Raw genomic sequence first — 45,698 nt, forward strand, 5'->3', positions numbered from 1 at the left:
TTGGAATTAATTCCTACTTTTTAAAAGTAGAAGCGAATCATCGCTTAAAGCTAGTTGCCTTACTAACATTTCTCGCTGAAGCCTTGTGGCGTCTGCCGTGTCAGTGAGGCGGCATTATAGAGATGTTCATCACATTGGCAAGTGTTTATTAAAGAAAGATGCAAAAATAACGATTACATGGCGAATAAACACTCAAAGTCTTATTTGTGCAAGTTTAACTACAGAGTACTTACAAAATAACCACAGACTTATCCACAATTGCTCTGATTTTCATCCTAGAAAACAAAAAAGCTGCCTCATGGCAGCTTTTTAAATGGCAACGAGTCTAAATCCCAGAACCATATTGCTCTCCATCATCTTCATGGAGACCACATTCGCGTTTCAACCCATTAAAACGAGTTTCCTCTTCAGTCATACCCGGTTCCCACTTCTTAGTTGTATGTGTATCTCCAACAGAAAGGTAACCCTGCTCTCGAAGCGGGTGATAACCGAGACCATGCTCTTCTAGGTAATAGTGAACATCTTTATTCGTCCAATCGATTACCGGCAAAAATTTAAACACACCATTTTGGATAGATAAGATTGGCAAATTTGCACGCGATTGAGATTGCTCTCTTCTTAAACCGGAAAACCATGTCCCAGCCTCGAGCTCATCCAACGCTCTTCTCATCGGTTCAACTTTATTAAGCTTGTTGTACTTCTCTATCCCTTCTATACCTTGATCCCAAAGTTTTCCATATTGCGCTTCTTGCCAATTAGGGCTCTGTTGGGCGCGAAAGACTTGAAGGTTTAGAGTCAACTTCTGACTTAACTCATCAATAAAGCGATAGGTCTCCGGAAATAGATACCCTGTGTCAGTCAAAATAACCGGAATATCTGGTTTTGCTTGGGTCACTAGGTGCAACATCAATGCTGCTTGGATTCCGAAACTAGAAGACACAACATGTGTCCCTTCTAAATTATCTAAAGCCCACTTAACTCTTTCTAATGCGGTTAGCTGCTCTAACTCTGCGTTGATTTGTCCAAGACGAAGTATTTGCTCCGTCTTAGTCAATGCGAGTAGCTCTGCTAACTTCAGTTTTGAAGCGACAGAATTATGCATGCAGATCCCTCTTTGAAATTATCACCTCTTCGATGATGCCAGCTCGGATTGTAAAATCACCGAACCCTTCATTGTCGTTACGTTCCGTAGCCCAACGTCCCACCAGCGAATCAATCTCTTCTAAGATCTGAGCTGAAGTGATGTTCTCTTTATACATCTTAGGGATACGAGTTCCGGCTTTGTTGCCACCTAAGTGCATGTTGTAACGCCCCGGAGCCTTGCCGACTAAACCAAGCTCAGCCAACATTGCACGACCACAACCGTTTGGACAACCTGTGATTCGAAGGATGATGTTATCTTCTTCTGGTAATCCATGTTTTTTCAGAATGTCTTCAACATCCGTTACAAACTCAGGAAGAAAGCGCTCAGCTTCTGCCATTGCTAAAGGACATGTTGGGAAAGCCACACACGCCATTGAGTTTTTACGTTGCTCTGAAACAGCATCATCCATCAAGCCATATTGACGCGCCAGTTTTTCAATCTTGGCCTTTTGACTCGTCGACACACCCGCAACAATTAGGTTTTGGTTTGCAGTCATGCGGAAGTCACCTTTGTGGATCTTCGCTATTTCAGCAACACCTGTTTTCAGAGCTTTACCCGGAAAATCAAGTAAACGACCATTCTCGATGAATAACGCCAAGTGGTGCTTACCATCAATGCCTTCCGCCCAACCAATGCGATCACCACGGCCAGTAAACTCATAAGGACGGCTTTCAGAAAATTCTACGCCTGCACGCTTTTCTACTTCTGCTTTGAATACATCAATACCAACACGGTCTAGTGTGTATTTGGTTTTTGCATTCTTACGGTTTGAACGGTTACCCCAGTCACGCTGAGTCGTTACCACCGCCGCTGCTACATCTAACGTTTTATCTAATGGCACAAAACCAAAGTCGTCAGCTTTACGTGCATAAGTAGAGGTATCACCATGTGTCATAGCAAGACCGCCACCGACTAACACATTAAAGCCCACCAGCTTTCCGTCTTCAGCAATAGCAACAAAGTTAAGATCGTTAGCATGGACGTCCACATCATTTTGCGGAGGAATGACAACCGTCGTCTTGAACTTACGCGGTAGGTAGTTGCTACCAAGGATAGGTTCTTCATCCGTTGTTTCTAGTTTTTCACCATCTAACCAGATTTCTGCATAAGCACGAGTCTTCGGTAATAGATGTTCACTGATCTTTTTCGCCCACTCGTAAGCTTCTTGATGAAGTTCAGATTCAACCGGGTTTGTCGTACATAGAACATTTCGATTTACATCACCCGCTGTCGCAATTGAATCAATGCCAATGCTATTTAGCGTTTGGTGCATCAACTTAATGTTCGGCTTCAAGACACCGTGGAACTGAAACGTTTGACGAGTTGTTAGACGAATTGAACCGTAAGAGGTACTTTCGTCTGCGAACTTATCAATCGCCAACCACTGCTTAGGGGTAATGATGCCACCAGGCATACGAGCACGAAGCATGACGTTATGTAACGGTTCGAGCTTTTGTTTGGTACGTTCGTTACGAATATCACGGTCGTCTTGTTGATACATACCGTGGAAACGAATCAACTGAAAGTTATCAGCAGTAAAGCCACCTGTTATGCGGTCTTGGAGATCTTGTTCAATCGTACCGCGTAGGTTATTACTTTCACGCTTAAGACGCTCATTGTCAGCCAAAGGTCCAAGTACTTGACCTAGCACTTCTTGCTCTATTACTTGCTTGCTCATTAGTACACATCCCTTTGGTAACGTTTCGCTTTACGTAAATCATTAATATATTGTTCAGCTTGCTCGCGGCTCTGGTTGCCATGCTTTTCCGCTATCGAAACTAACGCTTCATGAACATCTTTAGCCATTCGAGTCGCATCGCCACAGACATAGAGGTACGCGCCCTCTTGCAGCCATTGCCACACCTGCTCTGCTTGTTCGATTAAACGGTCCTGAACATAAACCTTTTCTTTTTGGTCACGGCTAAAGGCAACATCGAGCTTAGTTAGCGCGCCAGACTTGAGGTACTTTTGCCATTCAACTTGGTATAAGAAATCTTGAGTAAAGGTACGGTCACCAAAGAACAACCAGCTTTTTCCTTCAGCATCATTGTTTTCACGCTCTTGAACAAAACTGCGGAACGGTGCGATACCGGTACCCGGGCCGACCATGATGATTGGTGTATTGTCGTCTTGTGGTAATTTGAAGTTATTGTTGTTCTCAACAAACACCTTCACTTCACCACCCTCTTCAAGACGTTGAGCTAAGAAGCTAGAAGCTCCGCCTAAACGAGACTCTTCGCCTTTTTGGTATTCAACCAAACCAACCGTCAAGTGAACTTCTTCATCTACTTCTGCTTGGCTTGATGCAATAGAATAGAGACGCGGTGTCAGCTTACGTAACAGGCCAATTAACTCATCAGCCGATAGCTTAGTTTTCTTCTCAGCTAAAACATCGACAACTTGAGTATTACCCGCGTATTCACGAAGCTTGTCTTTATCTTCCACCAGCTTGATTAACTTCTTGCTGCCCGATAACTCAGCAAACTTAGTCACAAGTTGAGGGTTTGAAGTGGTAATCTCAAATTTACTCACTAGCGCACTATGGATAGATAGATTCTCACCATCGACATCGACACTTTCGATACCCGATAACCCAACCTTAGAAAGAATCTGATTTGCGAGTTCTGAACTGTTTTCATACCATACGCCTAGCGCATCGCCGGGTTGGTAGGTAATGCCCGACTCATCAAGATCAATCTCGATATGACGAACATCTTTGCCCGAATCACGACCGGTGATCTTTTGGCTCGTCAATAGTGTCGCGGTGTATGGGTTTTGTTTGGTGTATTGCGAATGACCGGCGGCCGCTTGACCGACTGGTAATTGAACCACATCGGCTTCAGTGCCTGTCGATAGCGTCTCTTTTACTTGCTCTAATGCTTTAGCGCGCCATTCCGTTGCTGATTCTTCGTAATCAACATCACAATCAAGACGGTCGACAAACGATTTAGCACCAAGCTTAGCGAGGAAGTTATCGAAGTCTTTAGCCGTTTGGCAGAAGAACTCATAGCTTGAGTCACCTAAACCAATCACACCGTATTGTAGGTTTGATAATTTTGGCGCTTTCTTCGATTGTAGGAATTCATGCAACTCAATAGCGTTATCAGGGGCTTCGCCCTCACCATTGGTTGAAGCCACAAAAATGACGTGTGTCTCTTTGGCTAGGTTCTTACCTTTATAATCACTTGCATCGAAAAGCTCGACAGCAATACCTAAGGCTTTTGCTTCTTCCTCTAGCGATTCAGCGACGCCTTTCGCATTACCGGTTTGAGAAGCGAAGATAATGCTGAGCTTACCCGCTGGCTTAGCCGCTACTGCAGCGGCCGCTTGAGCGATTGGCGCAGCAGCACCGACAGGCTGAGCTTGGCTCACTCCCCAAAGGTAACCACTGACCCATGCCAGTTGTTGTGAAGACAGTTCAGAAACAGTTTGCTGAAGATGACCCAATTGTTGGTCATTAAGTGGTGCTGCTAGCCCAGGTAACTCATTAGCCCCAGACTGTGCATTATTATTTTGTGAAGACTCTTTCTTATTTAAAGACATGGTCACGACATCCCTAATCATTGCGTGACGATAGATTAACCACTCCTTTTAATAACAAGAAAGAATAGAAAAGTATGTTTTATAACTTTTTGGAAGTAAAAACCGATTGAAACGTAAATTGTCTTACTGGTTTTCAATGCGTACTTGCTGAAAGCCAACCGCCATTGCCGACTTAGATGCCAAGTCTAAATCCGCGTAATGACATTCTTCACCATGAACATCAGTAAGCAGAACGAAGCCACCACCCATATGACGAAACTCCACAACCCAAGACCCTTCTTGAATTGAGGGCTCTATGATGGCTTCAACTAACAGGTTTTCTCTATATAAATTTCTCAATTCATTGAGTGTCATATTCCATCCCTTGCTTTGACCTCACTACATAGACCTTATAAGAATAGACGCAAATTGGCTCTCTGTATTAAGGATGGTCGAAAGTGATGAATGTGCTAACTAATTCCAGAAAGATATATACTCAAGTAACCAATAGATATAAAAAAACGCCACTTAATAAAGTGGCGTTCTTAAAATTCGTTCTAAATTTGCTTTATATGGCCTAGAAGCGCACTTCAGCACCAGCAAACCAACCATCGACCATGACAAAGCTCTTGCCTAGTTCTGAGCTAAAGAACTCATCCGAATCTAAATCGATAACACGGTAACCACCACGCAGGGCAATTTCAGATTCTGATACAGGGATTCGGTACTGAACACCCGCCATCAAATCCGTGCTCTTAATACCACTGCTATCACCGAACTCCATCGTACCGATGATATCGAAATTGGTGTCAGGAACGTTGATCTCTGCGTTGCCGTAGAAGCTCCAAGTGAATTCATCAAAGCTTGTTTGAGTACCACCCGTTTTCGGTTCGATATAATTCGAGTTTGAATACTGAGTAAACGTCACACCCGCATCGAAGTTCATCAGCTTGTGATCTAACAACGTGTAATAGAAGGTGTAATCGTACTTATCGAAAGCCAATGAATCTGCATCAACAGAAGTATAGCGAAAGCTAGCGTTTGGTAGCATCGGGGCATTATGCTCAAATGCGAAATACAACGAAGGTGAGTTAGAGTCATCATCTTGTCTAACTTCGTTTAGCTTTGTACTTCCCCACCACATATCGGCACCGACTTTAGCCGTGTAAGAAAACTCTTCTTCAGCAGACACTGCCGAGCTTAAAGATAGCATTCCCACTAAAGCAATTAATGGCATTTTATTCATTTGAGATAGCTCCAATTCCATATCGTTGTGCTAATTGTATGCACATTCATAGATTATTGGGGAAAATTCTATCACACATCTTAAATTCTCAAATGATAAACCGCTGACGATCAAAGATTTGACGACACCATGACCTTAGTAACGTCTTTGGTTAGAACTGTGTACAAAGTTTTTGAAAAACCACACACCGATTGCAATCACGATCAACCAAGGCAGTAACTTAAACACGGCCCCCATCATACCTAAGACCAACATGACTAATAACGCCACTCCGGTTGCAGCCAATACCGTCATAAACGTAATACCAGTGACAAGTAGAGTCGCAACGAAAATAAGAACAAAGATTAATTCAAACATAATGGTCTCCCTAATGAGTTAATGACCTATCTTTCCTACTTTCTAACATTGCAGCTTCCATACCAAGTATGCCAACCCTATAAAATCCTTATTTATCAGATAAATAAAAAGCCACACATCTTCATGCGTGGCTTTTCGGAAACTTATAGTGGTAAATTTAACCTCTAGTGGCGAATTTAACCTTAAGTTTTTAACTTAGAGGGAGCTTAAACATTTAGCTCTTTAGGGATCTTAGCCAATGCTGTTTGCATCACTTCAATACCTGCACCTTTCTTATGTGCGTTTTCACTGATGTAGCGACGCCATTGTCTTGCACCAGGCATGCTTTGAAACAAACCAAGCATGTGACGAGAGATGTGACCTAAGCTTGCACCATTTGAAAGTTCACGCTCGATGTACGGGTACATCTCTTCGACAACCTGTGAGCGCTTCTTAATTAGTGTGTCTAAACCAAAGATCTGTTGATCAACTTCAGCCAAAATAAATGGGCTATGGTAAGCCTCACGACCAATCATCACACCATCAAGGTGTTGCAAGTGCTCCTTAGTTTGCTCAAGAGTCGTAATGCCACCATTCACGGCAATCACCAGATCAGAGAAATCTTTCTTGATTTGGTATGCACGATCGTAATCTAGCGGTGGGATCTCACGGTTCTCTTTCGGGCTAAGGCCACTCAACCACGCTTTACGCGCGTGAATAGTAAATTGCTCACAGCCACCTTTTTCAGAAACCGTCGAAACAAACTTAGTTAGAAACTCATAAGAGTCTTGGTCATCGATACCGATACGCGTTTTCACGGTAATTGGAATATCAGTGACTTCTTTCATCGCTGAAACACAATCTGCCACCAACTCGGGCTCAGCCATCAAGCATGCACCAAATCGACCATTCTGAACTCGGTCTGAAGGACAACCTACGTTAAGATTTACTTCATCGTAACCGCGCTCACCAGCAAGCTTGGCACAAGCAGCAAGATCAACCGGGTTTGAACCACCGAGTTGAAGTGCAAGAGGATGTTCTTGCTCGTTATATTCTAGGAAGTCGCCCTTACCATGTAAGATCGCGCCCGTTGTTACCATTTCCGTGTACAGAAGAGTCTGCTGAGAAAGCAAACGGTGAAAGTAACGACAGTGGCGGTCAGTCCAATCGAGCATGGGTGCAACAGAAAGTCGGTTACTAGCGTATTTACTGGTTTTATTAGTGTTTGTCATGATTCAGTCTCAATTAATACTGTACAAACATACAGTGAATTACCTAGAATTAAACGGAATTACTTCCTGTAGTACCCCTCAAGTACCCCTTTAGGAGTTGGACAATGGCAAGTTATACCATCGAGACCAGAAAGCTAAAAAGCGGTGAACCAAGGTTCAAGGTAACAATCATCGTTAAAAAGAATTCGCGCATTATACACAGGGAAAGCAAAACTCTAAAAAAGAAAGCACTCGCTAAAGCTTTCGGTAAAAAAAGGGTAGCTGAACTAGAGGCTCAAGGGGTACTCAATCAGCCAAAAACAGTCCCCCTTTCGGTACTCCTCGATTTGTTCATGGCAGAACGAGATCTCTGGGACAATACAGGCCGAACAAAACGCTACGTTATTAAAATGCTTAGGGATTGCGACATCGCCCAAGTTGAGAGTAATCAACTACGAACTAGCGACTTAATCGAGCACTGTAAAAATAGAAGAGGCGCAGGAGCCAAACCCGCAACGATTTATCATGATATTGCTTACCTACGTTCTGTAATGAAAAAGTCTAAGCCTGTCTTCAACATCGACACCAATCACCAGATATTTGATGAAGCCGTCCCTGTTCTGATTGATATGGGGTTAGTCGGTAAGAGTCAGAAACGAACACGTCGCCCAACTTCTGAAGAACTGAAACTCTTAAAGCTTGGATTAGAGCAACGCGAGTCTTTTAGGCCAAACGGCACAACTCGAATTCCATTCACCGATATTCTTGAGTTCAGCATTCTCACTTGTATGCGAATAGGTGAAGTCTGCAAGCTGCGTTGGGAAGACCTCAACCAAGAACATAAAACGATACTCGTCAGAGACAGAAAAGACCCAAGGAAGAAAGAAGGCAATCACATGATAGTGCCGTTGCTTGGTGAATCATTTGAGATCGCACTAAAGCAACCAAATAAAGGTGAGCTTATTTTCCCGTATAACTCACGAAGTGTTAGCGCAGGCTTTTCAGCGTGTAAGGAACGAATTAGGTATTGAGGATTTGAGGTATCACGACTTGCGAAGAGAAGGAGCAAGCCGTTTGTTTGAAAAGGGCTACTCAATTGAGGAAGTCGCTCAAGTTACTGGGCATAGGAACTTGAACATTTTATGGCAGGTTTACACTCAGCTGTTTCCGCATAAATTACATACAAAACATCTAAAGTAAGGTTGATTTCACTTTGTTATCTTACGGTAAAATAACGTACAAATTAGTTGACTTTTTATCCTATGCAGACGAGAATCCATTTTGTACGGAGAGTGACCGTACAAAATTTTATTCATAAAATAGTTAACCAAATAGATAATATTCCATTTAGGTATATACATATAGTTGGAGTTTCCGCTGCGCGTTAAGGCGCAAGGAGTAAAAGATGAGTGCATTAAAAAAAGAGAGAGTTGAATTTCGCCTATCTGAAAGTGAAAAAAGCGCTTTAGAAGAAGCAGCGCTACTTTCAAATACTACAGTTAGTAAATTTGTATCAGAAACAACAGTAGCTAGAGCTCAAGAAGTTATTAGCGAGAGAAAAAGGTTACAAATACAAGCAAAGCAATGGGATTCTGTCATGGAAGCGTTAGAAAATCCTGCAGACCCTACAGAGCTGATGCAAGAAATTATCGGAATGTCATTGGAGGAAACTTGGACGGTAAAGATCAAAAATTAGAAGTCGAACGCTTTGATCCTGAAGCAACGTATGATTTTACGCAATTTGATTGTGGTGTGTGTTCGTTAAATGAATATTTAACGAAGAACTTAGCTAAAGAACACGAACGAAGGGTTTCAATCCCGCACCTATGTGTCACACAAGGTGAAGAAGGACAACCGAAAAGAGTTGTCGGTTATTTCACTTTAGCTAGCAGTTCGTTTGAAAAGAAACACATATCAAACAAAGAAAGACGTAAATTCCCCTATAGTTCAGTTCCTTGCATACTGCTAAGTAAAATAGCAGTATGTAAGTCTGTTCAAGGGCAGGGTCTAGGCAAGTGGCTTCTTGGTCGAGCAATCCGTCAAGCATTCCTTTCCTCAAGAGATGTAGGTGTATACGCATTATTTCTTCATGCCAGAGAAGGGCGAGAAGAGTTCTATATAAAAGCGGGGATGATCCGCTCAAAAGAACAACCTAATATGTTTATCTACTCTTTGAAGCAATATGAGAACAGTTTGAAGAAAAAACTGCTAAATTCATAAGCTTAATTAACTTCTCAGATAAGCGACCTATAATAAGGTCGCTTTTTCATGCTTGTAATCATGTTGAAGTTCAAACTTTATTTTGTTCTTTCAAGCCGAATTAATCTCTCATCCATCTTTTCCATCATCAGGCGCAGCCACTTCACATCTGTTTTGAGTGTGATACCTACACCTACACCGCTAGATAAGGCACTGACCACAGCGATTATTAGTGTTTGATACTCAGCCATTACTTGAACTCATTGCGTAGGGTTTCCCATAGGCCAAATACTATTGGAGTACTTGCGCCAATAATGCCACCGAATTGAACACCGTCTGCCGATACGCTAGCGGTGATAAGTTCAGGGTGAGCAGCTACCAAAGCAGCTCCCGCGCCAAGTAACGCTAAACCCTTTTTAGTGGAAGGAGCAGATCATTTTCTTCTGTTCACTTTCTATGACGCGGACTTAAATAACCAACTTTTCAAGTTCGATTCGGTGAGAGGCTTTTCCTTTACTGTGCTTTACCCATAAACGCTTTGGTTGGTATCCATTGGCACGGACCTCAACATCATAATTACCCTCAGGCAATCGCATACCGGCTTGGTACCTAGGCTTAATATTCATTATTCGAACCTTAAAACCCGGTTGGTTCTGTGCATTTGAATTGATGTACATAGGAAACTCCGTTTGGGCTTCATTATTGTTTTTAGCTGAACTCACCGGTTCGCTCTCAGCACGCTGAGTTAAATAACGAGCAAAAACACCATCCAACTCCGCTACCGAATGCTCCAAAGAGGCAGAAAACCCATCAGTAATACGCATACTTTTGTCTATTTGAGCGCCAAGTGGATGAATCAACGGTTGAGTATGTATCACCCAACGAACGGCATAAGAAGCCGACGGAGATAGTGTGTCACTGACTTGCTCTAAGAAAAAGCCAATCGTTGAGTCCGTTTGAGTGTACTTGGATGAAAATACATTCACAGGCACAACAAGAATAACGAATATGACGATAAACGAGCTGCCTATATTCAGAGCCTTGCTCTTCAAGTTCGGTGCTGGCCGTGGTTTATGGTAATTCATCAACACGATAAATTTTCCTGGCAGCTTAAACACCGTTAGGACAACGAGAAATAGCGATAGTCCCATTGATATTGGCGGCACAATGATAGAACGCAATGCCGCTTTGCCTTGTTCAGCATAAGGGCCATCATCAGCAAACTGAGCGCGTGACGCCTCAATATAACCTAGCCAATAATCTCTCTCACGCCTCACATTTGGAACAATAACCTGTTGGTAAAATTGCTTATTATTCCACGTCGCCATCATGGGCTCGACGTAATAACGTTCGCCCATACGATTCTTTATTTGTTGCTGAACTTCGGCTACTTTTTGAAAATAATTCCAAGATAAGTTCGGTTCAATGTCGTAACCCCGCTGCTTTGCTTCGGCATGCCAACGAGCTTTGGTGTCCTTCATAACTTTGTTTCTGACTGCATTTTTAAACACGCTAATTTGGTTTATTTGCCAATTGGAGTCTAAATGGATCCCCTTTCGATGAACTTGAGTACGAACCTTACTTGCTGTTGTAGAGTGGGAGCGAAACTCCGACATAGAGTCGATTCCCATAGGATAACCGGTCTCTTTTAAGAACTGTTTTTGCCACACTGCCAGTATTCGTGGTGTGTAATGAGCGACACTATTGGTATACGTTTTATCTTGAATGGCTTCTCCAGCTTGCCCTGTCGCCTGCTCAATACCGGCTTGGATAACTGATAAGCCTAGAGAACCGAATGCTTCCCCCCAAGATGTTTCACCTTTCGTTCGTCGAAAGGTTTTCTCTAACCAATAATCCATCGGTTGGTGGGGAATCGAGTTATCTTTTAATAAGCGTTCATAGCGATCTTCAATGCGGCTGATACAATTGGCTCTTGAGCTTCCTTTGCGTTTATAACAGCGTTCTTTATCATCAAATAGGTCAAAAATAGGTTGTGCAACTCTTTGTGCTCTCGCCTCTGCTCTCGTTAAATAGGCCTTACTCGCCTGTTGATAATCACGATACCCCGTCGCGACGGTCGACTCGACCTCTTCCCACGCTTGATTGGCCTTTTGATGGCGAGACTCTACCGTCTGATTATACGCCCCAACATGTTTTTGATATTGATGCCACGATTGCTGAACTTCACTCCGTAATACTTTATAGTTCGCATAGTGCTCATCGAAATTGGCGTTTGCTCGATTTTGAATATAACGATCCAAAATTTGAACTTTCTTATCATCAATATGACTTAAGAATGCATCATTGCTGTAAACCAACCCACCGATCAAAGCGAGAAAAGTCATTTCTGACGACTCGGTACTCGCCTCTGAGTTATAAGGGATCCCTTCGATATTAATCGCATTCATCGCTAAACTAGATCGCAGTACAGAGGAAAAGAAAGCCTCCTGTCTCTGCTTTGCACTACTCGGTTCAATCAACCATTTATCTATTACCGCCTTTTGACCAAAAAAAACCGTTGGCCAAACCAAAGCTGTAATCACGACCAACGATGAAATAGCGCGAAACTTCGTCGTGGTCAGCCATCCTTTAAGTAGAAAATCCGCAACAATTAAAGTCACCCCGATCCCTGAGATGGTTCGGCCAAATAGCTCCGTTTTATGTAATTGAGCATCACTAACATCGATTCCACCCGCAATTTCAACCAACTTGGCGTTGAAAGCGACTTCAGGAAAAAGATAAAGAAGTGAACAAAAAAACAACAAAACAGCCAACCATTTCGGCTTCTTATTATTTGTGGTTATTACGTCCTGGCTAGGAACTGGTTTCATCTTAACGCTTCCATAATTTGTCTATCCCTGTTCTCATCAAACATCATTTTTCTGTCGGCATCGAAATGCTGATCGCATCGTTACTTAAATTTAAATCTTCATCTTGAATATCAAACAGCACTGCTGGCTTCGCGCTCTGCGTTGTTTGCGTTCTTTTTTTCACACCTTTCACGCTAGCAGGCTTGGAATATGACACACTCCTAATGAGACCTCGGTTAGTGATGTAATGGCCATCTTTGAGGTAATCTATTTGTTCATAGAGTCGGTGAAAATCAGCGTCATTGGGTAGGCCAGCAACGGTTTCGCCTGCTAACGTTGTGGGTTGGTAGCCATTTGATTGAACGACAAGCTGTGGAGCAAGCTGCTGACAAATAGAGAACTTACTGGTATCCATGATCGCCTCATCTGGCAGAGGTCGACCTGCCTTAGCTAACGAGACCAATTGATCTTGGTGGTAATCCGTTCCGTTAATCGTATAAGTCACCACCTTCATGCCTTGCGCTTTCGCACGGCTGTAAATTGTCGCATATTGTCGGTAACTTCTTATATCAACATGTAATCCACTATTGGGGCCAAGTATTCGTTTTACCGTTTTAGCGGAATGTTTGGGCTTATGCTTACGATAACGCCCCTCCATAGCAAAGGCGCGATCGATATTCTTTTTATTTTTCTGATAATAATCATCAGAACCCATGCCTCGTTTTGCATCCCGCTTAAACTGAGCAACCGACGCCGAATGAGGCTCCCATACATACCCAAGATAAACACTTGAATTGATTTCCCGCATTTTTTTCAGAACGTCCATATCCATTGATGAATAAAAATAGTTTCTATAGGGGAGACTTTGTCTGGCCATTTCGTCGAGTTTAAACAAATCTTCCATGGAGCCATCTGATGTTTTTATTTCAATATTAAGGGGTTGTTCAATCGTTGCGTAATGGTACCAATCATTCACGGCTTCATTGAAATAAGCGGGACGATACCCATCTAATGTTCCGTCAGGGCTCCTTCCACTCAGAGAGTTCCACTCACTACTCTTCATACGACTCACGCGATATCGCTTACCATCACTACGAGCGGTTGCTCTTCCTGTTTCTATGTCGTGATGTACAACCCAATCTTTATCACGCGTCAGCATCACATCAATTTCTGCTCCATCAAAACCACTTACCGCCGCCATTTGAATCGCATTACGAGAGTTTTCAGCATAATTAGAGCTGCCACGGTGGGCGATAACATCAATAGGGCACTGTCCTTTGATGTAAGAGATATCCCCTCCCATGGTTTGATAAAGATTGCGCGATTTTAACGCCAACTGCATATCACGAAACATTTCTCGCCCCTCTGCTGAGTTATGATTCGAGATTAGTTTTGCATCTGCAGGTAATCCAAGCCCTCGCTCCAAGGTTGGTTGTGGTGGTGTTACTTTATCTGTAGATGAACATCCCTGAATAAAAGCAATAGTAGTGACAAGCAGCCCTCTTGAAAGCGTGGTTACACGTGAAGGTGGTGAAAACATGAGATCCTTATCCGTTGGTAGCTTATATGTGACATAACTGGGTTTCACACGCTGAGCACGACAAAGTCGGCCTCCAAGCACGGAGACCGCAAAGTGCTAATATATGATGACTCCAACCATTGATTTCGATTGTTGATATGTTGTTGGAGTGGACGTATTTAATGGTTCAATTTGATTGAAAGCAAAGGCTCAAAAACTCATAAATACAAATCATGATTACATTATTTCATCAAATAATAATTGAATAAGCCCTTGTTCATCTGGGATGTCATACCCCTTTCGACATGGATAAGCCAAACCATCTGTGAAGTTCAAAAACGAAAAGCTATTGTCTATGCTTTCGCTCCCCTCTTCATCCTGCCATGGTTCAATAGTACTGTTCTGTTTAGTCACGATATAACCACACGAATTGACAGGCATCTCGGTCTTACGATTTAAGACTATCTTATGATTGGAATTATTGTAGTGATTTACTCGAATCTTACCGGCTAACGCTAGATATATCGCCCCTGCGGCGCCCAAAAGCAAAGTATGGCCGATAACTTTACCTGTCGCACTCGCTACGGCGATTCCAACATTAGCAGTCGCACTCGCGATGCTTTGACCTCGGTTTCCATAACGGTCTGTAGAATACACGTAATCCACGCTATGTTTTCTTTCAACGCGAGCACGTTGTCTGACAGGAGTATGGTTTATGTACTCTTGACCACCAAAAGCATCAAAGTTGTGTATTAATACCGGAACACAATGATAAGTTTCTCCATTCCAGTTCACTACACGAGCCTTCATTTGCCATGGATAATACTCTTCATCTAAATATTTCTTACATAAAGCTGGTAACAAATGGCTAAGTAACGCTGTGTTGTGATCGCTCTGCGCCATGTTGTACAGTCCTTGCGTTATTGATCGGGCCTGCTCTTGATCTCCTGATCTTGCGGCAACGATAAAGAGAATGACCTCGCCCCAAAAAGTATCGTTGATCAAGTAGTCAACCGGCAAATTATCGATTTCGATTAAAGCTCGTGGAACATCTTCATCGGACAAAGCCTCCAATACTGCAGACAAGTGATGCACGCGATCTTGAGGCTTTGCAATAGGTTCGTAATATGCGTCCCATCGTTCAACAAAGGTCTTCCAACGCATTATTTTTTTAAACTCCTCAGTTACTCCTTCCGTGGTGAGTAACTTAGGTTCAATATATTTTGCAATGTGCTTTTTATGACCGTCTCGCTTTTTCATCGCCTTTGTGTAAATTTTGCTATCAGACTTGAATAAGTGCAGTGCTAAACCATAGCTTTCATACCATTCACCAAGGTTAAGATGACTACTTTCTAATGAAGCTTTAGCCAAAGCGTCAAAATGCTTTTTCATTTTATTCCCTTCCAATTTGACGACTTAAATAAAGATAAAGGCGATGACTAAAATAATAGCTGCGGCTATAGCCAGTTTGATGTATAGCTCATTTTTTTTAACTCTTGGTTCTTCCACTTCTTCAAGCTTATCCCTCATGGCCTTAAAGTCATCCAAACGTTGTTGATAACGTTTTTCTCTTTGATTATAGATGGACAACAGTTTCAGAAATGATTCTTTGTTTACTTGCTCCACAGCTTAACTCCAAGCATTTGAAATTAAAGACTAAAACTACAATACACCATGACAAGCTCATGTTGACAGGAGGGGGCAATAGTCTTCTTCTAGTCTATATTAGGCATCGATTTTATCGAATAAGGAACAATATGCGATAAGAAATGTGATTTAAAACAGCACATTATTGTAAGAAAAATTAATTGAGCTAAATTGAACTCAAATGAAGATGTCATATCAACTTTACCTCATACTTTTTTATAAACCTATTCACCAGATCTCTAATTCAACCTCATTAATCAGTTATGCCTTGAGTCACACTGTCATTTTGAGTTACCTTGTCTTATTCAAAGTCGTGGGTCACAATACGCTCTGTACCTGACTTTAATAGAAATCATTGGCTCCCAAAACGTAGTAACCTAGAAATAAGGTTTGATTAGGGATGTCCGATTGAATGGTGAAAAATTTGGACCATACATTAATAGAGCAAGTTGAAGGGATATGCGCATCGCGAGGCGTTAGATTAACACCTCAAAGAAAGCGAGTGTTTGAGCTCATCCTCTCTAATAAAAAAGCCTCCAGTGCTTATGAATTATTAGAGCAGTTGAAAGTCAGTGAACCGCAAGCCAAGCCACCTACAGTATATCGCGCTTTGGATTTCTTGTTGGAGCAAGGTTTCATTCACAGAGTTGAGTCAACCAATAGCTTCATATGCTGCTGCTCTTGCAATGCCAACAAACATTTCTCCCAACTACTGATCTGCGATAAATGTGGCACTGTGATAGAACTGCAGGACGATGCGCTTGTCACCCTACTCGCCAGTAACGCTGAGAAGCATGGCTTTCAATTGACGAATCATGTCATTGAATCGCATGGCATTTGCCAATCTTGCTCCTCCGAGATGAAAGAATAAGATTATAGAAGAACATTATGCGCGCTGAATTTGTAAACCCGTTTTTAGCTTCTTTGATGAACGTATTAAAAACGATGGCTTCTCTAGAATTGAAGCCACAAAAACCGAGAGTTAAGAAAGATGAAATCGCTCGTGGTGATGTATCCGGCCTAATTGGTATGGTGGGTACACAATCTCGTGGCTCTATGTCGATCACCTTTGATGAAGGTCTCGCTCTCGAAATCATGGAAAACATGCTCGGTGAACGACCAAACGGCCTCAACGAAGAAGTGACCGATATGGTGGGTGAAATCACTAACATGGTGACTGGCGGTGCAAAACGTATTCTTGCAGAAAGCGGCTTTGACTTCGATATGGCAACGCCAATCGTGGTTTCAGGTAAAGGCCACACGATTCGTCACAAGTGTGATGGGGCAATCATCATCATGCCTTTCTCATCTCAATGGGGTAATGCTTTCATCGAGATCTGTTTCGAATAACAGCTGTTTATTTCTAGCAGTACTGAGTATCAACTCAAAGAAGGTTGGCATCATGCCAGCCTTTTTTATTACCTGCGATTTAACCAATGCTTGCTATACAGATACAAAAGCGCCAACCCGAAGGTTGGCGTTTTTTTGGTGCTATCAACTCAATTAAGCTTTAAGCGCTTTAAATGCGTTGATTAGACCGTTCGTTGAGCTGTCGTGAGACGTTACTTGAGCATCGTCAGCAAGCTCAGGAAGAATTTGGTTTGCTAGTTGCTTACCAAGTTCTACACCCCACTGGTCGAAGCTGAAGATGTTCCAGATAACGCCTTGAACGAAGATCTTGTGCTCGTACATCGCGATTAGGTTACCTAAAGAGCGAGGGTTGATTTGCTTAACAAGAATAGAGTTCGTTGGACGGTTACCTTCAAATACTTTGAAAGGTACAAGCTCAGCCACTTCTTCAGCTGTTTTGCCAGCCGCTAGGAATTCAGCTTCCACTGTCTCTTTTGTCTTACCGAATGCTAGTGCTTCAGTTTGAGCAAAGAAATTAGACATCAACTTCTGGTGGTGATCAGATGCTGGGTTGTGGCTGATAGCAGGAGCAATAAAGTCTGATGGGATCAGCTTAGTGCCTTGGTGAATCAGTTGGTAGAAAGCGTGCTGACCGTTTGTACCTGGTTCACCCCAGATGATAGGACCAGTTTGGTATTCTACTGGATTGCCGTCACGGTCAACGAATTTACCATTCGATTCCATGTTGCCTTGTTGGAAGTAAGCAGCAAAACGGTGCATATATTGATCGTAAGGTAGAATCGCTTCTGACTCAGCGCCGTGGAAGTTGTTATACCAAATACCGATAAGCGCAAGGATAACAGGAATGTTGCTTTCAAATTCAGTTGAAGCAAAGTGGTTATCCATCTCATGAGCACCATCTAATAGCTCAACGAAGTTATCGAAGCCGATAGAAAGAGAGATAGACAGACCAATCGCAGACCATAGTGAGTAACGACCACCAACCCAGTCCCAGAATTCGAACATGTTGTCAGTATCAATACCAAACTCAGCGACCGCAGTTGCGTTAGTTGATAGTGCAGCGAAGTGTTTAGCAACGTGCGCGTTGTCACCTGCTTCAGCCAAGAACCAATCACGTGCAGAGTGCGCGTTCGTCATTGTTTCTTGAGTGGTAAATGTTTTAGATGCCACTAAGAATAGCGTTGTTTCTGGATTCAGAGGCTTAAGTGTCTCAACAATGTGAGTACCATCTACGTTCGAAACAAAGTGCATGTTTAGACGCGTTTTGTATGGCGTTAGTGCTTCAGTCACCATGTATGGACCAAGGTCTGAACCGCCGATACCGATGTTGACAACATCAGTGATCTCTTTACCGGTGTAACCTTTCCACTCACCAGAGACGATACGGTGTGTGAACAGTTCCATTTTTGCTAGTACTGCATTAACTGCTGGCATTACGTCTTTGCCATCAACCATTACTGGCTTATCGCTACGGTTACGTAGAGCAGTGTGAAGTACTGAACGACCTTCAGTCTTGTTGATTGCATCACCGCTAAACATAGCTTCAATTGCAGACTTAACTTCAGTCTCATTTGCAAGAGCAAATAGGTGCTGCATCGTTTCAGCGTCGATAAGGTTCTTAGAGTAATCCACTAAGATGTCTGAACCGAAACGAGTAGAAAAGCTCTCGAAACGCTTTGCATCTTGAGCAAATAGTTCTTTCATATCCATATCTTGAGCAGACTCAAAATGTGCAGTTAGAGCTTTCCACGCTTGTGTTTGCGTTGGGTTGATATTTTTCAACATGGTATCTATCCCGATATTACTGTAGGTTTTATTCTAGACGTCACCTAAGTGATGAATAGAACCCCCGATTAGGCGAAAGTTTATATTTTTCTATGATGACCAGACCGCATCACCACTGAAAGATTCTTTGTAATTTTTTTTCACGACGTATTATGCCGCATATGAAGAGCTGTACCTTGAGATAAATCAGGATTAGATTTCCTGACAGAAGAATCGGTACAGACTCTAGCTCTAACATAATTAAGTGTGAGCGATACCTGATAAATTCAAGTTCAAAAGATAGCGTTAAACCACTTTTTTTCCAAATACATTATAAAGGATGGCGTATGTGGATTCAGAAGACTATACACCTAAATGCACGAAAGCGTGGATTTCATCTCATTACTGATGAAATTGAACAACAGATACACGATATCAATTCTCTATCTGTTGGTTTATTACATCTTTTTATCCAACATACCTCTGCCAGCCTCACGCTAAACGAGAACGCTGATCCTACCGTCCGTACCGATATGGAGTCGCACTTTAATAAGTTTGTCCCAGAGCGAGCGCCCTACTACAGACACACCTATGAAGGTGATGATGACATGCCTGCCCACATTAAAGCATCGACACTTGGCACCAGTGTGACAATACCAATTAGCAATGGTCGTTTAGCTTTAGGAACATGGCAGGGTATTTACTTAGGAGAGCACCGAGATTGTGGTGGAAGCCGAACTGTGATTGCTACGATGCAAGGTGAGTAAACTGCTTGAAAACAAGATCTCCTTAATAAAAACAATATCTTGTTAATAAAAAAGAGTGGTGTGTTTCCACGACCACTCTTATAAAAATAGTATTTGGCCTACTGTAGGCCGAAAGGTTTAGAAGGGCTGGTTTATCATAACTCTAAAGGCCCCTTCGTCACCACCTCGCGCCAACTCAGCACGTACAACAATACCTTCCACTTGGAAACGCACCGCGCCACCTAAGCTCCATTTCATGTCCGAGTGCAGTGTTTTGATGTCGTACTCATCGGCAACGCGCCCTAATTCAGCAAACGCTACCCATTGCCACCAAGGCAAATCGTAGTAGTTTATCAGTGGGATATCGCCAAGTGGTTGCCAGTCAGGAAGTACTCGGTACTCAGCAGAATAATGAACTGCAGAGCGACCGTGATAACGACCTCCGGTATAACCTCGTAAACGATACAAGCCACCCAATCGAGCTTGCTCCGTTTCTGGTGGGCGAGCACAATCTTGCCCAGAGCAATTATCCCACGTTGGCGTGTCAGCGGTATAGAAATCAAATGCTAAAACTTGTTGATCGAATAAGTCCCCTAAAGGACCTAAAGCAAAGTACTGGCTATTTTGGAAGGTCCACTTAAGCCACAAGTCATCGTTAGACCAACTCTCTGCGCCAGTGGTGAACTCAAGGTTAGTGTGAGAACCTCTGGTCGGGTTGCGTGTGCTATCACGGTTATCCCAATCAAACGCCAAACTAAAGCCTGTTGCCTCCTCGGTATTATTTAAACCTTCCAACTCGCGAGCAGTATAAAAAGGCGTAAATAGAATCGAACTGACACCCGATTCGATTGGCGAAGCAAAGCTCACATCTTTGATTGGCTGAAAAGCACCGAGTAAACCGTGTTCTGCAACGTTGCCCCAAGGTAGCAAATACTTAAACTCAAACTGATAGTTTTGCTCTAAGCCATCAGCAATGGTTTTGTCATCGATAGATGAATCATTATCGCCTTGAGAACCAATGTAATACGGGTTGTCGTTGAAGCGCGCTTGATACATCTGAGTGCTAAACAATACGTTCTCAGACAAGGCATAGTTAAAAGCCGATAGAAAACCGACGTAACTGTCTTTGTCTGAATAGAGTGCCATACCAAACAGAGCGGCTTGAGGTTGCCAAACACCCTTTGCGACACCCGCAACCCCAAAGGTGTTACCCATGGTTTCGGTGCTGAAGTAGAAAGGAACAAAGGCTGAATCTTTTTCTTCACTCACAGCGGAAGAAGAAAAGCTGACACCGAGTAATGTCATTGCAGACATTAGCCAGCTTCGAGTCGTTCGCTTGAACATAATTTACTTATCAAGATCCATGATTACTTCACATATTCCATCGCAACACGCGAAGTCAGCTTAGTGACTAACTCGTAAGCGATAGTGCCGATATGTTCAGCCACTTCTTCTGAAGGTAAATCTTTACCCCACAGAGTCGCTTCATCGCCGACTTTATCTGCCGCATCAGGGCCTAGATCAACCGTTAGCATGTCCATTGATACACGTCCTGCGATCGGTACTTTTCGACCGTTAACGAACACTGGAGTACCGTTAGGTGCAGTACGAGGATAACCATCACCGTAACCAATCGCGATAACACCAACCTTGGTATCACGTTCACTGGTCCAGTTTCCGCCATAACCCACACTTTCACCGGCTTTCACATCGCGAACGGCAATTAGGTGTGAGGTCAGGGTCATCACAGGCAAAAATCCAAGCTCTTGCGCTGATTTATCAACAAACGGAGAGACACCGTAAGATATGATTCCCGGACGAACCCAATCAAGGTGGCTGTCTGGCCAAGCGAGTAAACCCGCAGAGGCAGCAAGTGAACGCTCCCCTTCACAACCTTTAGTAAGCGACAAGAAAAGCTCTGTCTGTTCAACGGTGGTTGCTCTATCCAGTTCATCAGCACAACCGAAGTGGCTCATGTAACGTAGAGGTTTGGCAACATTCGCACATTGATGCAAACGCTCAACAAAGTTTTGGTATTGCTCAGGGCGAACACCTAATCGGTGCATACCACTGTCGACTTTTAGCCATACCACAACGGGTGTTTCCAAATCCGCATTCTCTAGCGCGCTTAATTGCTCTTCACAATGCACCACCGTTTGAATGTTATTGGTCACCAAGATTGGCAAATCGCCCGAAGAGTAAAATCCTTCCAGCAACAAAATAGGTTTAACAATGCCACCAGCACGAAGTTGTAACGCTTCTTCAATACGCGCCACACCAAAAGCATCAGAGCTTTTTGAATGCTTGGCTATATGCAGTAAGCCGTGTCCGTAGCCATTGGCTTTCACAACAGACATGACCTTGCACTGAGGAGCCTTCGACTTTATCTGGTTCAGGTTATGTTCGAGCGCGTTTAAGTCAATGCTCGCCGTCGCCGCTTTCATGTAAGTCATTAGCGATTACTCATCATCAAATGCAGGGCCTGCATAGTTATCAAATCGGGAGTGTTGGCCTTGGAACGTAAGACGAACAGAACCGATCGGACCGTTACGTTGCTTACCAAGAATGATCTCAGCAATGCCTTTCAAGGAACTATCTGGGTTATAAACCTCATCACGATAGATGAACATGATCAAATCGGCATCTTGCTCAATCGAACCTGATTCACGCAAATCCGAGTTTACTGGGCGCTTATCAGCACGTTGCTCTAGGGAACGGTTAAGCTGAGAAAGTGCCACAACCGGAACGTTGAGCTCTTTTGCTAACGCTTTCAATGAGCGAGAAATCTCGGCGATTTCAAGAGTACGGTTATCAGATAACGAAGGTACACGCATTAATTGAAGGTAATCTATCATGATCATAGAGATACCATCGTGTTCACGAGCGATACGTCGAGCACGAGAACGCACTTCTGTTGGCGTTAGACCCGAGCTGTCATCGATATACATATTCTTCTTATCCATCAGAATACCCATACTCGACGAGATACGAGCCCAATCTTCATCATCTAGCTGACCAGTACGAATCTTGGTTTGGTCTACGCGAGAAAGTGACGCAAGCATACGCATCATCAGCTGTTCGGCTGGCATCTCTAGCGAGAATATTAAAACCGGTTTGTCTTGCTTCATCGCCGCGTTTTCACACAAGTTCATCGCAAATGTGGTTTTACCCATCGATGGACGAGCAGCAACAATAATTAAGTCAGAGCCTTGTAGACCTGCTGTTTTCTTGTTGAGGTCGTTGAAGCCAGTATCGACACCTGTCACACCATCTTGCGGCGTTTTGTATAGGATCTCGATACGTTCTAGCGTCTTCTCTAGAATGCTATCAACGTTTTGTGGACCTTCGTTTTCACTTGCACGGCCTTCGGCAATCGCGAAGACTTTACTTTCAGCAAGATCAACCAGCTCTTCCGAAGTACGACCTTGAGGGTCATAACCAGAATCAGCAATCTCATTCGCGACACCAATCAGGCTACGAACAAGTGCACGTTGCGCTACGATATCCGCATACGCATTGATGTTTGCGGCACTTGGTGTGTTTTTCGCTAAGTCAGCAAGGTAAGCAAAGCCACCCACTTCTTCAAGTTGCTCACGCAGCTCTAAATGTTCAGAGAGTGTAATAAGATCCAGAGGAGAACTTTCTTCAAGGATATCCTTTACCGCTTCAAAGATCAGACGGTGAGGACGGCTATAAAAGTCTTTGGCCACAACCTTTTCGGCAACTGTATCCCAGCGTTCGTTATCTAATAACAAACCGCCAATAACAGATTGCTCAGCTTCTAATGAATGTGGCGGGACCTTGATGGCGTCCACCTGATCGTTGGCTGATTTCTGACTTTTGGTATCCACTATGACTACACTCAATAACTAATAATGATCGTTCATTATACCCAAGAACATCCGTTTGTAATCCGATCCTATGAGTTTGTTTTATTCTTCAGGAAGAATTTACCTATTGCTGACGGAATTAACCAAGGGTAGCATTACGATCCTGCCATTCACTCACTGTATAACTAGAGGTATGCGTGTCCAAATTATTGGCTCTGAGCACTGGTCTTCTAAGCACTGGTCTCCTGAGCGCTCCGATGGCCTTAGCTGATGATGCTAAAGACTCTGTTGATGCAATCCTCGACTCTATAGTAGTTTCAGAACCTACTTCTGAGCCGATCGTCGTTGCACCGACACCTGAAGAAAAAGATATGGATATCGCACCGAGTGATACAAGTGATACAGAACTACCGAGCCCGCTAAAAACGGAAGTCGAATTTGGATATCAGTCGCATACTGGTAACTCTGATTCACGAGCGCTTAACGCACGCCTTAACGGTGAGTACACGGCTGGCCGTCATAGAACCAGTGGTGAATGGAAATACTACAACCTCTACAAAGATGGCGAAGAAGATAAAAGGCAATCGACTTACTCAGCTCAGAGTGACTACAAGTTAAGCCCTAAAACCTACCTTTACGGCAGTTTCAAAGGAGTCGACTCGAGATACAGTGCTTACTTTAAGGACTACACAATTTCGAGTGGTCTGGGTTACCAGTTTTCGAATACCGAAGAGTTTGTGTTGGAAGTCGAAGTGGGACCAGGTTTTCGTTACCAAGAACCGAACCTTGATGAGATTGATGATGATGACATCATCTTCCCAGAGATTGTTGAAGAGGCAATTTTCCGTGGCAACGTGAATACGTCATGGCAGGTGTTGAAGAATTTGCAGCTCAAGGCAGACGTGACGCTTGTCTCTGGTCACAGTAACCTAAAGTTTGATACTGAGTTAGAAGCCATCAACGATATTACTGACAATATCGCGCTGAAGATCGCTCACTCTCGCCAGTACCACGATAAAGTGCCTGAAGGCTTAAGCAAACAAGACTCTGTTCTATCGATCAACTTGCTCTTCCAGTTCTAATCTTAGGCCACCTCTAACCTTGAGAACAACTTGTTCAGCAATAACAGCTTATGGATCACCGTAAGCTTTTTACCTACTGTAGCCCTTCCTTGTACTTTCCTATATTCCAGACATAAAAAAACACCAGCCGAAGCTGGTGTTTAAAACTTTCAAAAGAAAGAATTCGTCTTGGTACTGAAATTACTCAGCTGCAACGATAGCGATTTTCGCAGTAGCAAAAACTTCAGAGTGAAGTTGGATGCTTACTTCGAATTCGCCGATGTTACGTAGAGCGCCTTCAGGTAGGCGTACTTCGCTCTTAGCTACTGCAACACCTGCCGCTGTAATAGCGTCAGCGATGTCACGAGTACCGATAGAACCGAATAGTTTACCTTCGTCACCAGCTTTAGAAGCGATTGTAACGCCTTCTAGAGTGTTAACGCTCTCTGCACGAGCTTCAGCAGCAGCTAGTTGCTCAGCAACTTTAGCTTCTAGTTCAGCACGACGAGTTTCGAACATAGCAACGTTGTCTTTAGTTGCCATAACTGCTTTACCCTGTGGGATAAGGAAGTTACGAGCGTAACCAGATTTAACGTTTACTTGGTCGCCAAGGCCACCTAGGTTACCGATCTTATCAAGTAGAATAACTTGCATTATCTTAGTCCTCTTAAACTATTATTAACTATTACCGATTACTGATGCTTGTCAGTGTACGGTAGTAGAGCTAGGTAACGAGAACGCTTGATAGCGCGAGCTAGTTGACGCTGGTACTTAGCGCTTGTACCAGTGATACGGCTAGGTACGATTTTACCAGCTTCAGTGATGTAGTTTTTAAGAGTTGCTACGTCTTTGTAGTCAATCTCTTGTACGCCTTCTGCAGTGAAACGGCAGAATTTACGACGACGGAAGAAACGAGCCATGGGCTATCTCCTGATCTTAAATTTAGTAAAGCGGTCTTTCACAATTATCGAAATAACTATCAATGACCTAAAACAAGTTGAGAATTTTTTAAGGCGTTAAGCCAAAAAAGAATTACTCAGCAGCTGCTTCTGGTTTAGCTTCTGTACGCTCTTCGCGACGAGGAGCACGCTCTGCACGCTCTTCTTTTTGCTTAAGCATAATAGATTGCTCAGTCACAGCGCCTTTAGTGCGCATGATCATGTTACGTAGAACTGCATCGTTGAAACGGAAAGCAGTTTCTAGCTCGTCAATCACTTCTTGACCAGCTTCAACGTTCATAAGAACGTAGTGAGCTTTGTGAAGCTTGTTGATTGGGTAAGCCATTTGACGACGACCCCAGTCTTCTAGACGGTGGATAGTACCGCCAGCTTCAGTGATAGAACCAGTGTAACGCTCGATCATGCCAGCAACTTGCTCGCTTTGATCAGGGTGAACCATGAATACGATTTCGTAATGACGCATTTGGTTGCTCCTTACGGATTATTAGCTTCCACGAGTGGCCCGGTCGTCCAGAGGAAGCAAGGAACTAAAGATAAATGACCGAGTTTTAAGGACGGCAAATGTTATAGAAAGAACCCGGTATTGGCAAGCGCTATTTGGTGAATAATGAAACAGTTTTTCTGTCGCCATCTAGCCATCCGACAAACCGATGGATTTTGCTATAACAGCCTAAAAAGAAACGCCCACCAGCAAGTGGTGAGCGCTAATAAATTCATAGACTTAAAGCAGCGTTAACGCATTACTGAGCTAAACGCTGTCTTACCGCTTCGAACAGGCAAATACCCGACGCCACAGAAACATTTAAGCTCGATACGCTACCTGCCATTGGAATCTTAATCAGATCATCGCAAGTTTCACGAGTTAAACGACGCATACCGTCACCTTCTGCACCCATAACTACCGCAAGAGGACCCGTTAGCTTCGCTTGATAGATATCATGCGTTGCTTCACCTGCCGTACCCACAAACCATACGCCCTGCTCTTGCAGTGCACGCATTGTGCGAGCTAGGTTGGTTACGCGCACGAGAGGAACCGTTTCAGCTGCGCCACATGCAACCTTGCTTACCGTTGCTGTTAACGGCGAAGAGCGATCTTTAGGTACGATAACAGCAGCGACACCTGCGGCATCCGCGTTACGTAGACAAGCGCCTAGGTTATGAGGGTCTGTTACGCCGTCTAGAACTAACAGCAAAGGCTGTTCGTGCTGCGCTAGGATATCGTCTAGGTGAGTTTCATTAAGCTGCTTAGCAGGCTTCACCTTAGCAATAAGACCTTGGTGATTCGCACCTTGTGCTTTTTCATCCAACGGCTTACGACCCATCTGTTGAATCGACACACCAAACTGTTGCAGTTGGTTCAGTAATGGAAGAAGACGCTCGTCTTGGCGACCTTTCAATACATACGCTTCGATAAAACGTGCAGGATCTTTTTCTAGTACGGCTTTCACCGCGTGAATACCGTAAATAAATTCGTTACTCATTGTCTCAAGTTACTCTTATTGCTCAGAGAAGAATGACATCAATGCCGATGCATCCCTCTCTGTGTTGTTCATTTCGAGAGTAGCGTCTTACGCCTGATACTCTCGCATTAAATTAAATCAGTTAGGCGCTAAACCTGATTAGCAGAGCGCCTTATTTAGCCTTAAGATCTATCAGTCTTAAGAGTTATCAGCCTTTGGCTTACGGCTTGCAGCACGCTTTTTCTTAGCGCGAGCTTTAGCAGCACCGGTTTTATTCGCTGGCTTTTTCTTCTTAGCAGGGCCTTCGCTGCTTCCGTCAGGTCGCTTAGTTGGCTCAACCATAGGCTTCGCTGATACACCTGGCTTATTACTCTTCACTGCTGAGCGCTTCTTGCTTTTCGCCTTTTTCATCGCTTCTGCTGCACGCTTCTTGGCTGTTTTGCCTTTGCCACGCGGCTGACGATCAGTGTCTTCTAAGTCAAAGTCGATTTGGCGAGTTTCTAAATTAACCGCAGAAACCTTCACTTTAACCGAATCACCCAAGCGGTAGATATTACCTGAGCTTTCACCCACTAGACGCTGACCAACAGCATCAAATTGGTAGTAATCATTCGCTAGCGCTGAGATGTGTACCAAGCCATCAATGTGCAGTTCAGTTAGACGAACAAAGAAGCCAAAACCAGTCACGTTGGCAATCACACCATCCATCACCTCACCGACATGGTCTTGCATGTATTCACACTTCAACCAATCGTTTACTTCACGCGTTGCGTCATCAGCACGACGTTCAGTCATTGAACACTGCTCGCCGTAGAAGTCCATATCATCGAAAGTGTAGTGATAACCACCAGTTGGCGTCCAACGTTCGCTGTTACGACCTTCTTCTTTCGCAATAAGGTACTTAATCGCACGGTGCAATAGCAAATCTGGGTAACGACGAATTGGCGAGGTAAAGTGAGCATAGCGTTTAAGAGCTAAACCAAAGTGACCCGCGTTATCCGCGTTGTATACCGCTTGCTTCATTGAGCGTAGCAGCATAGTTTGGATTAATTCACGATCTTCACGTTCATTAATCTGTTGCATCAGTTGTGCATAGTCTACTGGTGATGGCGACAGACCACCTTCCAGTGTTAAACCTAATTCACTTAAAAAGCTCTTGAAGCCCATTAAGCGCTCTTCGCCCGGAGTTTCGTGAACACGGTACAGCGCAGGCTCTTTCGCTTTTTCTACGTAAGATGCCGATGCGATATTCGCAAGAATCATACATTCTTCGATGATCTTGTGTGCATCGTTACGAATTACTGGCTCAATACGGTCAATCTTACGATCAGCATTGAAGATAAACTTAGTTTCTACCGTTTCAAATTCAATCGCACCACGTTCGTCACGCGTTTTCTTAAGCACCTTATACATCTTATGAAGCTCTTCAAGATGTGGTACTTCAGGTTCGTAACGCTCACGTAATTCTTCATTGCCATCTAAGATCGCGCCTACTTTGTTATAAGTAAGACGAGCATGAGAATTCATTACCGCTTCGTAGTGCTTGTAGCCTGACAGTTTACCTTTGTCTGAGATAGTCATCTCACACACCATACATAAACGGTCTACCTGAGGGTTCAATGAACACAAACCATTTGAAAGCACTTCTGGCAGCATTGGCACGACTTGTGACGGGAAGTATACCGAGTTACCACGGTTAATCGCTTCTTTGTCTAGCGCTGTATCTGGGCGAACGTAGTAACTTACGTCAGCAATCGCTACCCATAGACGCCAGCCGCCGCCTTTCTTCGCTTCACAGTAAACCGCATCATCGAAGTCACGCGCATCTTCACCATCAATGGTAACCAATGGCAGTTTACGCAGGTCTACACGTCCTTCTTTTGCTTCTTCAGGAACATGCTCACCTAGGTTTTCGATTTGCTTATCTACCGCTTCAGGCCACTCTTGTGGGATCTGGTGAGTACGGATCGCAATCTGCGTTTCCATACCCGGCGCCATGTTTTCACCAAGAACTTCGGTTACTTTCCCCATCATGTTACGAGAACGACCACCGCGATCCGTAATTTCAATCACAACCACATTACCCATTCGAGCACCGCCTTTATGCTCAGTAGGGATCTGGATGTCGTGACTAATACGCGAATCATCAGCAACAACGTAAGAATGGCCGTACTCTAGGAAGAAGCGACCAACAAGTGGCGTTTTACGCTCTTCAAGCACACGAACCAAGCGACCTTCACGACGGCCACGCTTACTGTTGTCAGTAGGCTGAACCAATACGTAATCACCGTGCATGATGGTTTTCATCTGATGATGCGGCAGCACGATATCATTGTCTTTACCCACACTGCCGTCTGGGCGAACCCAACCATGACCGTCTTTATGACCAATCACATAGCCTTTGATCAGTTCCATCTTCTCAGGCAATGCGTAGCACTGACGACGAGTAAAGATAAGCTGTCCATCACGCTCCATTGCACGTAAACGACGACGCAGCCCTTCATATTGTTCCTCTCCAGCAAGACCCAAAGCTTCGAATAGATCGTTGCGGTTCATCGGAATATTCGCGTCTGTTAAAAACGAAATAATGAACTCTCGGCTTGGTACTGGGTTATCGTAATTTTTCGACTCTCGGTCGGCAAAAGGATCAACAGTGGTTGTCGCTGTCGTATTTTCTGACGTTGGTGTGTTTTTTGACATAGGCGGGCCTGCTTAAGCAAGGAAGGTATATACCCCTAGTATATCTGATGCTAGGGGTAAGCTACAGATATGCTTTAGAAAACACTCAAATAACCTCAGATTGATACATATCTTCACTTTGTGAAACATCGCTTCATAGACGTGGATTATCATCAAAACTTCAAGCAAACGATAAAACAAACGTTTGCGCCATGAATGAAATACACTATTATCCACGCACTTTACCAACTCCTGTTCTGGGTATGATATGAAACTAAAACGCACTTTATTGGCTTCAGCTATGGCGAGCCTAGCGCTGTTCCCATTCGCAAGTTCGGCAATGGAAAAGGCTGACCTGATGATTACCGATGCGATGGTTCTAACCATGAACCAAGACAAAACGGTTTATGAAAGCGGTACTGTTGTCGTCAAAGACAACAAAATCATTGCGGTTGGAGATGCTTCACTAGAAAAGCAGTACCAAGCTAAGCAAGTGTTAGACGTTGATGGCGATATCGTTATGCCAGGTCTCATCAATACCCATACTCATGTATCAATGACAGTTTTCCGTTCGTTGGCCGATGATGTGCCAGATCGCCTGCACCGTTACATCTTTCCGCTAGAGAAGAAGCTAGTATCGCGAGACATGGTACGCATTGGTGCGAACCTAGGTAACGTTGAAATGGTGAAAGGCGGTGTGACAACTTACGCCGACATGTACTACTTCGAAGATGAAGTCGCAAAAACCGTCGATAAGATCGGTATGCGTGCCATCCTAGGTGAAACGGTGATTAAGTTCCCTGTAGCCGATGCGGCCAACGCCGAAGAAGGCATTAAGTACGCGTTGAACTTCATTGAAGAATACAAAGATCACCCGCGAATCACACCAGCGTTTGCACCGCATGCGCCTTACACCAACACCACAGAGATCCTGCAGAAAATATCTAAGCTCTCCCTAGAGTTAGATGTTCCAGTAATGATTCACCTTGCAGAATCACACCGTGAAGAAGAGAAAATCGCAGAGCGTTCTGATGGATTGTCCCCGGTTCAATACATGGACAGCATTGGCGCACTCAACAAGAACTTGGTGGGTGCACACATGATCCTCGTTGACGAACATGATATCGAACTGGTGAAGAAATCGGATATGGGTGTAGCTCATAACATGAGTGCTAACATCAAGTCAGCAAAAGGTGTATCACCTGCCCTTAAGATGTATGACGAGAACGTGCGTATCGGTTTAGGTACTGATGGCCCAATGTCTGGTAACACACTGAGCACCATTGATGAGTTCAACCAAGTCGCTAAAGTTCACAAGCTAGTTAACAAAGATCGTGCTGCGATGCCGCCGATCAAAGTGATCGACATGGCGACCATGGGCGCAGCAAAAGCGCTGCACATGGAAGATAAGATCGGCTCTCTTGAAGCAGGCAAACTGGCTGACATCATAGTGATCGATACTAAGGCGCCAAACATGGTTCCAGTCTACAACCCATACTCAGCACTGGTGTACTCAGCTAACTCAGGCAATGTTCGTCACTCCATCGTTGATGGCAAGATCATCATGCAAGATCGCGACATGCTAACGGTAGACGAAGATAAGATTCGTCAAGAAGCACTCGATTTCACCAAGGCTGTTCGTGAAACGGTGATTGAGTCTGGTGAGGTGGTTCAATAACGCTACCGAATTAGATAAACGGTTTTCCGTTCAGATCAAAAAAGGCCTCGCTGATGAATCTCAGCGAGGCCTTTTTAATACGAGTTTTTTAGATGATTAACGAGTGCAGTCATTAATCATCATTGCTCATTCAATAATCTGTCTTACCAGAACAAGTCTCGACGCTTTGCTCGAGCAATAATATTGTCTGGCATTCTCTGTTCCAGACCGCTACGAAGCACAGTGATACGTCTGTGTTGTCTTTGGTCTGCGGTTACCGAATTATACAACCAACGGTAAGCATCTTCATAATCCAATGGGCTACCGTAGTCACGTAACAAGAGTTCCGCTAAGTGAATGCTCGCACTTAAGTTACCCATCGAGGCTGCTTCACGTAGATACGGAATCGCACGCTCTTTGTCTTGTTGTACCAAAGTACCACGAGAGTAATAACGACCTAACTGCTCTAATGCAGCGGGTAAACCTTGATGTGCCGCGTTCTCCATATAGTAAAGGCCAAGCTCTACATCTTGTGGAACACACACACCCCAAGCCAACATATCACCGTATAAAAACTCATAAGAAGGCAAGCTAATACGCGTTGCGCGAGCAACGATATCTTCAACTAACTGGCACTTATCAGCTTTCACTCGCTCTAGATGTTGATTATTTTCGATTAAATTAATCAGTTCAGCTTCTGTATATATTGGAACGGGCTCTCCCACATCAGCCAAATTAGCATGACTCAAGGGTGAACTCAGCGCCATTATTAATGAAGCTGCCACAATTCGTAGCTTCATACCTGCACTCTATTATCTGTCGCTAAAGTTATCTATTGAGGAATGCAGAGGATTTCTACACGCACAAAACAGGGTGAACTTCACTTTCCATGATATCTGTATCGGCAATAACCCCGACGGCTTTAGACAAAACTTGCCGCTAATGGGCAATATTTTGCCTGATGACGCTTAAAAGATCACCATCAAAGAGTGAACGGCTAAATTGCAGGTATTAAAAAGCCGACTTAATAAAGTCGGCTTTTAGAAAACTATTTTATTATCAAAGCACTGTTCGTGCCTGGTAATCACTCAGCAGGCATTATGCGCCGTATGGGTGAACCTTGATGATAGTTTCGTTACGATCTGGGCCAGTTGATACGATATCAATTGGAACGCCAGTTAGGTCTTCGATACGCTTGATGTAATCTAGAGCAGCTTGTGGAAGCGCGTCGATAGATTTAGCACCAAATGTGTTTTCAGACCAACCAGGCATTGTTTCGTAGATTGGCGTCGCTTCTTCGAATGACTCAGCAGCCATTGGAGAAACTTCTAGGATAGAACCATCTTTCATCTTGTAACCAGTACAGATTTTTAGTTCTTCTAGGCCATCTAGAACGTCTAGTTTAGTTAGACACATACCAGATAGAGAGTTGATTTGGATTGCACGACGCATAGCAACAGCATCGAACCAACCAGTACGACGTAGACGACCAGTTGTTGCGCCAAACTCGTGACCAACATCGCCTAGGTGTTTACCAACTGGGTCTTGCTTCTCAAGGCCATCGTATAGCTCAGTAGGGAATGGACCTGAACCAACACGAGTACAGTAAGCCTTAGTAATACCAAGGATGTAACCGATGTGACGAGGACCGAAACCAGAACCTGCAGCAACACCACCAGCAGTCGTGTTAGAAGACGTTACGTATGGGTAAGTACCGTGGTCGATATCTAGTAGCGTACCTTGAGCACCTTCGAACATGATCTTGTCGCCGCGCTTACGTGCTGCGTCTAGTTCGTCAGTTACGTCGATAACCATCGCAGTTAACATATCTGCGTAGCTCATCGCTTGCTCAAGAACTTCTTCGTAGCTTACTGTTTCAGCTTTGTAGAAGTGCTCTAGTTGGAAGTTGTGGAATTCCATCACTTCTTTTAGCTTCTCAGCAAATGCTTCTTTATCGAAAAGGTCGCCAACGCGTAGACCGCGACGAGCAACTTTATCTTCGTAAGCAGGACCGATACCACGACCCGTTGTACCGATAGCTTTAGCGCCACGAGCGATTTCACGCGCGTTGTCGATTGCAATGTGGTACGGAAGAATTAGAGGACAAGCTTCAGAGATGAAAAGACGTTCACGTACTGGAATACCGCGATCTTCAAGAGGCTTCATTTCTTTTAGAAGTGCGTCAGGCGATAATACTACACCGTTACCAATAACACATTTAACGTTATTACGTAGGATGCCTGATGGAATTAAGTGAAGAACGGTTTTTTCACCGTCAATTACAAGTGTGTGACCTGCATTGTGACCGCCTTGGTAGCGAACCACGTATTTTGCATCTTCAGTTAAAAGGTCAACGATTTTACCTTTACCTTCATCACCCCATTGGGTGCCTAGAACGACTACGTTATTTCCCATCTTTCCAATTTCTGTTGCTAATTAAAAATGGATTCTAGCACTGAATCACACTTCTTGCAGTCACTTTTTGTTCATAAACGTTAACGCTGTACAAAAATAAACCAGCCATAACTGGGGGCAGATGTGTAAAGATACTGATATCATTGCTTTTTTACAGATAAAAGGCAGAACCATGTCTCAATCAATTTGGCTCGCTATTGGGCTCGTACTTATTGTGGAAGGGCTCGGCCCCTTGATTGCACCCAATGGCTGGAGAAACATGGTCGCGCAACTGAGCGAGCAACCAGACACGCAACTGCGCCGCATTGGAGGCTGTCTTGTGGTGGCTGGAGCGGTTATCGCTTTCATGACCTACCGCTAGGTTTCTATAAGTAGAACGCTGTTAAGCGCCTTCCCTCGCGCCCCAATAGTGAATCCACAAACATGTCTCCTCCTGAAAGAAGTCATAGAAAACAAAAAGGCTCCCACAATGGGAGCCTTTTAAGTTTTAACGTATTTTGCTTATTAAGCTAAGCATTCGCTAACGCATCAGCTTATTTTGCTGGAGCGCCGCTTGCTTGATTCATGTATTGGAAGAAGTCAGTCTTCGGATCCAGTACTAGAATGTCGCTCTTATCGCTAAATGATGTCTCATAAGCTTGCAATGAACGCATGAAGCCGTAGAACTCAGGATCTTTGCTGAACGCATCAGAGTAGATCTTCGCTGCTTCTGCATCCGCATCACCACGAGTGATTCGAGCTGTACGGTCAGCTTCAGCAAGAACTGTTGCCACTTCTAGCTCAGCTTGAGCACGGATAACTTCCGCTTTCTCACGACCTTGAGAACGGTGTCTACGAGCAACCGATTCACGTTCTGCACGCATACGGCGGTAGATAGATTCACTGATTTCGTCAGGAAGGTTAATCTTCTTCATACGAAAATCAACAACTTCAACACCTAAATCAGCCATCGCACTTTCTGCCGTTCCAGACAAAACGTTTTCCATGATCTTATCGCGTTCGCCATCAACTTCTAGTGCTTCTGCAGCCGCTACCGTTGTGACGACTTCGCTATCAGCAGAGTCTGGCAGGATGTCCTTGTTGCGAGGGCCTGACACGATCTGCTTAATTTCACGAGAACCAATTTCAGAACGAAGAACATCTGTCACTTTACGCTCAAGAAGTGCTTCTGCCGTCATGATATTACCGCCACCGGTACTCAGATAGAAACGTCCAAAATCAGCAATACGCCATTTTGCGTAAGTATCAATTAGAACGTCTTTTTTCTCTGATGTTACGAAACGGTCAGAACGGCCATCCATCGTTTGAATACGAGCATCAAGTACTTTTACGCGATCAAACATCGGTAGTTTAAAGTGCAGACCTGGTTCATAGATTCGTGATACGCCGTTGTCATCGAGAACTCGACCAAAACGAATTACCATGCCACGCTCACCTTCTTGAATCACAAACACTGACATCAATAGAAGGGCAATCGTCACAACTAATACAGGGATCATTAATTTACGCATTATTAGTATCTCCCTTGGCGTGAACTGTCTGAACGAGTTTGAGTGCTAGGCTTTGGATCCGCTTGAGTTTCTAACTCAATTTGATCGTAAGTTGATGATGCTTTTGCAGGGCGAGAGCCCGACTGAGAACCACCTTGTGCGCCTAGCTTATCAATTGGTAGGTATAGCAAGTTACCGCTTGATTCAGAATCAATCAGGACTTTCGATGTGCTTGAGTACACTTTTTCCATTGTATCTAGGTACATACGGTTACGTGTTACTTCAGGAGCAGCTTGGTATTCAGGTAGCAGTTTCTCGAATTGAGCAACTTGACCTAGAGCACCATTAACTGTGCGCTCTGAGTAACCCACCGCTTCTTTCTTCAAACGCTCAGCACGACCTGTTGCTTTTGGAAGAATGTCATTTCGGTAAGCTTCAGCTTCACGTTCAAAACGCTCTTCATCCTCACGAGCCGCGATAGCATCATCAAATGCATCTTTCACTTGCTCAGGTGGACGTGCTGACTGGAAGTTCACGTCAACAATCAGAATACCCATGTCGTAGCTATCAATAATACGGTTCAACGTTTCTTGAGTGCTTTGACGAATCTGCTGACGACCACTTGTCAGGATACTATCCATTAGTGAGTCACCAATTACCGCACGAAGCGCAGAATCGGTTGCTTGGCGTAAACTGTCGTCTGCATTCGTTACACGATACAAGTACTTGTATGGGTCAGAAACACGGTATTGAACACCCATTTCAACGGTCACAACGTTTTCATCTTTCGTTAGCATCGTGCCAGCAGCACGTAGAGAACGAATCGCTTGAACGTTTACTAGTTGCTCATCACTGATTTCATCGATGAAGCGTGGGTGCCAGTTAAGACCAGGTTCTTCGATACGGTCGAACTGACCCAGTCGAAGTACTACTGCTCTTTCTGCTTCGCCAACGGTGTAGAAACCAGCGAAGAACCAGATAGCAATAGCAATAACGGCAATGACACCAAAGCCAATTGCACCGCCACCACCAATAGATGGCCCGTTACCGTTGCCACCCTTTTTACCAAACTTGCCACCTAACTTTTGACTTAGTTTATTAAACACTTCGTCTAGATCTGGCGGTCCTTGATCTCGGCCGCCGCGATTATTTTTATTACCCCAAGGGTCATTATCGCGGCCGTTATTATCGCCGTTGTTGTTATTTCCAGGCTCATTCCACGCCATTAGAAAGCTCCATCATTTGATATGACGTTATACTGTAGCAGTCTCTTTGGTAACGATAAAGTCACCTAAGAGCGCCCCTTCTCTTTTTTCAAGTTTAGACCAATCTATTTGTTGCATTCGGATATCTATCAACAAGTTACCATTTTCATCATACTCTTCCTGTTGAATACATTTCATCTCGAAGAATAAGCTGCGAATGCGACCCTGATGTTGATGTGGAATACACAACCGGAATTGAACCATCTGGCTAGCTAAACGCTCAGTTAAAGCTTCAAACAGTAGCTCAATACCTTCTCCTTCCATTGCAGAAACCCAAACAGCGCGAGGTGCGCCCTCTTCGTCTCTTTCAATTCGAGGTTTTTGGTCTTCCATGCAGTCAATTTTGTTCATGACTACAAGGGTTGGCACTTCATGAGCATCGATTTCTTCTAATACTTCATGAACAGCCTGAATGTTCTCACGAAAACGGTCATCACTGGCATCAACAACATGTAACAAAATGTCAGCTTCCTGCGTCTCTTGTAATGTTGCCTTGAACGCAGCGACCAAGTCGTGTGGTAGATGACGGATAAAACCTACGGTATCTGCGAGAATTGCAGGCCCGACATCTGCCAAATCAATCTTACGTAGTGTTGGGTCTAGGGTTGCAAACAGTTGGTCTGCCGCATAAACACCAGCACTTGTGATGCGATTGAAAAGTGTTGATTTCCCTGCGTTGGTATAACCAACCAAAGAAATTGTTGGGATTTCAGCTCGATTACGAGCACGTCGTCCTTGTTCACGCTGCTTAGCGACTTTCGCTAAACGACGTAGTATTGCCTTTATACGGTCACGCAACAAACGTCGATCGGTTTCCAGTTGAGTTTCACCTGGACCACGAAGACCAATACCACCTTTCTGCCTTTCAAGGTGAGTCCAACCACGAATCAGTCGAGTAGAGATATGACGAAGCTGAGCGAGCTCAACTTGTAGCTTACCTTCATGAGTTCGCGCACGTTGTGCAAAGATATCTAAGATCAAACCCGTGCGATCAATCACACGACATTTACACAATTGCTCGAGGTTGCGCTCTTGGGCAGGAGAGAGGGAGTGGTTAAAAATCACAATTTCAGCACCGGTTAGCTGAACAGCTTGTGCGATTTCTAGGGCTTTACCTTCTCCAACGTAGTATTTAGGGAGTGGGGATTGTCGGCTACCAGTAATCACTTGTAGCGTTTCTACCCCCGCTGAGGAGACCAGCATTTCACATTCGCTTAGATCTTCCCATTCTCCCTCTTGCGTGAAGTTGATATGAACAAGTACGGCTCGCTCGCCGGATTCATAACGGTCAAACAAGCAACCAACTCCTTATTACAGCGCAAGCTGTACAAATTGAACGATTAATCTTCAGTCTTCTCTGGACGATCAGATGGCGTGCGTTGCTCGCCGCTGTGGTGACTAACTGCGCGAGCAGGTACCACAGTAGAAATCGCATGCTTGTAAACCATTTGGTTTACTGTGTTCTTCAATAAGATCACGAATTGATCGAAAGACTCGATCTGACCTTGCAGCTTAATGCCGTTAACAAGATAGATAGAGACTGGAATGCGCTCACGACGGAGTGCATTTAGGAATGGGTCTTGTAGCGATTGCCCCTTAGCCATTTTATTTTCCTTATTTGTATTTTGTTGTAATTATTTAGCTAGTGGTGCACAAAAAGGTGCGGCCTTTGCATCTGAGCTAAATGAATAAAAAAACTCCGTTGTTATTGAAAGGCTGTGATTTTTAAAAGCCTCAATAACGGATCCTTTCCAGAGTATATTCACGCAAAAGCGATCACATTATACACAGCAATACTAATCAGATGCTATTGCATCTGAAAGAGTTTCTAACGCTTGATCAATGTTTTCGCTATCTAACCAAGTTAAATCATCCCAACTGCGCAACCAGGTGATTTGTCGCTTGGCCAACTGACGGGTTGCACAGACACCACGGAAAACCGCTTCGTCTAAATCACAATTACCGTCTAAATAATCCCACATCTGCCTATAACCAACGCATCGGATCGATGGCAGTTCAGGGTGAAGATCTTCTCTGGCGTACAACGCCTTCATTTCATCTTCAAATCCCGCTTCTATCATCTTCTCGAAACGCAGCTCAATGCGGCGATGGAGTTCAGTCCTTTCCTTGGGAGCTATTGCAAATTGTTTTACACGAAATGGCAGGCTATCGCCTTTCGTTTGAGTTAGCTCTGTTAATGTTTTACCCGAAATTCGGTAAACTTCCAATGCCCTTGAAAGCCTTTGTGGATCATTTGGGTGTATTCTTTCAGCGGATACGGGATCTATCTCTCTTAATTGATCGTGCAATGCCTGCCAACCCTGTTCAATAGATTCCGCTTCAATCTTCTTACGAATCTCTTGATCCGCTGCTGGTAATGGCGATAAACCTTCCAACAATGCTTTGTAGTACAGCATTGTGCCACCAACAAGTAGCGGGATTTTGCCTTCCGCTACAATCTTATTCATTTCATTGATCGCATCACGACGAAAATCTGCCGCAGAATACGCTTCGCTTGGATCCAAAATATCAATCAAGCGATGAGGCGCGAGCGCAAGCTCTTCCGCATCCGGTTTAGCGGTACCAATATCCATGTCTTTGTAGATCAATGCCGAATCGACACTGATGATCTCTACAGGGTATTTCTGACGTAAGCGGATAGCTAAATCTGTTTTTCCTGACGCCGTTGGGCCCATTAAAAACAACGCTAAAGGTAATTTTTCAGTCATGATATTTTGTATTTGCTTCTCTGTTTTAGCGCTTTTTAGCAAAGGGCTTTGTGTCGCGACGTATTCAGCTAAAAAGACAAAGGTCGTCGCGAAAAAATTAAACCGTAAACGCGGCTATAGTCGCTGAAAAGTCGATAGGATTAACAAACTCTGGATCATCTAATGGAAGTAGACCATGCCAAAGTTGTTCTAGTTCCCCAACTAGTTGAACCGCTTCAGATAAAGTGTAGTCGCTTTTTACTTGTGCGGTTTGAATCCCGATCCAGTTAACCAAAGCTGACAACATGTCATTAGGTTGCTTCACTGCACCCTGGGCATTTATTGAAGCCGCGTAAGATAACAGATCTGGGATCAAAATTTGTAAGTTTTGCTGCCTTAAAGGAGAAGGCACGCCCATCACCATTACCGCCTCGCTGTTTCGCGCCTTAAGCTCAATCCCCAGTAATGCCAGAGTTTGACTCAGCGCCTTAGCAACTTCGACAAGTTCACTACCCAGCTTAATCGATAAAGGCACCAATAACGGTTGGCTTTTTAACGCGCCACCTCGAGTATCAAGCTGACCAACAACACGTAATAATTCAGCCTTAGCTAAGGAAACCAAAACACAGCCATTCTTGTTGCCCATCACGAGATATTGACGTTCAACAACCGAGACCGCTTTCCCCAAATCCGTCACTGCTGCTCTTGGCTTTAAATGAACAGGATTCTGTTGAGCAGGCTTAGCTTCTTTATTTTCTTTATTTTCTTTATTTTCTAAGTTGTCTCTGGTTTCTACTGGTGCCACATGCTCTTGAGAAGATGAAGGCTGTACAACTTGATCATCAAAATCAGGCGTTTTCAAAAGCTCTTTATAGGCTTTCACTTCTCGCTTAGAGGGCGCGGGTTCACCATGATGTTGGTGTGGCTCTTTCTCTTTTTTAGGTTCAGGTCGAGACTCTATCCACTCTTGGCGAGAGGAACCGGTAAAACTGCTGTCACTAGTAGCCGAGCTTCGGCCAGCAGATGAACTTGGACTGGTTGATGAGCTTGGGCTAATTGATGAAACATAGTGTCGCCCACCATCATTAACGCTGTGTTGAGGCTTATCAAAAGCGTGCTCTGATTCTGCTTTTCTCGGGTAGGCAGGCGTTTGCTCAATAGCGTGTCGCACCCTATCCGAAACTTGGGTTTGATCCGAACTGCTAGGCATTACGCTTTCTGGCTCAGCGAAACTTGCAACACCATCAACTGCAGAGCTCGTACTATCTTGCTGATGATGAATCACTTCTGACTGATGAAAAGCCGACTGATTGATTGGTGCAGCATCGATCTGCTTGCTCTGCGCTAAACCATCACTCAATGCTTGGTAAATAAAGTCATGCACAAGGCGCGCTTGATGAAAACGCACTTCATGTTTTGCAGGGTGGACATTCACGTCCACCTGATGTGGGTCGAGTTCAATGAACAACACATACGTCGCGAATTGGTCTGGACGCAGGCTGGTTTCGTAGCTTTGACGAATCGCATGGTTGATCAGCTTGTCACGCATCATACGACCATTCACATAGCAGTATTGCAGGTCGCTTTGTTGTCTTGCTCCTTCTGGCGTGGTGATCCAGCCATGAAGTTTTAGGCCTTGATGCTCAAGTTCGATCTTAAGCATATGACGAACAAAAGGATTGCCACATACCGCAGCGATTCGCTTTTCTGCTTGAACTTGTGTTTTTGCAGCGCGGTACTGACGAATCATCTTGCCGTTATGACGAAGGTTGATCGTCACATCAAAACGACTCAATGCGATGCGTTTAAGCAACTCATCAATATGGGTGAATTCAGTTTTCTCGGTGCGTAAGAATTTGCGGCGTGCTGGCGTATTAAAGAACAGGTCCAACACCTCAACCGAAGTGCCAATAGGATGCGCCGCAGGCTGCAGTTTCACCTGCATATCACGGCCTTCACTGTGTGCTGCCCAAGCTTGATCTTGAGTGGCAGGGCGTGACGTCATGGTTAAGCGCGCAACCGAGCTAATACTCGCCAGCGCTTCACCACGGAAACCGAGGCTGACGATCGCCTCTAGGTCATCAAGAGTGTGGATTTTGGAGGTAGCATGACGACTCAGTGCCAAGGCAAGCTCATCTTTTACGATGCCTTTACCATTGTCACGAACGCGGATCATCTTGGCGCCACCTTTCTCGATATCAATATCGATACGAGTGGCACCCGAATCCAAACTGTTCTCAACCAACTCTTTTACAACAGAAGCGGGTCTTTCTACCACCTCACCCGCTGCGATTTGGTTAGCTAACCGAGCTGGCAGTATTTTGATCGTCATATTTATAGCTACCTTACTGCCATTGATGGAAACGCTGCTACGTTTGCACTAGTTCTTATTTTTTATCATTGATATACCTGAAGCTGTTTAGCATTCCCAAGACTACTTGTGAGGAATAATCAACACTTGGCCGATAGCTAGACTGTCAGATCTTAGCTTATTCGCTTGGCGAATGCTGTTGACGCTCACGCCGTATTTCGAAGCTATCTTGCCAAGGTAATCACCTCTTGCAACTTTGTGTTTGCGCAGAGGAACATCTTTAACTTCAACCGTAATACGTAACTTTTGGCCTACTCTCACCGTCTCTGATTTCAAACGGTTCTCACGTTTAATATCAGCCACCGACACTTTATAGCGGCTGGCGATCTTACCTAGGTACTCTCCAGACTTAACCGTGTGAGTGATGGTCTTCGTTTTAACCGCACTGCTTGATGATGAAGTTGAAGCACTGCCTGGAATCTTAAGTACTTGGCCAATTGCTAGGCTGCTCGATTTCAGATTGTTGAACTTCATCAACGTCTGTGTCGACGTACCATATTTGCTCGCAATCACAGACAAATACTCGCCACGAGAGACTTTATGTAGGCTCACGCTGCCCGTTGATGACGTTGCGTTAGACAAAATAATCCCTTCAGGCGGGTTAGCCTTCAAATACTTAACCACCGCTTTAGTCACTGCTCGTGCCAATTTATCTTGGTGCGAACGTTGGAAAAGAAGCTTCTCTTCCGTCGGATTCGAAATAAAACCTGTCTCTACCAGTACTGATGGGATCTGTGGTGAACGTAATACTGCTAAGCTGGTGTTAATCGGCTTGCTATTGTGCAGTTTCGCAACCTTACCCATTTCAGACAGAATTGCCGTTGCCAGTTTGTAGCCCTCTTTTTGAGAGTGGCTAAACTGCAAATCAAGCAGGGTTTGGTTTACGTTCTTATCATCAATATTGCTTGTGAACGCTGCACCGCTACCACCAAGCAATTCAGACTGTTTCTCTTTATTCTCAATCCAACGAGAGATCTCTGTATTTGCGCGTCGAGTGTTCAATACAAACACTGAACCACCTCTTGGTTGAGGCGTCGTAAAGGCGTCGGCGTGAATAGAGATCAACAGGTGAGCTTCATTCTCTCGAGCAATCGCAACACGTCGATTCAGGTTCACAAAGTAATCAGCATTACGAGTCATACGAGTTTTGATCCCCGGGACCGCATTCAGTTGAGCTGCTAACTTCTTAGAAATACTCAGAGTCGCGTCTTTTTCGTATTTACGCGTAGGACCAATCGAACCTGGGTCTTCACCACCGTGGCCAGGATCAATCACAATTAGAATATCTTTCTGGCGCTTAACCTGATTAATGTTCTTACTTACCGTTGGCTTACTCGGTGTCGATGTCGCTTTACTTGCCGCACCATGAGGTAAGTCGATCACCAAACGGTGTCCATACTGACCACCTGGGGTCGGGCTCAGTTTGAATAATTCGGCTTTAGACGACTGCTTTAACTCAAAAACCAAGCGATAGGTGTTTTTGTCTGGCGGTGAGCTCTTACGAATCTTAGATAGAACAGGGCTGTCTTTCACCTCGACCGGTAACTTAGTCGCAAGACTGGTATTTTTTAAATCAACCACTAAGCGACTCGGGCTACTCAGGGTGAAATAGCTAAAGTCCGCTTCTGATTTTAAGTCGATAACCACACGAGTTCCTTCTGGAGAAGGCCAAACCCTTAAACTTTTCAGTGAGTTTGCAGAAACAAGTGAAGAAAACAGTATAGAAAAAACAGCAGCCATCATGGCCACTGTTGAAATAAGGCGTTTAGAAATCAACATAACTCCAACTGACTAAGTAAGCGCTGTCCGTATTCACTATTAGCGGTTAAAGAAACAATACGGTGATCGTCTTGGTAACGAATATCAATATCCAAATCGGCTTCTGGTAGCATCCCATAACCTTTCTCAGGCCATTCAACCAAACAGATAGCATCCGGAGTAAAGTAGTCACGAATTCCCATAAACTCTAACTCTTCAGGATCGGCTAGGCGATAAAGGTCAAAGTGGTACACCTGCCAATCTGCAAGTTGATAAGGTTCAACTAGAGTATACGTTGGGCTTTTTACATTTCCTTGATGGCCAAGTGCTTTTACAAAGCCACGACTGAAAGTCGTTTTACCTGCGCCAAGATCACCATGCAGATAAATAGTCGTCTGCTGTGAGCAAAGATTCGAAAGCTCCGTTCCTAATTGAATCGTTGCTTGTTCATCTTTCAAAGTAAATTGTTTCGTGCTCATGAATACGTTCTCTAAAAATCGATCGTTGACTATATAAAAATCAAAAGAACAAGAATAGTAAACCGTGATGCTTTTGGGAGACAAGCACTCAAGTGTAAGTTCTATGAAAAATACTGCTCAAAACGCGTCTGTTCTGGTCAACACCACTAAGATCCGTTAAGATCCGCCCCCATTTTTGCCGAACCTAATTTTAATTAGCCTTATCTCTAATTGTAAAACAGAGAAAATAAGAAATAAGCCATGAATCTAGACCATCTTGCTGAAAAAATTAAAATCTGGGGAAAAGAGCTGGGCTTTCAAAAAGTTGGCATCTGCGATGTTGATTTAAGTGAACACGAAGCCCCTCTTCAAGCATGGCTAGATGCTGGCAACCACGGCGAAATGGATTGGATGGCTCGACATGGGATGATGCGTGCACGTCCTGATGAACTTCACCCAGGCACAATTCGAGTGATCAGCGCTCGAATGAACTACCTACCACCAGAAGCTCAGTTCGCCTCTAACCTAAGCGATACCACTCAAGGCTACATCAGCCGCTATTCTTTAGGCCGCGACTATCACAAATTGTTCCGTAACCAGTTGAAAAAGCTAGGACAAAGAATTGAAAAAGAGGTCGAGGGTTTAGACTCACGCCCTTTCGTCGATTCAGCGCCCATTTTGGAAAGACCACTCGCTCAAAAAGCAGGGTTGGGCTGGACAGGTAAACACTCATTAATTCTTGATAAAGACGCTGGCTCTTGGTTCTTTCTAGGGGAGCTGTTAGTTAACATCCCTCTTCCCACGGATGAACCCAGTGTTGATGAGTGCGGCAAATGCACCGCATGTATCACTTCTTGCCCAACGGGTGCCATTATTGCTGATGGCGTGGTTGATGCGCGCAAATGTATTTCGTACTTAACCATTGAATATGATGGTGTGATCCCTGAAGAGTATAGAGATGCCATTGGTAACCGTATCTACGGTTGCGATGATTGTCAGTTAGTTTGCCCGTGGAATCGTCATGCCGAACTCACAGAGCAAACAGACTTTCACCGCAGAGAAGATTTCCAAGAAGCCGATCTGGTTTCACTTTCAAGTTGGGACGAAGCAACCTTCCTAAAGAAAATGGAAGGCTCAGCAATCAGACGTATCGGCCACACCCAGTGGTTACGCAATATCTTTGTTGCGATGGGCAATGCACCATTTCAACAACGCATTATTGAAACCCTGGAGTCTCATCAATGCAAAAACGAAATGCTTGATGTGCATATTGAGTGGGCTTTGAATAAACAACTACAGCAGTTACCCAACGCTAGCAGTGTGCAAGAAGATAGCTCTACGCAGAAAAATAGCTGTGTGCAAAAAAGTAACAGCAAAATCTCCACCAAAAAGCACCGGCTGATACGCATCGTTGAGAAAGGACTACCAAGAGACGCCTAGCCCTTTTGGTATCAACGATTGACAGCGACACCCACATCGATAGTCCAATATTTAAGACAACTCGTTGCACATAATTTTAGAACAATGTTTGACCTTGTTCTCAATTCTAACAATGTGGAAAAAATTCAGAACTCTCGTAAACTTCCGACACCCGAGCAAAGTTAAACACAGTACCGATAAATGATTAAGATCAAAAAACAACAAGTTAACGATCTTTTATTAAATCCAAGATAGGCATCCAACTTGATAAAAAACAACAAGTTACGATCGCTGCAATTCATCTAATATATTGAAAACAAGAAAGATCTTTTAGGGATATGTAAAGAATTAAGACTGAAATAACTTTATCAACCAAGTTATCCACACCTAACATTTTGTGGATAAGTCTGTTTATAGATGTGAAAAACCTCAAGTATCTGCTTCAGAGACCTGATGTTTACTAGCATTCCAGTTGCTAAGAAAAATTTAAGACAAAAAAATATCCACCATGATGGAGGATTATTTGCTTTTTGGGGGGATTATGCTTCGCAGCATTAAAGAAAGAGCGTGACCTTTGTGGTCGCCTTTAAACACAGAGGTTTAAAGTACTTATTAGCTTTTTTAGAAGAAAGCTGGAGCGATACATCGGGTTC

General features: G+C 44.0%; 41 protein-coding genes and 1 pseudogene. 10 read left to right on the top strand and 32 right to left on the bottom strand.

Features of this window, described 5'->3' with window-relative positions:
* Window positions 1-325: 325 nt before the first annotated feature.
* The 7 genes from AB4161_RS21190 to dusA all read right to left on the bottom strand — a co-directional run bounded on the left by AB4161_RS21190 (window position 326) and on the right by dusA (window position 7,480).
* Window positions 326-1,102, bottom strand: a complete 777-nt coding sequence (locus AB4161_RS21190; RefSeq protein ID WP_017059954.1) for a phosphoadenylyl-sulfate reductase — start codon at window positions 1,100-1,102, stop codon at window positions 326-328.
* Entirely contained in the window at window positions 1,095-2,822 is a 1,728-nt protein-coding gene (gene cysI / locus AB4161_RS21195; protein ID WP_017065747.1) for an assimilatory sulfite reductase (NADPH) hemoprotein subunit, read from the bottom strand. Before cysI ends, AB4161_RS21190 begins: the two co-directional genes overlap by 8 nt.
* Window positions 2,822-4,687, bottom strand: a complete 1,866-nt coding sequence (locus AB4161_RS21200; RefSeq protein WP_372084217.1) for an assimilatory sulfite reductase (NADPH) flavoprotein subunit — start codon at window positions 4,685-4,687, stop codon at window positions 2,822-2,824. Before AB4161_RS21200 ends, cysI begins: the two co-directional genes overlap by 1 nt.
* Before the next feature lie 123 nt (window positions 4,688-4,810).
* Entirely contained in the window at window positions 4,811-5,041 is a 231-nt protein-coding gene (locus AB4161_RS21205; protein ID WP_004735813.1) for a hypothetical protein, read from the bottom strand.
* 202 nt (window positions 5,042-5,243) lie between these two features.
* On the bottom strand, window positions 5,244-5,912 hold the full coding sequence (locus tag AB4161_RS21210; RefSeq protein WP_372084219.1) for a TIGR04219 family outer membrane beta-barrel protein: 669 nt from the start codon (window positions 5,910-5,912) through the stop codon (window positions 5,244-5,246).
* Between the two features lie 135 nt (window positions 5,913-6,047).
* Window positions 6,048-6,269, bottom strand: coding sequence for an envelope stress response protein PspG (gene pspG / locus AB4161_RS21215; RefSeq protein ID WP_372052011.1), 222 nt, complete (start codon window positions 6,267-6,269; stop codon window positions 6,048-6,050).
* A 206-nt stretch (window positions 6,270-6,475) separates the two neighbouring features.
* Window positions 6,476-7,480, bottom strand: coding sequence for a tRNA dihydrouridine(20/20a) synthase DusA (gene dusA / locus AB4161_RS21220; protein WP_372084221.1), 1,005 nt, complete (start codon window positions 7,478-7,480; stop codon window positions 6,476-6,478).
* Window positions 7,481-7,584: 104 nt separating this feature from the next.
* Between dusA and AB4161_RS21225 the strand changes: the two are divergent.
* From AB4161_RS21225 to AB4161_RS21235, 3 genes and pseudogenes are all read left to right on the top strand, one after another.
* Window positions 7,585-8,659, top strand: a pseudogene (locus AB4161_RS21225) (tyrosine-type recombinase/integrase).
* Between the two features lie 205 nt (window positions 8,660-8,864).
* Window positions 8,865-9,155: a DUF1778 domain-containing protein gene (locus AB4161_RS21230; protein ID WP_086050176.1), complete on the top strand. Its 291-nt coding sequence runs from the start codon at window positions 8,865-8,867 to the stop codon at window positions 9,153-9,155.
* On the top strand, window positions 9,131-9,679 hold the full coding sequence (locus AB4161_RS21235) for a GNAT family N-acetyltransferase (RefSeq protein WP_170963322.1): 549 nt from the start codon (window positions 9,131-9,133) through the stop codon (window positions 9,677-9,679). The genes AB4161_RS21230 and AB4161_RS21235 overlap by 25 nt, the downstream gene beginning before the upstream one ends.
* A gap of 77 nt (window positions 9,680-9,756) precedes the next feature.
* On the opposite strand, the gene AB4161_RS21240 is transcribed toward AB4161_RS21235, so the two are convergent.
* The 6 genes from AB4161_RS21240 to AB4161_RS21265 all read right to left on the bottom strand — a co-directional run bounded on the left by AB4161_RS21240 (window position 9,757) and on the right by AB4161_RS21265 (window position 15,613).
* On the bottom strand, window positions 9,757-9,909 hold the full coding sequence (locus AB4161_RS21240) for a hypothetical protein (RefSeq protein WP_372084223.1): 153 nt from the start codon (window positions 9,907-9,909) through the stop codon (window positions 9,757-9,759).
* The gene (locus AB4161_RS21245) at window positions 9,909-10,040 is read right to left on the bottom strand and encodes a hypothetical protein (RefSeq protein ID WP_372084225.1); all 132 of its coding nucleotides are present in this window, start codon (window positions 10,038-10,040) and stop codon (window positions 9,909-9,911) included. Before AB4161_RS21245 ends, AB4161_RS21240 begins: the two co-directional genes overlap by 1 nt.
* 85 nt (window positions 10,041-10,125) lie before the next feature.
* Complete coding sequence (locus AB4161_RS21250; RefSeq protein WP_372084226.1) at window positions 10,126-12,489, bottom strand: hypothetical protein; 2,364 nt, start codon at window positions 12,487-12,489, stop codon at window positions 10,126-10,128.
* 43 nt (window positions 12,490-12,532) lie between these two features.
* Window positions 12,533-14,008, bottom strand: coding sequence for a glycerophosphodiester phosphodiesterase (locus tag AB4161_RS21255; RefSeq protein WP_372084227.1), 1,476 nt, complete (start codon window positions 14,006-14,008; stop codon window positions 12,533-12,535).
* 216 nt (window positions 14,009-14,224) lie between these two features.
* Window positions 14,225-15,379 carry a hypothetical protein gene (locus AB4161_RS21260; RefSeq protein ID WP_102394619.1) on the bottom strand — a complete coding sequence of 385 codons (1,155 nt, stop codon included), beginning with the start codon at window positions 15,377-15,379 and terminating at the stop codon, window positions 14,225-14,227.
* 24 nt (window positions 15,380-15,403) lie between these two features.
* Window positions 15,404-15,613: a hypothetical protein gene (locus AB4161_RS21265; protein WP_017059942.1), complete on the bottom strand. Its 210-nt coding sequence runs from the start codon at window positions 15,611-15,613 to the stop codon at window positions 15,404-15,406.
* Between the two features lie 433 nt (window positions 15,614-16,046).
* Between AB4161_RS21265 and zur the strand changes: the two genes are divergently transcribed.
* On the top strand, window positions 16,047-16,505 hold the full coding sequence (gene zur, locus AB4161_RS21270; RefSeq protein ID WP_017059941.1) for a zinc uptake transcriptional repressor Zur: 459 nt from the start codon (window positions 16,047-16,049) through the stop codon (window positions 16,503-16,505).
* A gap of 17 nt (window positions 16,506-16,522) precedes the next feature.
* On the top strand, window positions 16,523-16,984 hold the full coding sequence (locus tag AB4161_RS21275; RefSeq protein WP_017059940.1) for a chemotaxis protein CheX: 462 nt from the start codon (window positions 16,523-16,525) through the stop codon (window positions 16,982-16,984).
* A 153-nt stretch (window positions 16,985-17,137) separates the two neighbouring features.
* On the opposite strand, the gene pgi is transcribed toward AB4161_RS21275, so the two are convergent.
* Window positions 17,138-18,790: a glucose-6-phosphate isomerase gene (gene pgi / locus AB4161_RS21280; protein ID WP_372084228.1), complete on the bottom strand. Its 1,653-nt coding sequence runs from the start codon at window positions 18,788-18,790 to the stop codon at window positions 17,138-17,140.
* A 326-nt stretch (window positions 18,791-19,116) separates the two neighbouring features.
* On the opposite strand from pgi, the gene AB4161_RS21285 reads away from it, so the two are divergent.
* Entirely contained in the window at window positions 19,117-19,536 is a 420-nt protein-coding gene (locus AB4161_RS21285) for a secondary thiamine-phosphate synthase enzyme YjbQ (protein WP_017059938.1), read from the top strand.
* 117 nt (window positions 19,537-19,653) lie between these two features.
* On the opposite strand, the gene AB4161_RS21290 is transcribed toward AB4161_RS21285, so the two are convergent.
* From AB4161_RS21290 to AB4161_RS21300, 3 genes are read right to left on the bottom strand one after another with little or no spacing between them, the layout of a single operon-like run.
* On the bottom strand, window positions 19,654-20,859 hold the full coding sequence (locus AB4161_RS21290) for a BamA/TamA family outer membrane protein (RefSeq protein ID WP_017059937.1): 1,206 nt from the start codon (window positions 20,857-20,859) through the stop codon (window positions 19,654-19,656).
* A 23-nt stretch (window positions 20,860-20,882) separates the two neighbouring features.
* Window positions 20,883-21,968, bottom strand: coding sequence for an alanine racemase (gene alr, locus AB4161_RS21295; protein ID WP_102333448.1), 1,086 nt, complete (start codon window positions 21,966-21,968; stop codon window positions 20,883-20,885).
* Between the two features lie 6 nt (window positions 21,969-21,974).
* Window positions 21,975-23,366 (bottom strand): replicative DNA helicase, encoded by a 1,392-nt coding sequence (locus tag AB4161_RS21300; protein WP_016767560.1) that lies wholly within the window; start codon window positions 23,364-23,366, stop codon window positions 21,975-21,977.
* A gap of 176 nt (window positions 23,367-23,542) precedes the next feature.
* Between AB4161_RS21300 and AB4161_RS21305 the strand changes: the two genes are divergently transcribed.
* A complete protein-coding gene (locus tag AB4161_RS21305) occupies window positions 23,543-24,427 on the top strand; it encodes a DUF481 domain-containing protein (RefSeq protein WP_017071573.1) in 885 nt (294 codons plus the stop codon).
* A 180-nt stretch (window positions 24,428-24,607) separates the two neighbouring features.
* Here AB4161_RS21305 and rplI read toward each other — a convergent pair whose 3' ends face one another.
* The 5 genes from rplI to rnr all read right to left on the bottom strand — a co-directional run bounded on the left by rplI (window position 24,608) and on the right by rnr (window position 29,525).
* Window positions 24,608-25,060, bottom strand: coding sequence for a 50S ribosomal protein L9 (rplI, locus tag AB4161_RS21310; RefSeq protein WP_010434182.1), 453 nt, complete (start codon window positions 25,058-25,060; stop codon window positions 24,608-24,610).
* A 38-nt stretch (window positions 25,061-25,098) separates the two neighbouring features.
* On the bottom strand, window positions 25,099-25,326 hold the full coding sequence (gene rpsR / locus AB4161_RS21315) for a 30S ribosomal protein S18 (RefSeq protein WP_000090472.1): 228 nt from the start codon (window positions 25,324-25,326) through the stop codon (window positions 25,099-25,101).
* Between the two features lie 112 nt (window positions 25,327-25,438).
* Window positions 25,439-25,828, bottom strand: coding sequence for a 30S ribosomal protein S6 (rpsF, locus tag AB4161_RS21320; RefSeq protein ID WP_004741278.1), 390 nt, complete (start codon window positions 25,826-25,828; stop codon window positions 25,439-25,441).
* Window positions 25,829-26,105: 277 nt separating this feature from the next.
* A complete protein-coding gene (gene rlmB, locus AB4161_RS21325; protein WP_017063180.1) occupies window positions 26,106-26,846 on the bottom strand; it encodes a 23S rRNA (guanosine(2251)-2'-O)-methyltransferase RlmB in 741 nt (246 codons plus the stop codon).
* A gap of 177 nt (window positions 26,847-27,023) precedes the next feature.
* Entirely contained in the window at window positions 27,024-29,525 is a 2,502-nt protein-coding gene (rnr, locus tag AB4161_RS21330) for a ribonuclease R (protein WP_017063179.1), read from the bottom strand.
* 247 nt (window positions 29,526-29,772) lie between these two features.
* On the opposite strand from rnr, the gene AB4161_RS21335 reads away from it, so the two are divergent.
* A complete protein-coding gene (locus AB4161_RS21335) occupies window positions 29,773-31,182 on the top strand; it encodes an amidohydrolase (RefSeq protein WP_136979333.1) in 1,410 nt (469 codons plus the stop codon).
* A gap of 143 nt (window positions 31,183-31,325) precedes the next feature.
* Here the strand turns inward: AB4161_RS21335 and motX are convergent, their stop codons facing one another.
* Window positions 31,326-31,961 (bottom strand): flagellar protein MotX, encoded by a 636-nt coding sequence (motX, locus tag AB4161_RS21340; RefSeq protein WP_102319808.1) that lies wholly within the window; start codon window positions 31,959-31,961, stop codon window positions 31,326-31,328.
* A gap of 298 nt (window positions 31,962-32,259) precedes the next feature.
* Window positions 32,260-33,576 (bottom strand): adenylosuccinate synthase, encoded by a 1,317-nt coding sequence (locus AB4161_RS21345; protein ID WP_010434108.1) that lies wholly within the window; start codon window positions 33,574-33,576, stop codon window positions 32,260-32,262.
* A 172-nt stretch (window positions 33,577-33,748) separates the two neighbouring features.
* Between AB4161_RS21345 and AB4161_RS21350 the strand changes: the two genes are divergently transcribed.
* Window positions 33,749-33,937, top strand: a complete 189-nt coding sequence (locus AB4161_RS21350; RefSeq protein WP_010434105.1) for a DUF2065 domain-containing protein — start codon at window positions 33,749-33,751, stop codon at window positions 33,935-33,937.
* Between the two features lie 172 nt (window positions 33,938-34,109).
* Here AB4161_RS21350 and hflC read toward each other — a convergent pair whose 3' ends face one another.
* The 8 genes from hflC to tsaE all read right to left on the bottom strand — a co-directional run bounded on the left by hflC (window position 34,110) and on the right by tsaE (window position 43,647).
* Window positions 34,110-35,087: a protease modulator HflC gene (gene hflC, locus AB4161_RS21355; protein WP_017059930.1), complete on the bottom strand. Its 978-nt coding sequence runs from the start codon at window positions 35,085-35,087 to the stop codon at window positions 34,110-34,112.
* Between the two features lie 2 nt (window positions 35,088-35,089).
* Window positions 35,090-36,292: an FtsH protease activity modulator HflK gene (gene hflK, locus AB4161_RS21360; RefSeq protein ID WP_017063176.1), complete on the bottom strand. Its 1,203-nt coding sequence runs from the start codon at window positions 36,290-36,292 to the stop codon at window positions 35,090-35,092.
* A gap of 27 nt (window positions 36,293-36,319) precedes the next feature.
* The gene (gene hflX, locus AB4161_RS21365) at window positions 36,320-37,627 is read right to left on the bottom strand and encodes a ribosome rescue GTPase HflX (protein WP_017059928.1); all 1,308 of its coding nucleotides are present in this window, start codon (window positions 37,625-37,627) and stop codon (window positions 36,320-36,322) included.
* A gap of 44 nt (window positions 37,628-37,671) precedes the next feature.
* The gene (gene hfq / locus AB4161_RS21370) at window positions 37,672-37,935 is read right to left on the bottom strand and encodes an RNA chaperone Hfq (protein WP_017059927.1); all 264 of its coding nucleotides are present in this window, start codon (window positions 37,933-37,935) and stop codon (window positions 37,672-37,674) included.
* Between the two features lie 192 nt (window positions 37,936-38,127).
* Complete coding sequence (miaA, locus tag AB4161_RS21375; protein ID WP_248385128.1) at window positions 38,128-39,060, bottom strand: tRNA (adenosine(37)-N6)-dimethylallyltransferase MiaA; 933 nt, start codon at window positions 39,058-39,060, stop codon at window positions 38,128-38,130.
* A gap of 97 nt (window positions 39,061-39,157) precedes the next feature.
* A complete protein-coding gene (gene mutL, locus AB4161_RS21380; protein ID WP_372084230.1) occupies window positions 39,158-41,371 on the bottom strand; it encodes a DNA mismatch repair endonuclease MutL in 2,214 nt (737 codons plus the stop codon).
* A 102-nt stretch (window positions 41,372-41,473) separates the two neighbouring features.
* Entirely contained in the window at window positions 41,474-43,189 is a 1,716-nt protein-coding gene (locus AB4161_RS21385; protein WP_372084231.1) for an N-acetylmuramoyl-L-alanine amidase, read from the bottom strand.
* Window positions 43,183-43,647, bottom strand: coding sequence for a tRNA (adenosine(37)-N6)-threonylcarbamoyltransferase complex ATPase subunit type 1 TsaE (gene tsaE, locus AB4161_RS21390; protein ID WP_004735870.1), 465 nt, complete (start codon window positions 43,645-43,647; stop codon window positions 43,183-43,185). Before tsaE ends, AB4161_RS21385 begins: the two co-directional genes overlap by 7 nt.
* Before the next feature lie 240 nt (window positions 43,648-43,887).
* Between tsaE and queG the strand changes: the two genes are divergently transcribed.
* Window positions 43,888-45,066, top strand: a complete 1,179-nt coding sequence (queG, locus tag AB4161_RS21395; RefSeq protein WP_372084232.1) for a tRNA epoxyqueuosine(34) reductase QueG — start codon at window positions 43,888-43,890, stop codon at window positions 45,064-45,066.
* Window positions 45,067-45,698: the final 632 nt, after the last annotated feature.

This window comes from Vibrio sp. 10N.286.51.E5, assembly GCF_041469125.1.
Lineage (GTDB): Bacteria > Pseudomonadota > Gammaproteobacteria > Enterobacterales > Vibrionaceae > Vibrio > Vibrio crassostreae_C.

Coding starts and splice junctions, on each gene's coding strand:
- zur (WP_017059941.1), top strand. CDS start 16,047: ATGGTGAAAAATTTGGACCATACATTAATAGAGCAAGTTGAAGGGATA.
- hflC (WP_017059930.1), bottom strand. CDS start 35,087: ATGCGTAAATTAATGATCCCTGTATTAGTTGTGACGATTGCCCTTCTA.
- AB4161_RS21345 (WP_010434108.1), bottom strand. CDS start 33,576: ATGGGAAATAACGTAGTCGTTCTAGGCACCCAATGGGGTGATGAAGGT.
- mutL (WP_372084230.1), bottom strand. CDS start 41,371: ATGACGATCAAAATACTGCCAGCTCGGTTAGCTAACCAAATCGCAGCG.
- AB4161_RS21290 (WP_017059937.1), bottom strand. CDS start 20,859: ATGTTCAAGCGAACGACTCGAAGCTGGCTAATGTCTGCAATGACATTA.
- hflK (WP_017063176.1), bottom strand. CDS start 36,292: ATGGCGTGGAATGAGCCTGGAAATAACAACAACGGCGATAATAACGGC.
- motX (WP_102319808.1), bottom strand. CDS start 31,961: ATGAAGCTACGAATTGTGGCAGCTTCATTAATAATGGCGCTGAGTTCA.
- cysI (WP_017065747.1), bottom strand. CDS start 2,822: ATGAGCAAGCAAGTAATAGAGCAAGAAGTGCTAGGTCAAGTACTTGGA.
- rlmB (WP_017063180.1), bottom strand. CDS start 26,846: ATGAGTAACGAATTTATTTACGGTATTCACGCGGTGAAAGCCGTACTA.
- AB4161_RS21285 (WP_017059938.1), top strand. CDS start 19,117: ATGTGGATTCAGAAGACTATACACCTAAATGCACGAAAGCGTGGATTT.
- queG (WP_372084232.1), top strand. CDS start 43,888: ATGAATCTAGACCATCTTGCTGAAAAAATTAAAATCTGGGGAAAAGAG.
- AB4161_RS21385 (WP_372084231.1), bottom strand. CDS start 43,189: ATGTTGATTTCTAAACGCCTTATTTCAACAGTGGCCATGATGGCTGCT.
- pgi (WP_372084228.1), bottom strand. CDS start 18,790: ATGTTGAAAAATATCAACCCAACGCAAACACAAGCGTGGAAAGCTCTA.
- AB4161_RS21190 (WP_017059954.1), bottom strand. CDS start 1,102: ATGCATAATTCTGTCGCTTCAAAACTGAAGTTAGCAGAGCTACTCGCA.
- dusA (WP_372084221.1), bottom strand. CDS start 7,480: ATGACAAACACTAATAAAACCAGTAAATACGCTAGTAACCGACTTTCT.
- AB4161_RS21205 (WP_004735813.1), bottom strand. CDS start 5,041: ATGACACTCAATGAATTGAGAAATTTATATAGAGAAAACCTGTTAGTT.
- rpsR (WP_000090472.1), bottom strand. CDS start 25,326: ATGGCTCGTTTCTTCCGTCGTCGTAAATTCTGCCGTTTCACTGCAGAA.
- miaA (WP_248385128.1), bottom strand. CDS start 39,060: ATGACTGAAAAATTACCTTTAGCGTTGTTTTTAATGGGCCCAACGGCG.
- alr (WP_102333448.1), bottom strand. CDS start 21,968: ATGACTTACATGAAAGCGGCGACGGCGAGCATTGACTTAAACGCGCTC.
- rplI (WP_010434182.1), bottom strand. CDS start 25,060: ATGCAAGTTATTCTACTTGATAAGATCGGTAACCTAGGTGGCCTTGGC.
- AB4161_RS21275 (WP_017059940.1), top strand. CDS start 16,523: ATGCGCGCTGAATTTGTAAACCCGTTTTTAGCTTCTTTGATGAACGTA.
- hfq (WP_017059927.1), bottom strand. CDS start 37,935: ATGGCTAAGGGGCAATCGCTACAAGACCCATTCCTAAATGCACTCCGT.
- AB4161_RS21230 (WP_086050176.1), top strand. CDS start 8,865: ATGAGTGCATTAAAAAAAGAGAGAGTTGAATTTCGCCTATCTGAAAGT.
- AB4161_RS21210 (WP_372084219.1), bottom strand. CDS start 5,912: ATGAATAAAATGCCATTAATTGCTTTAGTGGGAATGCTATCTTTAAGC.
- tsaE (WP_004735870.1), bottom strand. CDS start 43,647: ATGAGCACGAAACAATTTACTTTGAAAGATGAACAAGCAACGATTCAA.
- rnr (WP_017063179.1), bottom strand. CDS start 29,525: ATGTCAAAAAACACACCAACGTCAGAAAATACGACAGCGACAACCACT.
- rpsF (WP_004741278.1), bottom strand. CDS start 25,828: ATGCGTCATTACGAAATCGTATTCATGGTTCACCCTGATCAAAGCGAG.
- AB4161_RS21260 (WP_102394619.1), bottom strand. CDS start 15,379: ATGAAAAAGCATTTTGACGCTTTGGCTAAAGCTTCATTAGAAAGTAGT.
- AB4161_RS21240 (WP_372084223.1), bottom strand. CDS start 9,909: ATGGCTGAGTATCAAACACTAATAATCGCTGTGGTCAGTGCCTTATCT.
- AB4161_RS21350 (WP_010434105.1), top strand. CDS start 33,749: ATGTCTCAATCAATTTGGCTCGCTATTGGGCTCGTACTTATTGTGGAA.
- AB4161_RS21250 (WP_372084226.1), bottom strand. CDS start 12,489: ATGAAACCAGTTCCTAGCCAGGACGTAATAACCACAAATAATAAGAAG.
- AB4161_RS21255 (WP_372084227.1), bottom strand. CDS start 14,008: ATGTTTTCACCACCTTCACGTGTAACCACGCTTTCAAGAGGGCTGCTT.
- pspG (WP_372052011.1), bottom strand. CDS start 6,269: ATGTTTGAATTAATCTTTGTTCTTATTTTCGTTGCGACTCTACTTGTC.
- AB4161_RS21200 (WP_372084217.1), bottom strand. CDS start 4,687: ATGTCTTTAAATAAGAAAGAGTCTTCACAAAATAATAATGCACAGTCT.
- AB4161_RS21335 (WP_136979333.1), top strand. CDS start 29,773: ATGAAACTAAAACGCACTTTATTGGCTTCAGCTATGGCGAGCCTAGCG.